Annotated in this window: 60 protein-coding genes (2 of these 60 running past the window's edge); 32 read left to right on the top strand and 28 right to left on the bottom strand. The window is 66.9% G+C overall.

Going from position 1 to position 55,650, the window contains the following annotated elements:
* Positions 1-127, bottom strand: the beginning of a protein-coding gene (locus D9V32_RS09480) for a demethylmenaquinone methyltransferase (protein ID WP_121648663.1). Its footprint begins 578 nt before the window's first position; only the first 127 of its 705 coding nucleotides appear in the window; it begins with the start codon at positions 125-127; its stop codon lies off the left edge, out of view.
* Between the two features lie 119 nt (positions 128-246).
* Here D9V32_RS09480 and D9V32_RS09475 point away from each other — a divergent pair, with 119 nt between their 5' ends.
* Positions 247-1,488 (top strand): isochorismate synthase, encoded by a 1,242-nt coding sequence (locus D9V32_RS09475; protein WP_121648662.1) that lies wholly within the window; start codon positions 247-249, stop codon positions 1,486-1,488.
* An 82-nt stretch (positions 1,489-1,570) separates the two neighbouring features.
* Here the strand turns inward: D9V32_RS09475 and D9V32_RS09470 are convergent, their stop codons facing one another.
* From D9V32_RS09470 to D9V32_RS09460, 3 genes are all read right to left on the bottom strand, one after another.
* Complete coding sequence (locus D9V32_RS09470) at positions 1,571-2,434, bottom strand: polyphosphate kinase 2 family protein (protein WP_121648661.1); 864 nt, start codon at positions 2,432-2,434, stop codon at positions 1,571-1,573.
* A 67-nt stretch (positions 2,435-2,501) separates the two neighbouring features.
* Complete coding sequence (gene menD, locus D9V32_RS09465; protein WP_121648660.1) at positions 2,502-4,229, bottom strand: 2-succinyl-5-enolpyruvyl-6-hydroxy-3-cyclohexene-1-carboxylic-acid synthase; 1,728 nt, start codon at positions 4,227-4,229, stop codon at positions 2,502-2,504.
* Positions 4,226-4,711: a PLD nuclease N-terminal domain-containing protein gene (locus D9V32_RS09460; RefSeq protein WP_121648659.1), complete on the bottom strand. Its 486-nt coding sequence runs from the start codon at positions 4,709-4,711 to the stop codon at positions 4,226-4,228. Before D9V32_RS09460 ends, menD begins: the two co-directional genes overlap by 4 nt.
* 119 nt (positions 4,712-4,830) lie before the next feature.
* Between D9V32_RS09460 and D9V32_RS09455 the strand changes: the two genes are divergently transcribed.
* Positions 4,831-5,163 carry a DUF4229 domain-containing protein gene (locus D9V32_RS09455; RefSeq protein WP_121648658.1) on the top strand — a complete coding sequence of 111 codons (333 nt, stop codon included), beginning with the start codon at positions 4,831-4,833 and terminating at the stop codon, positions 5,161-5,163.
* Between the two features lie 66 nt (positions 5,164-5,229).
* Here the strand turns inward: D9V32_RS09455 and D9V32_RS09450 are convergent, their stop codons facing one another.
* From D9V32_RS09450 to D9V32_RS09435, 4 genes are all read right to left on the bottom strand, one after another.
* Entirely contained in the window at positions 5,230-6,216 is a 987-nt protein-coding gene (locus D9V32_RS09450) for a 1,4-dihydroxy-2-naphthoate polyprenyltransferase (RefSeq protein WP_245982219.1), read from the bottom strand.
* 57 nt (positions 6,217-6,273) lie between these two features.
* Entirely contained in the window at positions 6,274-7,608 is a 1,335-nt protein-coding gene (locus D9V32_RS16480; protein WP_245982217.1) for an AMP-binding protein, read from the bottom strand.
* Complete coding sequence (locus tag D9V32_RS09440) at positions 7,608-8,510, bottom strand: 1,4-dihydroxy-2-naphthoyl-CoA synthase (protein WP_121648657.1); 903 nt, start codon at positions 8,508-8,510, stop codon at positions 7,608-7,610. The genes D9V32_RS16480 and D9V32_RS09440 overlap by 1 nt, the downstream gene beginning before the upstream one ends.
* A 117-nt stretch (positions 8,511-8,627) precedes the next feature.
* Positions 8,628-9,050: a hypothetical protein gene (locus D9V32_RS09435; protein WP_121648656.1), complete on the bottom strand. Its 423-nt coding sequence runs from the start codon at positions 9,048-9,050 to the stop codon at positions 8,628-8,630.
* A gap of 251 nt (positions 9,051-9,301) precedes the next feature.
* On the opposite strand from D9V32_RS09435, the gene D9V32_RS09430 reads away from it, so the two are divergent.
* A complete protein-coding gene (locus D9V32_RS09430) occupies positions 9,302-9,922 on the top strand; it encodes a histidine phosphatase family protein (protein WP_121648655.1) in 621 nt (206 codons plus the stop codon).
* A gap of 35 nt (positions 9,923-9,957) precedes the next feature.
* Here the strand turns inward: D9V32_RS09430 and D9V32_RS09425 are convergent, their stop codons facing one another.
* Positions 9,958-10,647: an SDR family oxidoreductase gene (locus tag D9V32_RS09425; RefSeq protein WP_121648654.1), complete on the bottom strand. Its 690-nt coding sequence runs from the start codon at positions 10,645-10,647 to the stop codon at positions 9,958-9,960.
* Positions 10,648-10,788: 141 nt separating this feature from the next.
* On the opposite strand from D9V32_RS09425, the gene D9V32_RS09420 reads away from it, so the two are divergent.
* Genes D9V32_RS09420 through D9V32_RS09410 form a run of 3 tightly spaced genes read left to right on the top strand, consistent with a single transcriptional unit; the run spans position 10,789 to position 13,135 of the window.
* Positions 10,789-11,334 carry a gluconokinase gene (locus D9V32_RS09420; protein ID WP_245982215.1) on the top strand — a complete coding sequence of 182 codons (546 nt, stop codon included), beginning with the start codon at positions 10,789-10,791 and terminating at the stop codon, positions 11,332-11,334.
* On the top strand, positions 11,331-12,101 hold the full coding sequence (locus D9V32_RS09415; protein ID WP_121648652.1) for a glucose 1-dehydrogenase: 771 nt from the start codon (positions 11,331-11,333) through the stop codon (positions 12,099-12,101). The genes D9V32_RS09420 and D9V32_RS09415 overlap by 4 nt, the downstream gene beginning before the upstream one ends.
* On the top strand, positions 12,101-13,135 hold the full coding sequence (locus D9V32_RS09410; protein WP_121648651.1) for an L-idonate 5-dehydrogenase: 1,035 nt from the start codon (positions 12,101-12,103) through the stop codon (positions 13,133-13,135). Before D9V32_RS09415 ends, D9V32_RS09410 begins: the two co-directional genes overlap by 1 nt.
* A 76-nt stretch (positions 13,136-13,211) precedes the next feature.
* On the opposite strand, the gene D9V32_RS09405 is transcribed toward D9V32_RS09410, so the two are convergent.
* Positions 13,212-13,949: a FadR/GntR family transcriptional regulator gene (locus D9V32_RS09405; RefSeq protein ID WP_121648650.1), complete on the bottom strand. Its 738-nt coding sequence runs from the start codon at positions 13,947-13,949 to the stop codon at positions 13,212-13,214.
* A 77-nt stretch (positions 13,950-14,026) separates the two neighbouring features.
* Between D9V32_RS09405 and D9V32_RS09400 the strand changes: the two genes are divergently transcribed.
* The 6 genes from D9V32_RS09400 (at position 14,027) to D9V32_RS09375 (ending at position 21,972) form a co-directional block, all read left to right on the top strand.
* Entirely contained in the window at positions 14,027-15,064 is a 1,038-nt protein-coding gene (locus D9V32_RS09400; protein ID WP_121648649.1) for an o-succinylbenzoate synthase, read from the top strand.
* 82 nt (positions 15,065-15,146) lie between these two features.
* Positions 15,147-16,790 (top strand): ABC transporter substrate-binding protein, encoded by a 1,644-nt coding sequence (locus tag D9V32_RS09395; protein ID WP_121648648.1) that lies wholly within the window; start codon positions 15,147-15,149, stop codon positions 16,788-16,790.
* A 65-nt stretch (positions 16,791-16,855) separates the two neighbouring features.
* Complete coding sequence (locus D9V32_RS09390) at positions 16,856-17,821, top strand: ABC transporter permease (protein WP_121648647.1); 966 nt, start codon at positions 16,856-16,858, stop codon at positions 17,819-17,821.
* A complete protein-coding gene (opp4C, locus tag D9V32_RS09385) occupies positions 17,818-18,753 on the top strand; it encodes an oligopeptide ABC transporter permease (protein ID WP_121648646.1) in 936 nt (311 codons plus the stop codon). The genes D9V32_RS09390 and opp4C overlap by 4 nt, the downstream gene beginning before the upstream one ends.
* The gene (locus D9V32_RS09380) at positions 18,750-20,261 is read left to right on the top strand and encodes a Sapep family Mn(2+)-dependent dipeptidase (RefSeq protein WP_121648645.1); all 1,512 of its coding nucleotides are present in this window, start codon (positions 18,750-18,752) and stop codon (positions 20,259-20,261) included. Before opp4C ends, D9V32_RS09380 begins: the two co-directional genes overlap by 4 nt.
* A gap of 40 nt (positions 20,262-20,301) precedes the next feature.
* Positions 20,302-21,972, top strand: coding sequence for a dipeptide ABC transporter ATP-binding protein (locus D9V32_RS09375; protein ID WP_245982213.1), 1,671 nt, complete (start codon positions 20,302-20,304; stop codon positions 21,970-21,972).
* A gap of 74 nt (positions 21,973-22,046) precedes the next feature.
* Here the strand turns inward: D9V32_RS09375 and ccsB are convergent, their stop codons facing one another.
* The 5 genes from ccsB to D9V32_RS09350 are packed head-to-tail and all read right to left on the bottom strand — an operon-like array spanning position 22,047 to position 26,750.
* The gene (gene ccsB / locus D9V32_RS09370; RefSeq protein WP_121648643.1) at positions 22,047-23,072 is read right to left on the bottom strand and encodes a c-type cytochrome biogenesis protein CcsB; all 1,026 of its coding nucleotides are present in this window, start codon (positions 23,070-23,072) and stop codon (positions 22,047-22,049) included.
* A complete protein-coding gene (resB, locus tag D9V32_RS09365) occupies positions 23,069-24,763 on the bottom strand; it encodes a cytochrome c biogenesis protein ResB (RefSeq protein ID WP_121648642.1) in 1,695 nt (564 codons plus the stop codon). Before resB ends, ccsB begins: the two co-directional genes overlap by 4 nt.
* The gene (locus tag D9V32_RS09360; RefSeq protein WP_121648641.1) at positions 24,747-25,493 is read right to left on the bottom strand and encodes a cytochrome c biogenesis CcdA family protein; all 747 of its coding nucleotides are present in this window, start codon (positions 25,491-25,493) and stop codon (positions 24,747-24,749) included. Before D9V32_RS09360 ends, resB begins: the two co-directional genes overlap by 17 nt.
* Before the next feature lie 7 nt (positions 25,494-25,500).
* Positions 25,501-26,112 (bottom strand): TlpA family protein disulfide reductase, encoded by a 612-nt coding sequence (locus D9V32_RS09355; protein ID WP_245982212.1) that lies wholly within the window; start codon positions 26,110-26,112, stop codon positions 25,501-25,503.
* Between the two features lie 2 nt (positions 26,113-26,114).
* The gene (locus D9V32_RS09350; RefSeq protein ID WP_121648639.1) at positions 26,115-26,750 is read right to left on the bottom strand and encodes a histidine phosphatase family protein; all 636 of its coding nucleotides are present in this window, start codon (positions 26,748-26,750) and stop codon (positions 26,115-26,117) included.
* A 153-nt stretch (positions 26,751-26,903) separates the two neighbouring features.
* Between D9V32_RS09350 and aspS the strand changes: the two genes are divergently transcribed.
* The gene (gene aspS, locus D9V32_RS09345) at positions 26,904-28,244 is read left to right on the top strand and encodes an aspartate--tRNA(Asn) ligase (protein ID WP_183086256.1); all 1,341 of its coding nucleotides are present in this window, start codon (positions 26,904-26,906) and stop codon (positions 28,242-28,244) included.
* A gap of 55 nt (positions 28,245-28,299) precedes the next feature.
* Here aspS and D9V32_RS09340 read toward each other — a convergent pair whose 3' ends face one another.
* Positions 28,300-28,764: a MauE/DoxX family redox-associated membrane protein gene (locus D9V32_RS09340; protein WP_183086255.1), complete on the bottom strand. Its 465-nt coding sequence runs from the start codon at positions 28,762-28,764 to the stop codon at positions 28,300-28,302.
* A 12-nt stretch (positions 28,765-28,776) separates the two neighbouring features.
* Positions 28,777-29,214 (bottom strand): DM13 domain-containing protein, encoded by a 438-nt coding sequence (locus D9V32_RS09335; protein ID WP_121648637.1) that lies wholly within the window; start codon positions 29,212-29,214, stop codon positions 28,777-28,779.
* Between the two features lie 153 nt (positions 29,215-29,367).
* Between D9V32_RS09335 and D9V32_RS09330 the strand changes: the two genes are divergently transcribed.
* From D9V32_RS09330 to D9V32_RS09320, 3 genes are all read left to right on the top strand, one after another.
* Positions 29,368-30,060, top strand: coding sequence for a response regulator transcription factor (locus tag D9V32_RS09330; protein WP_245982209.1), 693 nt, complete (start codon positions 29,368-29,370; stop codon positions 30,058-30,060).
* A complete protein-coding gene (locus D9V32_RS09325; protein ID WP_121648635.1) occupies positions 30,054-31,196 on the top strand; it encodes a sensor histidine kinase in 1,143 nt (380 codons plus the stop codon). Before D9V32_RS09330 ends, D9V32_RS09325 begins: the two co-directional genes overlap by 7 nt.
* A gap of 141 nt (positions 31,197-31,337) precedes the next feature.
* Positions 31,338-32,273: a nucleoside hydrolase gene (locus tag D9V32_RS09320; RefSeq protein ID WP_121648634.1), complete on the top strand. Its 936-nt coding sequence runs from the start codon at positions 31,338-31,340 to the stop codon at positions 32,271-32,273.
* A gap of 62 nt (positions 32,274-32,335) precedes the next feature.
* Here D9V32_RS09320 and D9V32_RS09315 read toward each other — a convergent pair whose 3' ends face one another.
* Positions 32,336-33,346, bottom strand: coding sequence for a LacI family DNA-binding transcriptional regulator (locus tag D9V32_RS09315; protein ID WP_183086254.1), 1,011 nt, complete (start codon positions 33,344-33,346; stop codon positions 32,336-32,338).
* Between the two features lie 243 nt (positions 33,347-33,589).
* Here D9V32_RS09315 and uriT point away from each other — a divergent pair, with 243 nt between their 5' ends.
* Entirely contained in the window at positions 33,590-35,017 is a 1,428-nt protein-coding gene (uriT, locus tag D9V32_RS09310) for a uridine transporter UriT (protein ID WP_121648738.1), read from the top strand.
* Positions 35,018-35,077: 60 nt separating this feature from the next.
* Here the strand turns inward: uriT and D9V32_RS09305 are convergent, their stop codons facing one another.
* The 5 genes from D9V32_RS09305 to D9V32_RS09285 form a co-directional block, all read right to left on the bottom strand.
* Complete coding sequence (locus D9V32_RS09305) at positions 35,078-36,037, bottom strand: M15 family metallopeptidase (protein WP_121648632.1); 960 nt, start codon at positions 36,035-36,037, stop codon at positions 35,078-35,080.
* Positions 36,038-36,170: 133 nt separating this feature from the next.
* On the bottom strand, positions 36,171-36,473 hold the full coding sequence (locus D9V32_RS09300) for a Dabb family protein (RefSeq protein WP_121648631.1): 303 nt from the start codon (positions 36,471-36,473) through the stop codon (positions 36,171-36,173).
* Between the two features lie 61 nt (positions 36,474-36,534).
* On the bottom strand, positions 36,535-36,795 hold the full coding sequence (locus D9V32_RS09295; RefSeq protein ID WP_121648630.1) for a glutaredoxin family protein: 261 nt from the start codon (positions 36,793-36,795) through the stop codon (positions 36,535-36,537).
* A 179-nt stretch (positions 36,796-36,974) separates the two neighbouring features.
* Positions 36,975-37,073 carry a 30S ribosomal protein bS22 gene (locus D9V32_RS09290; RefSeq protein WP_005504750.1) on the bottom strand — a complete coding sequence of 33 codons (99 nt, stop codon included), beginning with the start codon at positions 37,071-37,073 and terminating at the stop codon, positions 36,975-36,977.
* Positions 37,074-37,188: 115 nt separating this feature from the next.
* A complete protein-coding gene (locus D9V32_RS09285) occupies positions 37,189-37,638 on the bottom strand; it encodes an ArsR/SmtB family transcription factor (protein WP_121648629.1) in 450 nt (149 codons plus the stop codon).
* A 115-nt stretch (positions 37,639-37,753) separates the two neighbouring features.
* On the opposite strand from D9V32_RS09285, the gene D9V32_RS09280 reads away from it, so the two are divergent.
* The 4 genes from D9V32_RS09280 to D9V32_RS09265 all read left to right on the top strand — a co-directional run bounded on the left by D9V32_RS09280 (position 37,754) and on the right by D9V32_RS09265 (position 41,445).
* Positions 37,754-39,154, top strand: coding sequence for a TrkH family potassium uptake protein (locus tag D9V32_RS09280; RefSeq protein ID WP_245982233.1), 1,401 nt, complete (start codon positions 37,754-37,756; stop codon positions 39,152-39,154).
* A gap of 24 nt (positions 39,155-39,178) precedes the next feature.
* Complete coding sequence (locus D9V32_RS09275) at positions 39,179-39,850, top strand: potassium channel family protein (RefSeq protein WP_121648627.1); 672 nt, start codon at positions 39,179-39,181, stop codon at positions 39,848-39,850.
* 129 nt (positions 39,851-39,979) lie between these two features.
* Entirely contained in the window at positions 39,980-41,143 is a 1,164-nt protein-coding gene (locus tag D9V32_RS09270; RefSeq protein ID WP_121648626.1) for a MalY/PatB family protein, read from the top strand.
* Positions 41,144-41,199: 56 nt separating this feature from the next.
* Positions 41,200-41,445, top strand: a complete 246-nt coding sequence (locus D9V32_RS09265; protein WP_121648625.1) for a hypothetical protein — start codon at positions 41,200-41,202, stop codon at positions 41,443-41,445.
* Between the two features lie 22 nt (positions 41,446-41,467).
* On the opposite strand, the gene D9V32_RS09260 is transcribed toward D9V32_RS09265, so the two are convergent.
* Both D9V32_RS09260 and D9V32_RS09255 read right to left on the bottom strand, forming a co-directional pair.
* On the bottom strand, positions 41,468-41,746 hold the full coding sequence (locus tag D9V32_RS09260) for a hypothetical protein (RefSeq protein ID WP_121648624.1): 279 nt from the start codon (positions 41,744-41,746) through the stop codon (positions 41,468-41,470).
* 158 nt (positions 41,747-41,904) lie between these two features.
* Positions 41,905-43,218, bottom strand: a complete 1,314-nt coding sequence (locus D9V32_RS09255) for an O-acetylhomoserine aminocarboxypropyltransferase/cysteine synthase family protein (RefSeq protein WP_121648623.1) — start codon at positions 43,216-43,218, stop codon at positions 41,905-41,907.
* Between the two features lie 243 nt (positions 43,219-43,461).
* On the opposite strand from D9V32_RS09255, the gene D9V32_RS09250 reads away from it, so the two are divergent.
* Genes D9V32_RS09250 through D9V32_RS09240 form a run of 3 tightly spaced genes read left to right on the top strand, consistent with a single transcriptional unit; the run spans position 43,462 to position 45,816 of the window.
* Entirely contained in the window at positions 43,462-44,496 is a 1,035-nt protein-coding gene (locus D9V32_RS09250; protein ID WP_121648622.1) for a putative FMN-dependent luciferase-like monooxygenase, read from the top strand.
* Positions 44,497-44,545: 49 nt separating this feature from the next.
* Positions 44,546-45,199 (top strand): CMD domain protein, encoded by a 654-nt coding sequence (locus D9V32_RS09245; RefSeq protein WP_121648621.1) that lies wholly within the window; start codon positions 44,546-44,548, stop codon positions 45,197-45,199.
* On the top strand, positions 45,196-45,816 hold the full coding sequence (locus D9V32_RS09240; RefSeq protein WP_121648620.1) for an alkylhydroperoxidase domain protein: 621 nt from the start codon (positions 45,196-45,198) through the stop codon (positions 45,814-45,816). Before D9V32_RS09245 ends, D9V32_RS09240 begins: the two co-directional genes overlap by 4 nt.
* 99 nt (positions 45,817-45,915) lie before the next feature.
* Here D9V32_RS09240 and D9V32_RS09235 read toward each other — a convergent pair whose 3' ends face one another.
* Positions 45,916-46,374 carry an SRPBCC family protein gene (locus tag D9V32_RS09235; protein ID WP_121648619.1) on the bottom strand — a complete coding sequence of 153 codons (459 nt, stop codon included), beginning with the start codon at positions 46,372-46,374 and terminating at the stop codon, positions 45,916-45,918.
* A gap of 275 nt (positions 46,375-46,649) precedes the next feature.
* On the opposite strand from D9V32_RS09235, the gene D9V32_RS09230 reads away from it, so the two are divergent.
* The 4 genes from D9V32_RS09230 to D9V32_RS09210 all read left to right on the top strand — a co-directional run bounded on the left by D9V32_RS09230 (position 46,650) and on the right by D9V32_RS09210 (position 51,324).
* Complete coding sequence (locus D9V32_RS09230) at positions 46,650-47,576, top strand: methylenetetrahydrofolate reductase (protein ID WP_245982207.1); 927 nt, start codon at positions 46,650-46,652, stop codon at positions 47,574-47,576.
* Complete coding sequence (gene metE, locus D9V32_RS09225) at positions 47,573-49,885, top strand: 5-methyltetrahydropteroyltriglutamate--homocysteine S-methyltransferase (RefSeq protein ID WP_121648617.1); 2,313 nt, start codon at positions 47,573-47,575, stop codon at positions 49,883-49,885. Before D9V32_RS09230 ends, metE begins: the two co-directional genes overlap by 4 nt.
* A gap of 371 nt (positions 49,886-50,256) precedes the next feature.
* Positions 50,257-50,640, top strand: a complete 384-nt coding sequence (locus tag D9V32_RS09215) for a hypothetical protein (protein WP_121648615.1) — start codon at positions 50,257-50,259, stop codon at positions 50,638-50,640.
* 81 nt (positions 50,641-50,721) lie between these two features.
* On the top strand, positions 50,722-51,324 hold the full coding sequence (locus D9V32_RS09210; protein ID WP_121648614.1) for a CueP family metal-binding protein: 603 nt from the start codon (positions 50,722-50,724) through the stop codon (positions 51,322-51,324).
* Here the strand turns inward: D9V32_RS09210 and proC are convergent, their stop codons facing one another.
* Positions 51,325-52,167 (bottom strand): pyrroline-5-carboxylate reductase, encoded by an 843-nt coding sequence (gene proC, locus D9V32_RS09205; RefSeq protein ID WP_121648613.1) that lies wholly within the window; start codon positions 52,165-52,167, stop codon positions 51,325-51,327.
* A 66-nt stretch (positions 52,168-52,233) separates the two neighbouring features.
* Here proC and D9V32_RS09200 point away from each other — a divergent pair, with 66 nt between their 5' ends.
* The 4 genes from D9V32_RS09200 to D9V32_RS09185 all read left to right on the top strand — a co-directional run bounded on the left by D9V32_RS09200 (position 52,234) and on the right by D9V32_RS09185 (position 55,401).
* The gene (locus D9V32_RS09200; protein WP_121648612.1) at positions 52,234-52,725 is read left to right on the top strand and encodes a hypothetical protein; all 492 of its coding nucleotides are present in this window, start codon (positions 52,234-52,236) and stop codon (positions 52,723-52,725) included.
* 94 nt (positions 52,726-52,819) lie between these two features.
* Positions 52,820-53,098: a helix-turn-helix domain-containing protein gene (locus tag D9V32_RS09195; RefSeq protein ID WP_121648611.1), complete on the top strand. Its 279-nt coding sequence runs from the start codon at positions 52,820-52,822 to the stop codon at positions 53,096-53,098.
* Positions 53,095-54,366 (top strand): type II toxin-antitoxin system HipA family toxin, encoded by a 1,272-nt coding sequence (locus D9V32_RS09190; RefSeq protein ID WP_121648610.1) that lies wholly within the window; start codon positions 53,095-53,097, stop codon positions 54,364-54,366. The genes D9V32_RS09195 and D9V32_RS09190 overlap by 4 nt, the downstream gene beginning before the upstream one ends.
* Positions 54,367-54,465: 99 nt before the next feature.
* A complete protein-coding gene (locus D9V32_RS09185; protein WP_121648609.1) occupies positions 54,466-55,401 on the top strand; it encodes a cation diffusion facilitator family transporter in 936 nt (311 codons plus the stop codon).
* On the opposite strand, the gene tadA is transcribed toward D9V32_RS09185, so the two are convergent.
* Positions 55,398-55,650, bottom strand: the 3' portion of a protein-coding gene (gene tadA / locus D9V32_RS09180; RefSeq protein ID WP_220700682.1) for a tRNA adenosine(34) deaminase TadA. It continues 227 nt past the right edge of the window; the window shows 253 of its 480 coding nt (coding positions 228-480); its start codon lies beyond the right edge, outside the window; the stop codon is at positions 55,398-55,400. The two genes, D9V32_RS09185 and tadA, sit on opposite strands and share 4 nt — an antisense overlap.

Here is a 55,650-nt window from a genome sequence, read left to right as displayed (position 1 = left end):
TAACCACGCGCCACAGGCGATCGTTGCCGAGGCTCAGGACGGTGTTTGTGAGGTCATAGCGCGGGGCCACCTCGTCAAACATCGCCGAAACCTGAGTGGGCGCTTTAGAGAGATCGGCCTTGTGCATGGTCACTATCCTAGACACTTTCGGCCCCCGATGCCTGCGCACTCGGCGTGAAACGGCGCGGGACGGCGGCTACGGCATATCTCGGCGTGTACTCATGCAAAACCGCCTAGGCTAAGGGGGTGTCCTCTCGTGTTATCCCTCGGCTCCATGTCACCACTCGTGCACTGGCCGATCCCGGCACCCTGTTTGGGTTTGCCAGCCGCACCGATCCGCTCATCTGGATGCGCGGTGGCGCGGGAATCGTGGGCAGCGGCGAGGCCCTTCGTCTCGTCCACACGGGCGAGGACCGCATCACCGACCTTGCTGCGGATTGGCAGAGCGTCGCCGCCTCCGCGCGTGTTGATGACGATGTGCGCCTCCCCGGCACCGGCCTGATCGCATTCGGCACGATCGCGTTCTCGGCGGCGTCGGCCACCGAAAGCGTGCTGATCGTGCCCCGCCAGATCGTGGGCCGCTCCGGCGAGCACGCCTGGATTACCGAGATCAGTATTGACGGCGAAGCCTACCCCGAGGGTGCCCCCGTGCGCACCCCGCTGGGTGAGAGCGTCACCGTGCCGCTTGCCGAGGACGCGGATGCCGATCAGCGCCACCAGGCCCTCGTGCGCACCGCACTCGAGCGCATCGCACGCGGCGACGTTGCCAAGGTGGTGCTCGCGCGCACACTGACCGGCCGGTTGCCCGAGGGCGCGGATCGCCGCCGCCTGGCCGCAGACCTCGCGGCCGCCTACCCGCAGTGCTGGACCTATGCGGTAGACGGCATGATCGGCGCGAGCCCCGAAACCCTCATCAGCGTGCGTGCCGGCTCGCTCTCGCTGCGCGTGCTCGCCGGCACCGCCGCCCGCGGGCACGGTGCCGAGGCCGATCAGGCCGCCGCCGACACCCTCCTGGAATCGCGCAAGGATCGCGACGAGCACGCCTACGCCGTGCGCAGCGCCCTCGCCGCCCTTGGCCCGCACGCCGCGGGCCTCCACGGGCAGGACTCACCCTTCACCCTGCGCCTGCCGAACCTCTGGCACCTCGCCACCGACATCTCCGGCCGAATCAGCGATCGCGCGAGCGTGCTCGATCTCATTCAGGCGCTGCACCCCACCGCGGCGGTGGGCGGCACCCCGACCGCCGCCGCGATCGACCTGATCGATGAGCTCGAGCCCTTCGACCGCGGCCGCTACGCCGGCCCCACCGGCTGGGTGGACGCCCACGGCAACGGCGACTGGGCCATCGCCCTGCGCGGTGCCCAGGTCGACCCCGCGGGCGACATCACCGCGTATGCCGGCGGTGGCATCGTCGCGGGATCGGATCCGGCATCGGAGTTCCGCGAGACCGGGATCAAGTTCCGCCCAATCCGCGACGCGCTGTCCTAGCGAACGCCGCCCTAGCGAACGCCGCCCTAGCGGACGCTGTCCTAGCGGGCACTGTCCTAGCGAAGGTGTCCGAGAGCGCGGGCTAGACCTTACTGGCCTGCAGCGCGGCGCGCGCCTCCTCGACATCGTAGGTCGCGGTCGGCCACTGCGGATCGATCTCGCTCAGCACGTCCACGAGCAGGTGCTGCACGGCAACGCGGGCGTACCACTTATTGTCGGCGGGCACGACGTACCAGGGCGCGTAGTCGGTCGAGGTGCGGGTGAGCGCGATCTGGTAGGCCTCCTGATAGTCCGGCCACACCTCACGCTCGGTGATGTCGTTGGGGGTGAACTTCCAGTGCTTATCCGGGCGATCCAGGCGATCCAGCAGGCGCTTCTTCTGCACCTCGGGGCTGATCTGCAGCATGATCTTGATGATCCGGGTTCCCGAATCCACCAGCTCACGCTCAAACTCATTGATGGCCTCGTAGCGGCGCTCGATCTCCTCCGCCGGGGCCAGATTACGCACGCGCCCGATCAGCACATCCTCATAGTGCGAGCGGTCAAAAACACCGATCTTGCCGTCGGCGGGCACCTGCTTGTGGATGCGCCACAGGAAGTCGTGCGCCAGCTCCTCTGCCGTGGGCTTCTTGAATGAGGCCAGCTGCACACCCTGCGGATCGACCGCGCCCACCACGTGCCGGACGATGCCGCCCTTACCCGCGGTATCCATCGCCTGGAGGACGAGCAGAACAGAGTCGGTCGCGCCCGAGGTAGCGGCCGCGTGCAGACGCTCCTGCAGGTCGCTCAGGGTGTCGACAACCCGCGCCAGCTCGGCAACGCCGGTCTTTTTCCCACCCTTGAAGCCGGGTGTGGAGTCCGTTTCTACCGCGTCGAGGCGGAAGCCGGGACCCACCCGGAGGACGTTCTGAGGATCTTCGGACCAGGCTTCAGAGTGGAATGACATGACGTTATTGTGCACCCATGGCCGGGGTTGGCACCAGACCCAGAAGGAGAAAAACCGCGGATGAGCGCTAGTCGCGCGTGAGCGGAACCTCGATCAGCACCGGGCCGGTCGTGGGCGCGGTGAGCGCCTGATCCAGATCCGCACGCGTTTTCGCCCGGCGATACTCCCAGCCGTAGGCGCGCGCGAGCGCCTCCAGATCAACCTCCTGGGGCGTATAGAGCACGCGCTCAGCGAGCGCATCGGGGGTCGACTCGGCGACCTCGAGACCCGCAAAGATGGTGCCGCCGTGGTCGTTACCCACGATGATCTGAATGCGCGGCGACTGCTCACCCGGTACCCGCAGCATTCCGCCCACGTCGTGCAGCAGCGTCAGATCGCCGAGCACCACGCGGGTCAGCCCGGTCTCGGACTCGGCCTGCTGGGCGAGCGCGATACCCGTGGAGGTCGCGATCGTGCCGTCGATTCCGGCCAGACCGCGGTTGGCAAACACCCGCAGTTTCTTGCCCGGCAGCACCTCATCGGCCACCCGGATCAGCCGCGAGGCACCAAACACCAGGCGGTCATGCGGCCAGGTGGCCCGCCAGACGGACTCCACCAGGAGGCGTCGATCCACGCGCGCCCGCACCGCTTTGAACTCCTCGCGCACGTAGGCGAGCCGGGTCGCGGGGTCGTGCGAGTGCGCGGCCTCGAGATCCGGTGCCACGTCGGTCGAACGCTCGGCGGTGATCTCGCGTGCGGCAACGACCCAGTGGCCCAGCCAGTCGCGATCGATCGGGCCGGCGGCCACGGCGATCCGCGGCGCGCGCTGCGCGCTGTGGCCCGGGTCAAACAGCTCGATGCCGTCGGCCGACACCACCCAGGTTTCGACGTCTGTGCGGCGCAGTAGCGCGGGAATCTGCCGGCTCAGCGTGGGGTGACCAAACACGATCACGCGCTCGATCAGGCCGCCGTACTCCGGCGAATCGAGCAGATCGCGATAGGGCACGATCAGCGCGCGGCCATAGCGGCTGCCGCTGGAAACCTCGGCGATCAGCGGCCATCCGCCCTGATGGGCGAGCTCCTCGGCGTCCGGCCCGGCACCATTTCCGGCGATCACGACCGTGCGCGGTCCGCGTTCGAGGACCTGGGGCTCGGGGGCGACGGGCTCGGGGGTGCGGGCCTCGGCGGTTGCCGGAGCCTCAATGTCCGCGATGTCCGTGTCGAATTCGGCGGACTCCGGCAGAGCGATGGCCTCGGCACGAGCGGTGGACAGCGGCTCACGGAACCCGACGTTGAGCTGAACCGGGCCGGGTACCTCGCCGATGGCCGCGGCCACCGCGGCGCGGGCGTGCCCCGCGGCCCGCTCGGCCTGATCACCGTCGGCATCAGGTGCGGGCTCATCAAGGCTCAGCCGGGCGGCCGTACCAAACAGGTGCGCCTGGGCGGTGGTCTGGTTGGCCCGAATGCCACGCAGCTCCGCCGGGCGATCGGCGCTCAGCACGATCAGCGGAATCCGCGAGTGATGAGCCTCCAGCACGGCCGGATGCAGGTTCGCGACCGCGGTACCGCTGGTCACAACGAGGGGAACGGGGCGGCCGGACTCGGCCGCGAGACCCAGCGCGAGGAACCCGGCCGAGCGCTCATCGATGCGCACCCGCAGGCGAATCCGCCCATCGGCCTCGGCCTCGGCAAAAGCCAGGGCCCACGCCTGCGAGCGCGATCCCGGGCACACCACGGCGTCGCGTACGCCGAGGCGAATAAGCTCGGCGACGAGACCCCGCGCGTACGTGCTTGCGGGGGAATCTCCCGCGGTCATCGGCGCGGCTCGGAACCCGAACCGGAATCATCGCCAGCGTGCGGCGGAACCTCATCGGAGCCTGCCGACGTGGCACCGGTGCCACGCGAGCCCGGCTTCTGCGGCGGCTGCGTACCGCCGTCGGCGTTACCGCCGTCGCGCGGGCCAAAGTACTTGGGGTCGTCCAGGTCGATCTCGGCGTCCAGAGCGGCGAGCTCCTCCTCGAGGCGACGGATACGCTCATCCTGCTCACTCACGCGACGCAGATCGCCGAGGAAGGCGGGGTCGTCGTCCGGGGTGCGCGGCTGCGGTGCCGGGCCGCGGGAGCGACCGATCGTGTACCAGAGGGCGAGACCAGCCACCGGCAGCAGGAGGATCACCACGAGCCAGACGGGCTTCGAGAGCCCGCGAATACGCGAGTTATCACGCAGGGCACAATCCACAACCGTGTAGACCGTGGCCACAACGAGGACCACAACGAGGGCAAACAGGAACCTGGGCATGGCTCCATGCTACCCGGCCGACCACGCTCCCGACGCGCGTATACCCTGTGCGCGTAATGCTTTCAGGAACTCCGGAGAGAGTGCGGGCAGCGGAGACGTAGACTGTGGGGGTGAAACCGATGCGATCCGTGATTCTTTTTTCCCTCCTGCGCCTCCTGGCCTTTGCCGCGCCCCTCGCACTCCTGCTGATGCTGAACGTCCCCCCGATGTGGGCGGCCATCGCCGCCGCGGTGCTGGGTTTCGCACTCTCGCTGGTCTTCCTGCGCACCCCGCGCGAGCGGGTTGCCACCTCGCTCTACGAGGCACGTCACCCGGTTCACGGCGAGGATGAGGACGTCGAAGACGACTACCTCGACGATGAGGACGACCTTCTCGACCACGAGGAAGCAGACCTCCCCACGGCGGGCGAGGCCGAGGTCACCTCATCGGCCCCCACCGGCACCGAAAAGTAGGCATTCGCACACGCAGAAGCCGCCCGAAACCTGAGGTTTCGGGCGGCTTCTGCGTGTGCGGGAGGTTTAGAACGCCAGGCCGTAGGCCAGGGTCAGCCCGAAGATCAGCTGCGCGACACCGGTGAGTTTCAGCACCAGCACAAACTCGCGCGCCGTCTTGCCGGTGAGCACGATCACGATCGCGGGGATCATCACCAGCAGGCTGAACAGGGTGGCCCAGACCAGCGGGATGAAGAGCGCGAGCCAGATCGCCAGGCCCAGAGCCAGCAGGAGGAGCACGACGTAGCTGATGCGGGTGGCCGTGGCACCGATGCGCACCGAGAGGGTGCGCTTGCCAGCGATACGATCCTGCTCAATATCGCGCAGGTTGTTGACCATCAGGGTCGCGACGGCGATGAAGCCCACCGCGATACCGCCTGCGATGGCCGGCTGGGTGATCGTACCGATCTGCACGTAGGTCGTGCCGAGGGTTGCCACCAGGCCAAAGAAGACGAAGACAAACAGCTCGCCGAGGCCCATGTAGCCGTAGGGGCGCTTGCCGCCGGTGTAGTACCAGGCCGCGACAATCGCGAGGGAGCCCACGATCAGCAGCCACCACAGCCCGGACACGATGACCAGGATAATACCGGCCACCGCGGCGATGCCGAAGAAGACCAGGGCCACGGTCAGAACGGTGCGCGCCTTCGCCCGGCCACTCCCAACCAGGCGCGACGGGCCAACCCGGTGCTCGTCGGTTCCACGAATGCCATCGGAGTAGTCGTTCGCGAAGTTCACGCCGATCTGCAGGGCGATCGCGATCACGAGGCAGAGAATTGCCCGTGCCCAGTGGTACACACCCGGGTCGCTCGCAAAGATCGCCGCACCGGTACCGATGGCCACCGGGGCCACCGCCATCGAGAGGGTGAACGGACGCGCGCCGCCGATCCAGTCGCCCAGGCGAGCCGGGCGCACCGCCTGCATCTTCCGCGCCGCGGGGTTCCCGCTCTTGCCGGTGCCCTTGGGCTTGTTACGCACGGGTGCTTTCGCGCTCGCGCGCTGCGGGGTGTTTGCCACGGGTTTCCTCCAGATTGTCTGCCTCGAAGTTTACGACATGCACGCGGGTGAGCCCCGCTAGGCCGTCCGCGCGGTGAGTGCGATTCGATCCGGCTTTCCCGATGGCAGCAGCGGCATCTCCGGCAACACGATGACCTCGCGCGGACGCGCGGCCGGCCCCAGCGCCTCACCACAGGCCGCGCGGATGCGGGCGAGGAGGTCGCCCGGCTCCGTCGCCACATGCGCGGTGAACACGACCGGAACCTGACCCCAGCGCTCATCCGCCGCGGCCACCGCCACGGCGTCGGAGAGCCCGGGGAGCGCACGCACCACGGCATCGATTCGGTCGAGGCTCACGTTGGTGCCGCCCGAAATGAACACGTTATCCAGGCGTCCGTGAACGCTCAGCACGCCGTCGGTCAGGGCACCGGTATCGCCGGTGCGCAGGCTCCGCGGCACGGGGGTAGCGTCACCCGGGTGCACAAACTCGAGGTGCCCGGCCGGGGAGTTTTCGGCGGCCTGCGGTGCCGCGCGCTCGGCCGCACTCAGCGGATCATACACACCGTAATGTGCGGGGTCGAGCGGTGCGTCGGTTAAGACGTTCGGGGGCACGATGCGAACCTCATGCTCGGCCAACCCGAGGCCGTCGGCAAACGGAAGATTGGCATCGGTTCGAGAGTAGTCCCAGTGCCCGTGCTCATCGAGGTAGCCGAGGGCCAAAACCGGGCCGGCCAGGCGAATCTCACCGTCACGGATCTCCACGGAAACCCCCTCCAGCGGCACCCCGTCGTAGACGCATCCGCCGCCGGTTTCGCTCGAGCCATAGGTGCGCACGAGGCGCACCCCCGCCGCCCGAGCCCGCTCGCGCAGCGGTTCCGGAACGGCCTGCCCGCCCACCAGCACGGCGTCGAAACCGGCCAGAACATCCGAGTGGTCGAGCACCCGCTGAACCTGCGCGGGCACCAGCGAGACATAGCGGCGGCCGGGCGCACGCTCAAACAGGAGCCGTGCGTGCCGCTCGAAGATCGCCGGGTCAAAGGGGCCCGGCGGGAGGTGCGCGGGGGTCGTGCCGGCCAGGTGCGAGCGCACGAGCACCTGCAGCCCCGCAACGTAGTTTCCGGGCAGCGCGGACAGCCAGGTGCCCGGTCCGCCGAGAGCGCGCTCGGTTGCCCAGGCCGAGTGCAGGAGCGCGTGCCGGGAGTGCGCGATGCGCTTCGGAATGCCCGAGGAGCCCGAGGTTTCGATCACGATGTCCACCCCCGCGGGAACGCTTGGATTCGGGGCAGTGGGCAGATCCGGCCCGGCCACGGGCAGCAGCGCGGGACCCTCCCCCGCGAGCAGGTCATCCAGCGCGTCGATGAACGCGGCACGATCCTGCGCGGAAATGAAACGCGCCGGGCGCCGCGCGCTCACTAGTACTGCCAGGGGTAGGGCGACCAGTCCGGCGCGCGCTTCTCCAGGAAGGAGTCCCGCCCCTCGAGGGCCTCATCCGTGCCGTAGGCGAGACGGGTGGCCTCACCGGCAAAGACCTGCTGGCCCACCATGCCGTCATCCACCGCGTTGAAGGCAAACTTCAGCATGCGAATCGCGGTGGGCGACTTGGTGAGGATCGTGCGTGCCCAGGCCAGGGCGGTGGGCTCAAGATCGGCGTGCGGCACCACCCGGTTGACCGCGCCCATCTCGTAGGCGCGCTCGGCCGAATACTCCTCGGCCAGGAAGAAGACCTCGCGCGCAAACTTCTGCCCGATCTGGCGAGCAAAGTACGCGCTGCCATAGCCCGCGTCGAACGACCCGACGTCGGCATCGGTCTGCTTGAACCTACCGTGCTCGGCCGAGGCGATGCTGAGATCGCACACGACGTGCAGCGAGTGTCCGCCGCCCGCGGCCCAGCCCGGAATCACGGCGATCACGACCTTCGGCATCATGCGGATCAGGCGCTGCACCTCAAGAATGTGCAGGCGGCCCGAGCGCGCGGTGTCCTGCACCGTGGTCTCGGACTCTGAGTACTTGTACCCGTCACGTCCGCGAATGCGCTGATCGCCACCGGAGCAGAACGCCCAGCCTCCGTCCTTCGGGCTCGGGCCGTTACCGGTGAGCAGCACCACGCCGATCCTCGAGTTCTGCCGGGCGTCATCGAGCACCGCGTACAGTTCATCCACCGTGCGCGGGCGGAAGGCGTTGCGCACCTCGGGTCGGTTGAACGCGATGCGCGCCACCTGGCCGTTCACATCGTGGTGGTAGGTGATGTCGGTGAGGGCCTCAAAGCCGGGAACATCGCGCCATTCGGCGGCGTCAAACAGATCCGAAACGTGCATGCACTAAGCATAGAACGCCGTACACGGGAATCCCCGTGTACGGCGTTCGTGGTGAGTCGACTCAGTCGCGCACACCCGGCAATACCGAGCCTGCGGACGGCGTTCGTGGTGAGTCGGCTAGGCCGCGCACACCTTGCGGTACTCGGCCTGAGCCTTCTTCGAGGCGTCCAGGAACTTCTCCATGGCATCCAGTACACCGGCCGTGTTGGAGGAGTCGGCGGTGGCCTTGGCAACGTCCGCGTCGAGGGCGGCATAGGCGGCACCCAGCGGTGCGACGGCCTTCTTGACGTCCTCGTTCTCGATCTTCTTCTCGAGGGCGGTGAACTGCTCGGTCAGCTTCTTGGTTCCCGCGGCGGTGGCGGCGGGGTCGCTGGCGGAGTTCATGACGATGTTCTGCGCGTCGGTGACGAGCGCGGAGAGGTCCTTGTTGGTGGTGGCGCAGGCGTCAGCAACGCTCGGGCCGGTCGAACAGGCGGAGAGACCGACGGCGAGCAGCAGGGTGGTGCCGGCAACGACCGAACGGCGAAGTGAAATACGCATGGTTTAGAGCGCTCCTGAGTGTGTAGTGCGAAACGGGGGCATCGTGAGCCCCTCCGGCAGGGTACGTAATGAAGTGGGGAGTTCGAAACCGACACGCGTCCGGCGTGTCCCCCGTTATGGGGGTGTTATGGAAAAGCCTCATTTTGTCCGATAACGAATGATTTCGTGGCGCATTGTGCGTATCTTGCTGGGGGCGTGCATCTCACGTCACGCACGCCCGCGGTGCACAGGGCTCGCCCTAGGATCAAGTCATGCGCCTGATTCTCATTCGTCACGGGCAGACCCCGTCGAACATCGCCAACCTGCTGGACACGCTCGTTCCCGGGCCCGATCTCACCGCCCTCGGCCGAGCTCAGGCGGAGACCCTCGTCACCACCATGAACGAGGATGCCGATGCCTTCTATGTGAGCACGCAGGTGCGCTCCCAGCAGACCGCGGCGCCGCTCGCCGCACGACTGGGGCTCGAGGTGCGGGTGCGGCATCAGCTGCGCGAGATCGAATCCGGAGACTTTCAGATGCTCGGGGACCCGGTCTCCCACGAGCACTTCCACGGGCAGATCTTCAGGTGGGCGGATGGCGACCCGAGTGGGCGGATACCCGGGGGTGAAACCGGCCTGGAGGTCTTTGCTCGCGTGGACGAGGTGCTCGCCGAGGCCACCGAGGAGGGCGTCGAGCGCCTGATGATCCTGGCGCACGGTGCCCTCATCCGCACCTGGGTGGGGGCTCATGCGATCAATACCGCCCCCGGATTCGCCCGCGCGAGCGAGATGCCAAACACAGGATATGCGATCCTCACGGGCTCACGCACAGAGGGCTGGATCCTCGAAAACTGGAATGGGGAGCCCATCCCGGCATCCGAAGCCACGCGCTAACCCGCGGGGCAACGCGAGCCTGCCGGTCACTCGCCCTACGAGACGGGCGTCGGTGCGGTTACCGGCGGCTCCTCGCCGCCGATGGCGGCGCGTAGGGCCTCGGCGATCGCCACATCGCCATCGGTGAAGGGCAGCGTGAGCCCCGCGGTTTCCGGGGCGTGCAACACGTCCGCGGCCACCAGGGCGACGTTTTCGCGAGAAACCCTACCCCGCTCAGCGGTGATCGAAATCTCGCCGGTGCTGGGCTCGTCGGTGAGGCCACCGGGGGCGAGTATCGTCCAGTCGAGATCCTGGCGGCGCAGATACTCATCGGCCGCGGCCTTCGCCTCGGCGTAGGCATAGAAGGAGTCTTCGGGATCGATCCCGTGGTCCGGGCCAGCTCCCTGATAGGACACCATCACGAAGCGGCGGAGGCCGGTACGCACGGCGGCATCGATGGTGCGGATCGCGGCATCGCGATCCACCGCAAAGGTACGCTCCGGATTTCCGCCACCGGCACCGGCCGACCAGACGATGGCGTCAAAGCCCTGCAGCAGATCGGCGAGCTGCCAGATCACCAGGGTCTCAACATCGGCAACCCGCGCGCTCGCGCCGGTCTCCTCCACATCCGTAATGTGGTCCGGGTTTCGCACAAAACCGGTGACCTGGTGACCGCGATTTACGAGGACCCGTGCGAGGTGAAGTGCGACCTTGCCGTGTCCCCCGATGATGGCAATAGCTGACATGGGCCAACGCTAGCACGCGTTATCCGAGAAACGCGAGTACCTCGAACGAGGAGGTGTTAGGGTTTATAAGTAAGACGTATTCGAAACAACTCGTGCGTTACGTCCGATGTGATGAGGCATTACCAACCCCGGAGGTCACCGTTGTCCCCTACCCCGCCCCTGATCGTGATGGGGGTTTCCGGTTCCGGAAAGTCCACCATCGGCATCGCCCTGGCTGAGAGCCTCGGTCTCACCTTTATTGACGGGGATGACCTGCACACCCCCGCAGCTAAGGCCAAGATGGGGGCCGGGCAGCCCCTCAACGACGAGGATCGCGCGCCCTGGCTCGAGATCATCGCCCGCCGCATCGCCGATGAGCTCGCCGCCGGTCACCCCATCGTGGTGGCCTGTTCCGCGCTCAAGCGTCGCTACCGCGACCTGCTGGTGAGCCACGCACCGAGCACCGTGCTGATCCACCTCGCGGGCGATCGCGCTCTAATTTCCGAGCGTCAGGCCGGCCGCAATCACGAGTACATGCCCAACAGCCTGTTGGACTCCCAGTTCGCCGCCCTCGAGCCGCTCGAGGCCGATGAGCGCGCATTCGCCGTGAGCCTGGCACAGACTCCGGACGCCATCATCGCCGATATTCGCACCCGCCTGGACGCCCTGGACGCGGCCGGCGCATCGACCGAGGAGGTCACCGCATGAGCACCCTGTTTGATCTGACCGGCCGGCTGGCCCTGGTCACCGGATCCAGCCGCGGCATCGGTCGCAGCATCGCCGAGGGCCTCGCCGATGCCGGGGCCACCCTCGTGCTGCACGGCCGTGATCTGGACCGTCTCACCGAAACCCGAGCTGAGTTTGTCGAGCGCTACGGCGAGGAGCGCATACACGCCGTCGCCTTCGACATCACCGATGAGGCGGCAGTTGATGCGGGCGTCAACGAGATCGAATCCCGCGTCGGTGCCCTCGATGTCCTGGTGAACAATGCCGGTATTCAGCACCGCGAACCCCTCGTCGAGCTGGCCCGGGAAGACTGGGATCGCGTGATCGCAACCAACCTCACCAGCGCGTTCCTGGTCGGCCGGGCGGTCGCGCGCCACATGCTGCCGCGCCGGGCCGGAAAGATCATCAACATCGCCTCGGTTCAGACCGATCTCGCGCGCCCCACCCTCTCGGCCTACACCTCGGCAAAGGGCGGTATCCGCAACCTCACCCGGGCGATGACCGCCGAGTGGGCTGGTTCGAACATCCAGATCAACGCGATCGCTCCGGGCTACATTCACACGGATATGACCCAGAAGCTCGTGGATGATGCGCAGTTCAACTCCTGGATTCTCGGCCGCACACCGGCCGCGCGCTGGGGTACACCGGCCGACCTCGCGGGCCCCGCGGTGTGGCTGGCCTCGGCGGGCTCTGACTTCGTAAACGGACAGGTCATCTTCATCGATGGCGGAATGACGGTGGTGGTCTAGTGAGACTCGAAAACACGGCGGTGGTCGCACACGCCAAGGATGACCTGCGGGTTGAGGTACTGCCCGAACCCACCCCCAGCAATGCGGAGGCCGTGATCGAAATCGCCTATGGCGGCATCTGCGGATCAGACCTGCACTACTGGACCCACGGCGCGGCCGGCGAGTCGATCCTGATCGATCCCCTGGTCCTCGGCCATGAGGTCGTGGGTACCGTGCTCACCGCGGCGGCCGACGGCACCGGCCCGGCGGCCGGAACCCGCGTCGCCGTGCACCCAAACACCCCGCATGCCGTCGAGGGCATACGCTCCCCCGAGGGGCGGCCCAACCTCGCTCCGGCCTCGACCTACCTCGGCAGCGCGGCGCGGCACCCGCACACCGACGGGGCGTTCGCGCGACGGGTGGCACTGCCCGCCCGCATGCTGCGCGCGCTGCCCGACAATCTCTCCCTGCGCGACGCAGCCCTGGTTGAGCCGGCCTCGGTGGCCTGGCACGCCGTCTCTCGAGCCGGCGAGGTGGCCGGCAAGACCGTGCTCGTGATCGGCACCGGCCCGATCGGCGCGCTCGCTGTTGCCGTGCTGAAGCGTGCGGGTGCCGCACACATCACCGCGGTCGACATGCACGAGAAGCCACTCGAAATTGCCCGTGAACTCGGGGCTCACGCGACCCTGCACGCCACCGACACCGAGGCCATCTCCGCGGTGCAGGCGGACATCGTGATCGAGTCTTCGGGAAACTGGCGCGGCCTCGCCTCGGCGGTGCGCGGTGCCACCCGCGGCGGCCGCGTGGTCATGGTGGGCCTCCTGCCCTCGGGTGAGCAGCCCGCGCTAATCAGCCTCGCGATCGTGCGCGAGCTCGAGCTCATGGGCTCATTCCGGTTCAATGACGAGATCGATGAGGTGATCGCCGCGCTCGCGGACGGCTCGCTCGTGATCGCCCCGGCGATCACCCACGAGTACCCGGTGGCCGAGGCGGCCGAGGCTTTCGCGGTGGCACTGGACTCCGCGACGAGCGGCAAGGTGCTGCTCGCGTTCTAGGCACACTTCAGGGGAAACGGGTCGGCACGCGCCGACCCGTTTTCATTTTCCCGATCGGGAATATGAGCGATTCCGGCTAGCCCAGGTCGGCACGGGTGGGGCTGCGGACGGTGCGTGGCTCCTCCGCCCAGATGTGCTCAACCTCGGCGAGGGTGCGCGTCATGATGCGCTCCATCGCGTCCCGCGCGCGGGCCGGGTCGCGGCCCTGAATCGCATCGGCGACGTCGATGTGCAGCTGCAGGGCATCCTCGTGCGGGTGTTTGGGCATCAGGCCGAGCCGGGTACGGCCACGCAGGACCGCGCCGATCATGTCGGACATCGCCGCGAACATCTCGTTTCCGCTGGCGGCAAGCACGAGGCTGTGGAACTCAATATCGAGCTCCTGAAACGACTCCAGATCGCCCGCGCGGCCGATTGAGCGCATGCTCGCGGCGATGCGCAGCAGGCGCTCGGCCTCGGGGTCGGGGGCGTGCCGGGCGGCGAGTTCGGCGGCCGCGGGCTCGACGCTGCGACGCAGCTCGGTCAGCGAGCGCAGCTGCGCGCCGCGGCCGCTGCCGGAGAGTCGCCAGGCGATGATCTGAGGGTCGAGAACGTTCCAGTTGTCCTCCGGCTGCACCCGGATGCCGAGGCGGCGCACGGAGCGCAGGAGACCCAGCGACTGCAATACCCGCACGGCTTCGCGAATCACCGAGCGGCTCACCTCGAGTTCGGCGGCGAGATCGGTAGCGAGCACCGTGCTTCCGGGCGCGAGCTCACCGGCGACGATGCGACGGCCCAGCTCGTCTACCGCGCGATCGTGCAGGCTAGAGGACATGCCCCCAGACTAGCGGGCGGGCACCATCCGCACCCACGCCGCGTGCGCGCCGGGCGAAAACGGCGCAGAATGGAACCATGCAGCCCCTCGACTTCGGCCTCCGCGCGGAGGACATCCTGGCCACCGCCCACGTGGTGGACCTCCCGCTGAACACGCGATTTCGCGGGCTCGACCGGCGCGAGGCGCTGGTTTTCGAGGGGCCCCGCGGCTGGAGCGAGTTCTCACCGTTTGTGGAGTACCTGCCCGCCGAGGCCTCGACCTGGCTCGCCGCCGCCATCGACTTTGCCTATGCCCCCGAGCCCACACTGCTGCGCACCGAGGTGGCGGTAAACGCCACAGTGCCCGCCGTCCCCGCCGCCGAGGTGCCGCGGGTGCTCGCGCGCTTTCCCGGCTGCACCACGGCGAAGGTAAAGGTGGCTGAGCGGGGCGGCACGCTTGCCCAGGACGTCGAGCGGGTCGCGGCCGTCCGGGCGGCGCTCGGCCCCGGCGGGCTGATCCGGGTGGATGCCAACGGCGGCTGGAGCGTCACCGAGGCCGAAATCGCGCTCGAAGCCCTGGCTCCCTACGGCCTGGAATACGCCGAGCAGCCGTGCGCCACCGTGCCCGAGCTCGCCGAGCTGCGCACGCGCATCGCCGGTCTCGGGGCGCGGATCGCCGCGGATGAGAGCGTGCGTAAGGCCGAGGATCCACTCGCCGTCGCTCGTGCCGGGGCCGCGGATCTGCTGGTAATCAAGGCACAGCCACTCGGCGGTATTGCCCGCGCTCGCGACATCGTGGCCGCAGCCGGGCTCCCGGTGGTTGTGTCAAGCGCCCTCGACACCTCGGTCGGACTCTCGATGGGCGCACGCCTCGCCGCCTCGCTGCCCGATCTCTCGTTTGCGTGCGGCCTCGGTACCGCGGCGCTGCTCGCGGCGGATGTCACCGATGCCCCACTTGTCCCGGAAAACGGCGTCATTCACGCGGAACGCATCGACGTGAATCCCGACCTTCTGACGCGCTTCGTGGCCGCCCCCGAGCGCCGTGACTGGTGGTTTGATCGCGTGCGCGCGTGCCTGCACGTGTTAGCGGAACCGGGTTCATCCGCGTCAAATATGACGAACCGGGTCACTTCTTAACTCACCATAACTTTTGTCCTGAAAACTCCGGGGACGCTCTATAGCGTGGTCGAAACACCGACCACTCCCACCCTGGAGCACCATGCCCTCACGATCCTCGAAGGCGCTGCTGGCCGCAGTCACGGCCGCCGCGCTTCTCCTCACCGGCTGCGTCAACACGGCCGCCGGCGAGACCCCCGGCACCGGCGGCAAGACCGCCGCGAGTGCCAATAACGGCACCCTGCGCTACGCCATCTGGAGCAACCCCAAGGGCACCTTCAACCCCCTGCTCTACTTCACCGACTACGACCGCGCGGTGATCTTCAACGTCTACAGCCGCCTCGTGGTGCTGGATGAAAAGCAGGGCTATCAGCCCTCACTCGCCAAGGGCTTTGAGTACTCCGAAGACGGCCGCACCCTGACCTTCACCCTGCCCACCGATGTCACCTGGCACGATGGCAAGCCGCTCACCGCCGAGGACGTGGCTTTCACCTATACGGCCACCGCGGATCCCGCGTTCCCCCTGGACACCCCCGAGTTCGCCCAGCAGCTGAGCGGATTCGAGGCCTACCACTCGGGTGCCAGCACCACGCTGGAGGGCATCCAGGTGGTGGATCCGCAGACGGTCGCGTTCACCTTCGACAAGCCCTACGCCGCCGCGCTGTCCTACTTCGCCGATCGCCCCGTGCTCGCCAAGCACGTGTGGGAGGGCACCCCCGTGGCACAGTGGAACGACGCCACCGAACTGCTCACCCACCCGGTCGGAACCGGACCGTTCGTCTTCGACAAGTTCGTCTCCGACCAGTATGTGTCCCTCACCCGAAACGAGAAGTACTTCGGCGGGGCTCCCAAGCTCGGCAGCCTGATCTTTAAGGTGACCAACGCCGAAACCGCGCAGACTCAGCTGATCAACGGCGAGCTCGATGTGGCCGAGCTCTCCTCCTTCAACAGGGCCGATCTCGATACCTACGAGACCGCCGGCGTGAAGATCGTGGAGCAGACCGGAACCAGCGCGCAGTACCTCACCCTGGACACCAAGAACCCGAAGTTCGCGGATGAGCGCGTGCGACAGGCCGTCGTGACCGGAATCAACCGTCAGGGCATCATCGACAGCCTGCTCTACGGCCACGGTACCCTGTTCAATACCAACGCCCATCCGAAGGATCCGTACTACCCGGCCAGCGGCATCGACGACTACGCGTTTGATCCCAAGCGTGCCGCCGCGCTGCTCGAGGAGGCCGGCTGGGTCGATTCCGATGGCGACGGTATCCGCGAAAAGGGTGGCGAGAGGCTGACACTCACGCTGAACTTCCCCACCGGAAACAAGACCCGCGAGCTCTCGGCTCCGATCATTCAGTCGAATCTGAAAGACATCGGTATCGACGTGCAGCTCGTCTCGGCCGACTTCAACTCGACCCTGGCCATCCTGCAAAACCCCGAAACCAGCTTTGACGGTGTCCTGATGGGTGGATCGTTCCGCCCCGGCCAGTACTCGAACAACCACTGGTGGGAGCGCTATGAGTCCCCCGCGCTGACCACCCTCGCGACCGAGTTCAACTCCACCATCGACGACTCAGCTCGGAAGAAGGCCGTGGGCGAATGGCTTACTGAGATCAACAGGATCGCGCTGCGGGCCTGGCTGTACATCCCGAACGTCGGGTTCGCCGTCTCGCCGACGGTCACTAAGTTCACCCCGTACCCGTACGAAACCTTCAATGGTGTGAACGAGTGGACGGTGAAGGGATAGCTCCTCCCGCCACCCATTTCGAGGCGGGGCGGCCAGAGCGGCCGCCCCGCCAGTGAAGGATTTCCATGCTTCGTTATCTCCTGCGCCGGGTGCTCATCGCACTGCCGGTGCTCCTGGGTATTTCGATCATCGTGTTTACGCTCGTGGTGCTCCAACCGGGCGACCCGTACGTGAGCATGATCGATCCCAACGCCTCCCCCGAGCAAAAGGCCGAACTGCTGAACCGGGTGGGATACTACGATCCGCTCTGGGTGAAGTACCTGAAGTGGGCGGGTCGGGCCGTCACCGGAGACCTCGGGTATTCGATCCAGTACGGTGCCCCGGTGTCGCAGATCGTCGCCAGTCGGGTCGGGAACACCGTGCTGCTGGCCGGATCCGCCCTCGCGATCACCCTGCTCGTCGCCCTCCCGGTGGGGATCTTCCAGGGCCTGCGGCGCGACACCGGCCGCGACCTGATCATCTCGATCCTCTCGTTCGTGGCCCTCTCGGTTCCGACGTTTTTCCTGGGCATGCTGCTGATCAAGATTTTCGCGGCCGACCTGCGCTGGCTCCCGAGTTCGGGTGTGGTCACGGTCGGGGCCGACGCGAGCGGTTTCGCCGGCGTCGTGGACGTGGCGCGGCACCTGATCCTGCCCGCCCTCACGCTCGCGACCGTCAACATCGCCGTGTGTAGCCGTTATCTGCGTACCGGCGTGAGCGAGATCCTGGGCCTCGACTTTGTGCGCACCCAGTTTGCTCTGGGCGCAAAGCCCGGTGAGGTGCTCTGGGGCAGCGTGCTCAAGAATGCGGCCAAGCCGCTCATCACGATCATCAGCCTGGAGATTCCCGCGCTTCTTTCCGGGGCGCTGCTCACGGAGACGGTGTTTAGCTGGCCCGGGATCGGGCGGCTCAACTTTGAGGCCGTCCAGAACCGCGACTATGCGCTCCTGATGGGCATCATCATGTTCCTGGCCGTGATCACCGTGGTCGCCAACCTGCTGGCCGACGTGATCTACGCCATCGTCGATCCGAGAGTGCGGGTAGCCCGATGAGTACCACCGATACGACCCCGCGCGTCTGGCATCGGCTGCTGCGCCAGCCGCTGTTTGTAACAGGGGCGAGCATCCTCGCCGTCATCATCGCCGCGGCGCTCGCGGCCCCTCTCCTCACGAGCTTCGGCCCCAACGAGATTGACCTCGCACACCTCGAGGCACCGCCGGGAAACGGCCACCTGCTCGGCACCGACGCGCTCGGCCGAGACGTGTTCTCCCGCCTCCTGCACGGCGGCCGGATCTCGGTGCTCGTGGGCATCGCGGCGGTGCTGCTGCAGGTCATCATCGGCGTGAGCGTGGGGGCCGCCGCCGGCTACTTCGGCGGCCGGATCGACACCGTACTGATGCGCTTCACCGAGATCGTGATGTGCTTCCCGTTCTACGCCATCGCGATCACCCTGGCCGCGCTGTTTGGGGCGAGTGTGTGGAACGTGATCCTGATCATCGGGATCCTGAACTGGACCGGCCTTGCCCGCCTGGTACGGGCCGAGCTGCTCTCCCTGCGCGAGCGCGAGTACGTGCTGGCAGCCCGCGCGGTGGGTGCCCGGCCGCTGCGCGTTATCGGCACGCACCTGCTGCGTAACGCGTACGGCCCGATCCTCGTCAACGCGACCCTCGCTGTGGCCGGCGGGATCCTCGCCGAGGCCGCGCTGAGCTTCCTCGGGCTCGGCGTCGCCCAGCCCGATCCGAGCTGGGGCAATATGCTCACCGCCGCGCAGAGCATGCGCGTGCTGTCCTCCGAGTGGTGGCTGTGGATTCCGCCGGGGGCCGCGATCGTGCTGATGGTACTCGCCATCAATCTCGTCGGCGAGGCCCTTGCCACCACCCTTGCCCCGCGCGGCGGCGCGCTGCTGCGCGATCTGCAGCCGCGCCGTGCCCTCTCCGCCAACCCCATTCCGCGTCTCTCCAACCGAAAGCGAGTAACACCATGACCGAGCTCTCCCCCTCCGAAGTAGACCTGCTGGCGCGGGTGGATTCCTGGCTGGAATCGCACCGCGAAGAGATTATCGCCGACATTATCGACTGGGTTGCCATCCCGAGTGTGCGCACCGAGGGCACCGGGCCGGGCGAACCGTTCGGCGTCGAGGTACGGCGGATTCTCGACCGCGCGGTGGCCCGCGCGAGCGAGCTGGGCTTCGAGACCGCGGATGTGGATGGCTATGCCGTGACGGTGCTCGCCGACGGCCAGCCGGGCCAGCCCGAGATCGGCCTTGCCTCTCACCTCGACGTGGTACCCGCGGGTGACAACTGGACGGTGGAACCGTATGCGCCGTTCGAGCGCGACGGCTTTGTGATCGGACGCGGAGCCTCGGATAACAAGGGCCCGGCGGTGATCGACCTCTACCTCCTCCGGGCGTTCCGCGAACTCGAGATTCCGCTGACGCGACGCCTGCGCATCATCTACGGCGGTGCCGAAGAGTCCGGTATGGAGGATCTCGCCTACTACGCTGAGCACGGCCCGGTGCCGCAGATTTCGCTGGTCACCGATGGGCCGTTCCCGGTGAACTTCGCGCAGAAGGGCGGGCTCAATCCGCGCCTGTTCATTCCGGCCGGGCCGCGGCTGTCGACGCTGAGCGCCGGGGTGGCCGAAAACGCGGTCCCCGCGACCGCGACGATCGCCCTCACCGGTGTGGGCGTGGCCGAGCTGGAGACCGCGATCGCCGCACTCACCGATGTCGAGCTGCGCGAGACGCTGTCCGTGCAGGGCGACGATGCGGGCGCGGTGCTGCACGCACGCGGACAGTCCGGACACGCGGCATTCCCCGACGGCACCCGCAACGCGATCCTGCTGCTCGCGCGTGGCCTGCTCGCCCTCGACCTGACAGTCAACGGCACGGAGCTACTGGACGCCGCCGATCGAGCGGCCGCGGGCGCGCTCGCACGGATCCTGGAAACTCCGTACGGGCACGGTGCCGGCACCGATCGGGATGACGAAATCTCAGGGGTGCTGACCCAGAACGGCGGCATCGTTCGCCCGCACGAGGGCGGTATCGCGCTGCACCTCGATATCCGCTACCCCGTCACCGTGGACAGCGCCGACCTCCTCGCCGCACTCGCTGCGGCCGTGGCACCGGTGGGTGGGCACGTACTGGGACACACCGATGCCGCACCGTTCCACATCGCCCGCGACCACGAGATCGTGACCCTGCTGCAGGACACCTTCAACACCGTTCTCGGTGTCACCGCCGAACCGTTTGCGATGGGTGGCGGCACACACTCCCGGGTGCTCCCGAACGCCATCACGTTTGGGCCGGGCCTCGGCCGCATCCCCGGTGTTCTGCCCGAGGACCACCCGGTTCGCCGCCCCGATTTCATCCCGGCCGAAAACGGTACCCCGCACGGCCCGGACGAGTTTGTGAGCATCGAGAACCTCTTCACGGCGTTCCGCATCTACGTCATCGCGCTCACGCGACTCGACCGCGCACTCGGCGATGCCTGAGGGAGGTCTCGCGGGAGCGACGAGAGCGCCGGCGGAGGGGGTGGCAGGCACCGAGCCCGCCGCCCTGCTCGATATTCGTAGCCTGCGGGTCCGGTTCGCCGGTTCCGCGGGCTACGCCGTGGACGGCGTCAGTCTGCGCGTCTACCCGGGTGAGATCGTCGCAATCGTCGGCGAATCGGGTTCGGGAAAGTCGGTGACGGCGCTCGCAACCCTCGGGCTACTGCCCGCGGATGCCGAGGTTTCCGGATCCATCCGGGTGGGCGGTACCGAGGTCGTCGATGCGGCCCCGGCACTGCTCAACATGGTGCGTGGCCGGGTCGCCGCGATGGTGTTTCAGGATCCGGTGGCGGCGCTGGATCCGGTGGCCACCATCGAACACCAGATCGGCGCGGTACTCCGCCGACATCGCCCCACGCTGGGCGCCGAGGAGCGCCGGGCGCGCGTCATCGAGCTGCTGGAGCTCGTGGGCATTCCCGAGGCGACCCGGCGGGCTCGAGACTACCCGCACCGCTTTTCCGGCGGCCAGCTGCAGCGCATCGTGATCGCCCTCGCCCTCGCGGCGGAGCCCGAGCTGCTACTCGCCGATGAGCCAACCACCGCGCTGGACGTCACGATTCAGCAGGAGATCCTTGAGCTACTGCGCACCCTGAATTCACGGCTGGGCACCGCGATCGCGATCATCACCCACGATATGGGTGTCGTGGCGGATCTCGCGCGGCGCGTGATCGTGCTGCGCTCGGGCCGGATCGTCGAGACCGCACCGGTGCACCGGCTCTTCACCGCCCCGGCCGAGCCCTATACGCGGGAGCTGCTGGCCGCGGTGCCCGACGGTACCGATCCCGCGCCGCCACTGCCGGAGGACGGTGAGGCACCGGTGCTCGAGGTGCGCGACCTCCGGGTCAACTACCGCACGCGCTTTGCCCGCACGCCGGACGTGGTGAGGGATATCAGCTTCACGATCAGTCCCGGTGAAACCCTGGGTATGGTCGGCGAATCCGGTTCGGGTAAGTCGAGCATCGGGCGCAGCCTCCTCGGGCTGGCACCGCTCACCGGCGGGACCGTGCGCATCGCCGGCCGGGAACTCGCGAGCGTCTCCCGAGCCGAACAGCGGCGCATCCGAGCCGGTATCGGCATGGTGTTTCAGAGCCCCTCCGGGTCGCTCAACCCACGCCAGAGCATCGGGGAGTCGATCGCCGAGCCGCTCCGGGTTGCCCGCCACCTGCGAGAGCATTCGGGCGTGCGCGGATCCGCGGCGATCCGAGCCGAGGTGGCCACCCTGCTCGAACAGGTGCGCCTTCCGGCTGCCTGGAGCGGGCGCTACCCGCACGAGCTTTCGGGCGGTCAGCGGCAGCGAGTGGGCATTGCGCGAGCGCTCGCGCTGCGGCCGCAACTGCTGATCGCCGATGAGCCCACATCGGCACTCGATGTCTCGGTGCAGGCCGAGATTCTCGATCTGCTGCGCGAGATCCAGGCCGAACGCAGGCTCGCCTGCCTGTTCATCAGCCACGACCTGTTTGTGGTGCAGAGTCTCTGCCACAGCGTGCTGGTACTGCGCGGTGGGCGCATCATCGAGCGCGGCCCCACCGATCGGGTGCTGCGGGAGCCGCAGGATCCCTACACCCGAGCACTCGTGTTGAGCGCGCCGCTCCCCGATCCTGACGCCCAGGCCCTCCGGCGCGAACGCTGGCTCGAGCAGCGGGCCTCCGCCTAACCTGATCGGAATCCACGGACACAAACGCCCCACGCCGTTCTCGGCGTGGGGCGTTTGGAGGGTGCGCTGCGGGTTTACAGGCCCGAGTAGGCGTGCAGACCCTTGAAGAACAGGTTGACCACGGTGAAGTTGAACAGCACGGTGGCGGCACCGATCATCGACAGCCAGGCGGCGCGGTTTCCGCGCCAGCCGCGGGTTGCGCGGGCGTGGATGTATCCGGCGTAGATCACCCAGATGATGAAGGTCCACACCTCCTTGACATCCCAACCCCAGTACCGGCCCCACGCGGCCTCGGCCCAGATCGCACCGGCGATCAGGGTGAAGGTCCACAGGATGAATCCGATGATGTTGACGCGGTACGACAGGTTGTCGAGGCGCTGCGAGCTCGGCAGGGTCGCCATGAAGCGGAAGCGCTTCGCGGTGAGCGCGGTGCCCGCGGCCTCGCGGCGTGCCTGGATCAGCTGGAGAGCGGTCAGGGCGAAGCCGAGGAAGAAGAATCCGGTACCGGTGGTGGCCACGAACACGTGGATCACGAGCCAGGCGGACTGCAGTGCCGGCGGCAGCGGGGCGACCTCGATATAGAAGTTCAGCGAGGCGAGGCCCAGCAGAATCACGATGAGGCCCATGATGAACGCGCCGAGGAAGCGGAGGTCAACCCGGGTCAGGGCGATGAGGAATACGGCCACGATCACGGCGGTGCCGGTCATCGCGAACTCGTACATGTTTGCCCACGGCACACGCTCGGCGGCCACACCACGGGTGATGACGGCGGCGAGGTGCACGAGGAAACCGAGCACGGCCAGCGAGACACCGATGCGCAGCGAGATCGACCGGCTCGCGGTCACCGAACCCGCGTGGTTCTCCTCGAGGGTGAGGGTACCACCGGCGGCACGACCCCCGCGGGAACCGGCTGCGGCGTTCGCGAGCATGCCACCCTCCGAGCCGGCGGCCTGCGCGGACGCCTCCTCAGCGGCGCGGTCGGCCGCGGCCGTAACCTCGGCGCTACGCCGCGCGAGGTCGAAGGAGAACGCCACAAAGGAGATCGCGTACAGCGCGATCGCGGACCAGAGGGCCCAGACGGAAAACAGATCTAGTGTCACGCTTCTACGTTACCTTCCCGAGCCTCTTCGGGCACTGCCCCGAGGGATCGAATATGCCGTTCGGCAATGTTGTCTACGGCCTCGCGGAGGCCGGGGTCTTCGCCGCGGGCGAGGCCCGCGTACTCCATCAGGACGCGTCCGTCGGGACGCTCGGTCGCCTTGATCCACACGCGGCGGCGCGGGATGAAGAGCGAGGTCAGCAGGCCCAGCAGGATCAGGACGGCAAACAGGCCGACCCAGATCTGGGTGGGGTCGCGGTGGATATCCAGCGACGCAAAGCGCGCCACGGAACCGCTGAAGTCATCCGGCTTGATCGTGGTGCGAGCATCATCAAACGTGATGGTGCCGAGGCCATTGGGGAGCGCCTCCGTCTGGCCGGGCATCAGCTTGATCGGGGCGGTGCCGCCGTCCTTCGCGATGGTGCGGCCGGCGATTTCGGTCATCTTGTCGGTGTCGAGCGAGTAGACCGACTTCGGGGCACCATCGTTGATGCCGAGGTCGCCGGAGTACACGTTCAGCGTCAGCATCGGGTACACGAGGTCGGGGTAGTTCGAGGTGAACGCACCCGAGGTGAGCTGGGCGGCGGTCGGGTAGAAGAACCCGATCATGCCGATCTGCTCGGCAAGGCCGTCCGGAATCTTGATAACGCCCTGTGAGGTGAGCGAGGTGTCCATCGGCAGGAACGGGATCGAGTCGGTGAAGACCACCTTGCCCTCGGGGTCACGCACGGTGACCTTGGGGGCGTAGCCGTTACCCAGCAGGTAGACATTGGTGCCGTCGATACGCAGGGGCTCGTTGACCTTGATCTCGTGCTTCTCGGTCTTGCCATCCGGGGTACGCGAGGTCACGTGTGCGGTGTAGTCGATGGCCTGACCGTAGGCGTTGATGTTCTTGGTCTCGTACTCGACATCGAACTTATCGAGCTTCAGCAGGTACGGCGCGAGGGACTCGGTGTTCAGGAACCGGCCCGGGTTGAAGGAGTTGAAGTCGCCGACGGTGTTGACCACCGACTGGCCCTCAACGATCACCTTCTGACCCGCATATCCGAAGCCGCCACCGAAGCCCACGGCCACCAGGATCAGCACCATGGCCGAGTGGAACACCAGGTTTCCGGTCTCGCGCAGGTAACCGCGTTCGGCCGAGACCGACACCTCTCCGTTACGGCCGGTGTAGATCTCGGTGCGGTAGCCCGACTTCTTCAGCAGCGTGCGAGCGGCCTCGATCGCCTCGCCGGTACTCCCACCCACGAGCTCCTGCTCGCGATGCACGGCCAGCCGGCCGAGGCGGGCGGGGGTGCGCGGCGGGCGCTGACGCATCGCCTGATAGTGGTGCTTCGTGCGCGGAATGATGCAGCCGATGAGCGACACAAACAGCAGCAGGTAGATCGCCGAGAACCAGGGCGAGCTGTACACGTCGAACATTTGGATCTTGTCCAGGAACGGGGCCAGATCGGGGTTGTCGCGGAAGTACTGGATCACGCCGTTGGGGTCCGAGCTGCGCTGCGGCACCAGCGAACCGGGCACGGCGGCAATCGCCAGCAGCAGGAGCAGCAGCAGCGCGGTACGCATGCTGGTCAGCTGCCGCCAGGCAAAGCGCAGTGCACCCACGAACCCGAGTTTGGGGGCGTTAATCGGGGCGTCGGGCTCACTCTGGGAGGAGCTCGCGTCTACGTAATCAGATGGCCGGGTCAAAGCCTGCAATCACCGAACCTAGGCTAGACATCAGAGCGCCCCACAGTCCGGTGACCATGAGGATTCCGATGAGGACGAGAAGAACGCCGCCGGCGAGGTTAATCACGCGAATATGGCGCTTGAGGAATGAAGTCGCACCGGCCATCCACCCGAAGCCAAACGCAACGAGTATGAAGGGGAGTCCCAACCCGATGCAGTAGGCGATCGCGAGGATAACCGCGCGTCCCACGGTACCGGAGTTGTAGCCGAGGCTGAGAATCGCGGTGAGGGTCGGGCCGAGGCAGGGCACCCAACCGACGGCAAAGACGATGCCGAGCAGCGGCGCACCCACGAGGCCGGTGGCCGGGGTCCACGCGGGCTTCCACTCGCGCTGCAGGAAACTAACCTGCCCCACGAATGCCACACCCATGATGATGATCACCACGCCGAGGACCCGGGTGATGATCCCGCTCCACTCGACCAGGAACACCCCGGCCGCGCCCGCAATAATGCTCATCAGGACGAACACGAGGGTGAATCCGAGGACAAAGAGGACCACTCCGAGGAGGAGTCTGGAGCGCTCACGACGGGGGTTCTCGCCACCCTGCGGGGCCATTCCGCCCACATAGGCGAGGTAGCCCGGCACCAGCGGCAGCACGCACGGGGAGGCGAAGGAGACGAGACCGGCCAGGAGTGCCAGCGGGAGGGCGACCAGCAGGCCGCCGTCTCCGATTATCTGACCGATATTCATGCGGGAATCACTCGGCGATCGCGTCGCGGATCAGCGTGTCGAGAATCGACCGGTCGCTGATCTTGCCGAGGATGCGCGCGGCAACCCGACCCTGCTTATCGATCACGAGCGTGGTGGGAACGGCGTTGGGGCGCACCTGCCCGGTAAAGGCGAGCTTCACCGAACCGTCATTGACGTCGAGAATCGAGGGGTACGTGATGCCGTAGGTCTTGTTGAAGGCGAGCGCGGTTTCGGCCTGGTCAAAGACGTTGACGCCCACAAACTGCGCGCCCTTGCCGTCGTACTTCTCGTTCAGCGCCTGCAGGTCCGGGGCCTCGGCCCGACACGGGGCACAGCCGGCGTACCAGTAGTTCATGACCACGACCTCGCCCAGGAGATCCTTCGAGGAGATGGTCTTGCCGTGCTCGTCCTTACCGGAGTACTCGACCGGCTTTTCACGGTCGGCCGCGGCGACCTCGGTGACGCTACCGTCACCGGCGACGTAGTTCTTGTTGTCGGCCGAGGTGTAGTCGGCCGCGAGCTTTTCGTTTGCGCACCCCGAGAGGGTCAGCGCCAGTGCGAGCGCCGCGGCACCCACGGCCACAGTGCGACCGCGCTTTATCCGTCGTCCAGCAAACACCGCTATACCGCCCCTACGTCGAGCGAACCGGCGGCCAGGGAGGCGGCGGGGTCGCGATAGTCAACCTCAACAAAACGGTCGCCCACCCGCTCGAGGGTGGTGATACTGGAGAGCGCGCAGCGGCGCTTGCGCGGATCGTGCCGCAGGGCCTCATCGGCGAGGTAGCGGTGCACCATCCAGATCGGAAGCTGGTGGCTGACGATCACGGCATCTCCCGAGGCGGTGGTCTTCCAGGCGTGCTCGATGGCCGCCATCATGCGGGTCACGATCGAGCCGTAGGGCTCCCCCCAGCTGGGGAGGTTGGGGTCGCGCAGGGCCGGCCAGTTTGCCGGGTTGAGCACCGCACGGCGCATCTGTTTGCCCTCGAAGTGGTTGTGGGGCTCGATTACGCGCTCATCCAGAACCAGGGTGAGCCCGAGCAGCGCGGCCACCGGCGCGGCCGACTCCTGGGTGCGCTGGAGCGGCGAGGCGATCAGAGTGCCGTACTTGCGATCCCGCGCGAGCAGGTCGTTGGCGGCCGCGGCGGCCATCTTGTGTCCGCGTTCGGACAGGCCAAAGCCGGGCAGGCGTCCGTACAGAACGCGATCGGGATTAAAGACCTCGCCATGACGGACGAGGTGGATCTGGGAGGCAACCACCCACCCAGTCTACGTTGGCTCAGACTGTGAAAATGCTCACTATGAGTTTGCCGAGAATTCGCTCCATACTCAGGATCTTCGGGTATCACGTACCCGCGTCGAAAAGTAGCTGAGCGGGACGCGGGGCAGCCGCACCTCAGCTAAGCTGGGCAGGTGACTGAACGCGTATTGGTAAAGAACCTGGCGGCACTGGCCGATGGCCCCGTGACCGTATCCGGGTGGGTAGAGACCGTCCGAGACCAGAAGAAGGTCCAGTTTATTGTGCTCCGGGATGAGTCCGGTGCCGTACAGCTGGTAACTCCTGCGACCCGCGAGCTCGTCGAAGACGATCCCACCTCGGCTGCGAAGCTGGCTCTGACCGAGACCATCTCCGGCCTGGCCCACGGCTCGTTCGTGTCGGTGACCGGTGAGCTCAAGCACGACGAGCGCGTCAAGCTCGGCGGCCTCGAGGTCAAGATTTCCGCCCTGGAGGTGCTGAGCGCCGCCAACCCGGAGACCCCGATCGCCTCGGACTCCTCGCTCGACAAGCGTCAGGACTGGCGCTTCCTCGACCTGCGCAACCCGAAGCAGAACCTGATCTTCAAGATCCAGACCACCTTCCTGCACGCCATGCGCGAGTACTGGGTCGACAACGACTTCATCGAGATCCACACCCCGAAGCTCATGGCCAGCGCTTCCGAGTCGCGCGCCGAGCTGTTCGAGGTTGAGTACTTCGATACCACCGCCTACCTGGCTCAGAGCCCGCAGTTCTTCAAGCAGATGGCCCAGTCAGCCGGCTTCGGGAAGATCTTCGAGGTGGGCCCGGCCTTCCGCGCCGACCCCTCCTTCACCAGCCGCCACGCCACTGAGTTCACCTCCGTAGACTCGGAGATCAGCTGGATCGACAGCCACGAGGACGTCATGAAGCTCCACGAGGAGCTCATCGTTGCCGGTTTCAGTGCGGTCAAGGCCAAGCACGGCGAGGCCATCAAGGATCTCTTCGACGTCGAGATCACCGTCCCGGCAACCCCGTTCCCGCGCATTCCGCTGGCCGAGGCCAAGCAGATCATCAAGGAGCGCGGCTACGAGGTTCCGCGTGCCGACGACGACATGGACCCCGAGGGCGAGCGTCAGATCGCGGCCTACGTGCGCGAGACCTACGGTCACGAGTTCGTCTTCCTGACCGACTATGCCGCCTCGATCCGCCCGTTCTACCACATGCGTCACGCGGACAACCCGGCCCTCACCAACTCCTACGACCTCATTTTCAACGGCGTGGAGATCTCGACCGGCGCTCAGCGCGAGCACCGCGTTGACGTGCTCGAGGCCCAGATGCGCGACAAGGGTATGGAGCCCAAGGAGCTCGACTTCTACCTCGACTTCTTCCGCTACGGCGCACCGAGCCACGGTGGATTCGGCATGGGCCTCGCGCGCGTGCTGATGCTCATGCTGCACGAGTCGAGCATCCGCGAGGTTACCTATCTGTTCCGCGGCCCGACCCGTCTGGCCCCGTAACACCCGGTTGTTTACGAGAAACGCCCGTTCCGCAGATGCGGAACGGGCGTTTTTCCTAGGGTAAGTACGGTGTCTTTCGGTGACGCAGCAACGCGGGGAGCGAGAGCGTACCGGCCGCACGGGGCCAGGCGATCACCGGGAGCGCGAGCAGGATCATGATCGGATACTGGGCGATCAGCTGATCGGCGAGCCAGTATGAGACCAGCAGTGCACTACTCGCGATCGCGATCCAGCGTGGCAGCACACCGAGCACCAGCAGGATGCCGAGGGTGAGCTCGAGCGCGGGCATCAGGATCCCGAAAAACCCCGCACCGGGCCCCAGAATATGCTCGGTGAAGAACCGATAGAGGTCGGGTACCCGTGGGTTCTTGGCGGTGCTGCTCGCGACGAGCAGGATGTCTGCCCGACCGAATCCCGCCCGATACTTGAGAATTCCCTCCCCGAGCCAGAGCACACCGAGGACAACGCGGACTACGGAGGCGGCGACCGCCGCGAGACGGGCGGGGGGCACGGCGGTCACCGATCCCACCGCCTAGGCCAGGGGTGCGGCGCCGAAGACCGCGAGGGCCTTGTCGCAGTGCACCACCACGTACGTGAAGTCTCCGGCCTTGATGCCGTCGAGCTTAAACGTCTGCGAGGCGGCGTCAAACTTCACCGCGCCCAGCGTGGTTCCCGCGGTCACCGCGGCCTCATCGGTGCCGTTGGTGAGGTAGAGGTGAAGGTCGGGGCCCTCATCCGAGGAGAAACCGGACAGGGTGAGGGTGTCGCCGTCGATCTTCGCGGTGCCGGCCACCTTCTTGTCATTCAGCCCGCCGAATGTTCCCGAGAGGCTGACCGCCGGGGCGGTGGCCTCGGCCGAGTGGGAAACGGCGGGGGCGCTCGACTCGGAGGAGGGTGAGCTACACGCGCTGAGACCGGCGGTGAGGGCGAGAGCGGCGGCCGCGGTGGTGACGAGGGTCTTGATACGCATGATGGGGTCCTTTCAATGGTGAACAACTTGCGTGATCAACAGCCAATCAACTTCCGCCCGCCCCGGAATCGGATATGACAGGCCCGTAAGGGCATATTTCAAACGCGTAAGAACTCAGGATTCATCCGGCATGACCGGGCTATTCTCGTGCATGTGGAATCGAAACCGCGCGTGATGCTGATTGAGGACGACCCCACCGTCAGAACGGTGGTGGCCGACTATCTGCGCGCCGCCGGGCTCGACCTCATCGAGTATGGCGACGGCACCCGCGCGGCCGCCGCGGTGCGCGAGCGCATCCCGGATCTCCTGATCGTGGATCGCATGCTCCCCGGTACGAGTGGCGACGAACTGTGCCGCGAGGTGCGCGGCTACTCGGACGTGCCCATCATGATGCTCACCGCTCTCTCGAGCGTGGATCAGCGCATCGAGGGCCTCGAGCACGGTGCCGATGACTACCTGGCCAAGCCCTTCTCGCTGCGCGAACTCCAGCTGCGTGCCGAGGCGCTGCTGCGCCGCCGCACCGCGGTCGGCACAGCCGCCATGATCGTGCAGGGCGACTTCCGCATCGACGCCGTACATCGCCGCGCCTGGGCGCACGAGCGCGAGATCACGCTGACCGCCCGCGAATACGAGCTGTTCCTGTACCTGCTGGCCAATCCGGGCCGCGATATTGGCCGCGATGAGCTGCTGCGCGAGGTGTGGGGCTGGGGCTTCGGCGACCCCTCCACGGTGACGGTGCATGTGCGCCGGCTGCGCGAGAAGATCGAGCCGGACCCGAGATTCCCCTGCCACCTCAAAACCGTGTGGGGTGCCGGATACCAATTCTTCGTGGAGGCCACGTGCTGAGCGTCGCCGACCTCTGTCTGATCGTGGTGACCACCGCCGCCTGCACGGCCGCGGTCTCGCTGCTGGCCTGGGGTGCGCTGCACCTCAACCGGCGCGGATCGATCGCCTCGCAGTTTGTGATCGTCACCGGCGCCGCGGTGCTCGCCGTGGCGGTGTCGACCATCGTGGTGCTGATCGAGATGCTCTTCTCCGAGCACGACCTCACGGTGCTCGCCTGGCTGCTCGGCGTGGCCGCGCTGATGAGTATGGCCGCGGCCTGGCTGATGACAACCCGGGTGGTGCGCCGCCAGGCCGGGCACCTGCTGGCCTCGACCCGGCGCATCGCCGAGGGTGACATCGTGGAGCCCGCGGCCCCCAGCTGGCGGGAGTTCACCGCGCTCTCCGCGGAGCTGGCGGACACCTCGCGCCGGCTCGCCGAGGCCCGGGCCGAGATCGCCCAGCTTGATGCCGCACGGCGCGAGTTCTTCGTCTGGATCTCGCACGACCTGCGCACCCCGATGGCCGGCATTCGCGCGCTAGCCGAGGCGATGGAGGCCGGGGTGGCCGAGCATCCGGCGGAGTACAGCCGGCAGATCCGCGAGCGGGTCGACGCGATGGGCCTCATGGTGGACGACCTATTTGCCCTGGCCCGGATCGAATCCGGCACGCTGGATCTGCGCCGCGAACTGGTGGACCTGCTGGACCTCGTCTCCGATGCGGTCTCCGACGTGCAGCACGTGGCGGCCGCCCGCGGAATCCGTATCGAGCAGCGCGGGGTCGAGGGGCACACGCTCTGGGGCGATCCGCGCGAGCTCACCCGGGCGATCGGCAATCTGTTGGCCAACGGCATCCGCCACGCCCCCGACGACTCGGAGATTCTGGTGTCGGCCACGACGCTGGCCGATGGCCACCTGGTGCTGAGCATCCTCGACCACGGCAGCGGTGTCTCGACCGAGGATCTCGGCCGGATGTTTGATGTGGGCTGGCGCGGAGACGCCGCCCGCACCGCCGAGCCGGCCGGAACCCAGGGCGGCGCGGGACTTGGGCTCGCCATCGTGCGCGGTATCGTGCAGGCCCACGGCGGCGATGTGAGCGCCCGGCTGGTGAGCGACGGCTTCTGCCTCGACATCACCCTGCCCCGAGAGCCCGGGGTCTAAGCCGCGGAGGTAAACGCCCCGGCTTCTCCTCGAAGCCGGGGCGTTTGCCGTTTCTCATTGTGGGGAACTTGACCCGCCCGAAAATGTGTGTAATCGTTTACGCATAGCTTGGCTTCTGGCCCCCGATCAATGGAGAGAAAAATGCCAATTCCGGTCATCCTGGACTGCGACCCCGGCCACGACGATGTGTTCGCGATCTGGCTCGCCGCGGGCAACCCCGCACTCGATCTGAAGGCCATCACCACCGTCAGCGGTAACGGCTACCTCGAGCACACCACCCACAACGCACGCGTTGCCTGCACCGTTGCCGGCATCACCGGCGTCCCGATCGCCGCCGGCGCGGCCGAGCCGCTCGAGCGCAAGCTCACCCCCGGCACCTGGATCCACGGCGAGAACGCCCTCGGCGGCCCCGAGCTGCCCGAGGTCACCGTGCCGCTGGACGAGCGCTCCGCGATCGAGCTGATCGCCGACACCGTGCGCGCCTCGGCGGAGAAGATCACCCTGATCCCCACCGGCCCGCTCACCAACATTGCCCACTTTGTGCGCACCTACCCCGAGCTGCTGGAGCGCATCGAGCGCATCGTCTGGATGGGCGGATCGACCGGCCGCGGCAACTGCGGCGCCGCCTACGCCGAGTTCAACGCCTGGGCCGACCCGGAGGCCGTGGACGTCGTCCTGAAGTCCGGCATCGACTTCACCATGGTGGGCCTGAACATCACCCACCAGGCGCTCATCACGCAGGATGTGCGCAGCCGCATCCGCAACCTCGGCAACGAGACCGGCGTCTTCGGCGCCGAGCTGCTGGAGTTCTTCTGCAACTCCTACAACGACGTTGAGGGCATGCCCGACGGCCCGCTGCACGACCCGGTGGCCGTGGCCCTGGTCATCGACGCAGCGGTCGCCACCACCGTGCACACCCGCGTGGACGTGGAGCTCGTGGGCACCGAGACCGCCGGCGCAACCTGCGTCGACCTGCACGACATGCTGAAGCGTGAAAAGAACGCCCACGTGGCAATCGATCTCGATGTTGACCGCTTCTGGAACCTCGTCACGGACGCCGTCGCCGGCCTGAAGTAGCACTCACATACGCCTGTGGCCCGCGGAATTCCGCGGGCCACAGGCGTAACTGCACTCAAAGGTTATAGGCCGGGCTCGGTGTACTGTGTCGACTCCCGCACCACGAGCTGCGGAGCGATGCGGCTATAGACCGTCGGGGAATGGCGATCCTCGGTGCGCATGAGCAACGCGCGGATTGCCTCCCGCGCGAGTGCCGCAATGGGCTGCACCACCGAGGTGAGCGGCGGATCGGTGATCTCCGCCAGCAGGGTGTCATCAAACCCGGTCAGCAGGGTATCGCGCGGCACCCGCTTTCCCGCGGCACGCAGCGCGCCGAGCACCCCCACCGCGATGAGGTCATCGCCACACACGATCGCATCGGGCAGCGCGCCACGGGCCACCAGGGCCGCACCGGCCTCAAGCCCATACTCTCGGGAGAAGTTGCCAAAGATCGGCTCGTGAATCTCCAGCCCCTCGGCCGAGCGGGCAAAGGCGAGGCGACGCTCACGCCCCACAGAGGTGTTGTCATTGGCCCCGATGTAGACGATCGAGCGCGCGCCCTGCTCGCGCAGGTGGGCAATAACCAGGTCGATCCCACGGTCGTTATCTACCCCGATAAAGTCGGTGGCCAGCCCCTCGACACGGCGATCCAGCTGAACGAGCGGAATGCGCGCGGCCGCCTTGGCCAGCGCCTCGCTGGAACCCTGGGCATCCGAGGGCACCACGATGAGTCCCTCGACCCGGCCGCCGAGGAGGAGGTCGATCCGGCGAGCTTCGCGCTCAATCTCGCCGTGAGAGTCGGCGATGATGAGCTCCAGATCCTGCTCCTGCAGCTCGGCCTCGACCGCGTGCACCACCTGGGCGTAATACGGGTTTCCCACCACCGGAATGATCATGCCGATCGTGCGATTGCTGCCCTCGCGCAGTGCGCGGGCCGCCGCGTTCACCTGGTATCCGAGGCGTTCGGCGGTGCGCTTCACGAGCGCCTGAGTCTTACGGGAAACGCGGTCTTTCCCGGCGAGGGCTCGAGAGGCGGTCGCGATGGAGACACCGGCGGCATCGGCCACGTCCTGCAGTCGAATTTCCGCGCTCATCCCGACCCCTTCCGCTGGAAATAGGAGAATTCCCACCCTACCGGCTCTGCCCGCTCGTTGCCCGCGTTGCCGAACCCGGGGTTGTGGGGTATTCTCTGTGTAAACGATTACGCAAACGTGTGACATAGCGCCGATACTTGACGCAGTGATTTCCCGATCCGTCGCACGCATGCACACACTCCCCTCTCGGACTCGATGCGAATGTCGCGTAGGGTCTAACCTCACAACGAAGTGGACTTTTCGATGAGCACTCCCCTCACCAGCCAGGCCGCCGGCCTCGCGCCGAAGACCGCGAGCGTGACCGCGCTCATGGTTGCGCTGCTGGCCTCGTGTTTCGCGTTCCAGCTCAACGCGAGCATGCTGAGCCCCGCCCTGGTTACCATCGAGCATGAGCTCGGTGCCACCGGCGCGCAGGTGGCTCTCACCCAGACCGCGTTCTTCACCTCGGCGGCCCTGACCACCCTGTTCCTGCCCCGACTCGGCGATCTGATCGGTCGCCGGAAGGTGCTCGTCTGGATGCTGATCGTGATGGCCATCGGCTGCGTCATCGCCGCACTGGCCACGAACGTCCCGATGCTGCTCATCGGCCGCGTCATTCAGGGTGCCTCCGGCCCCGTGGTGCCGATGTGCCTGCTGATGCTGCGCTCCCAGGTGACCGAACCGAAGAAGTACGGCACCCTGCTCGGCGTCGTGACCGCGGTCAACGGCGGTATCGCCGGCGTTGACGCCCTCGCTGGTGGCTGGCTGGCCAACAACTTCGGTTTCGCCTCCATCTTCTGGGTCATGGGCGCGGTTGCCCTGCTCGCCGCCGTGTTCGTGCGCTTCATGGCCCCCGAGAGCCTCGGCGGAACCGCCGGCAAGATGGACTGGTGGGGCTCGGCCCTGCTCGTCATCTCGGTGGGTGCCGCTCTGATCATGATCAACGAAATCGGTAACCTGGCCGCCGCCAACTGGGCGCTCGTGGCGATCCTCGCCGTGGTGACCGCGGCCGCGTTCTGGCTGTTCTGGCGCCTGGAAAACCGCAGCGCACACCCGCTGGTGGCACCCGCTCAGCTCAAGCACCGCTCGACCTGGGCACTGGCCAGCACCTCCCTGCTGACCCTCGCCGGAGTGTTCGCCGTGATGAACGGCATCCTGCCCGCCCTCGCGCAGGACACCGAGGTGGGTCTCGGCCTCAGCGCCGGCGAGGTCGCCTGGTGGACCCTCACCCCCTACGCCCTCGCGGGTCTGCTGATGGGCCCGGTTTCGGGCCGCCTGGCCGCGAGCGTCGGCTACCTCACCATGCTGCGCATCGGCCTCGGTTTCACCGTGCTCGGCATCATCGCGATGGTCTTCACCGTGGGCAGCGATATCCGCATCATCATCCTGCTGCTCTCGATCGCGATCGGCATCAGCTACGCCGGTATCGGCAACATCATGATCAACGGCCTGGGCGTCGTGCTCTCCCCGAAGGATGCCCCCGGCTCGCTGCCCGGCCTGAACACCGGGGCGATCAACCTCGGCGCGGGCGTCTCCTTCGCCGTGATCTACGCCGTACAGACCGCGTTCTCCGGCGGCGGCACCGCGGCCGGATACCAGGCGGCAATGATCGCGGGTGCCATCCTGCTGGTGGGCGCGCTGCTCATGTCGACGCTGATCCCGCGCCCGGCTAACGCCGAGCTTTCCCGCTAGTACCCTCGTAAAAACGGGCCGGTTTGTCAGATACTGACAAACCGGCCCGTTTTCGCGTTACTAGCCGTAGTTGGGGGCGTCCGGGAGCCCGAAAAACTCCTCGAGCGTGCGGGTGCCGGAGGAGGCCATCGCCTGTGCGGTGTCGACTCCGACGAAGCGGTAGTGCCAGGGCTCGTAGGTGAACCCGGTGATCTGCGAGTAGCCGTCCGGATAGCGCATGATGAAGCCGTAGTCGGCGGCGTGCGCCTGCAGCCACTTGCCGCCGGTGGTCTTACCGAAGCAGGCCTTGAGGTAGCAGCCGGCGCCGTCGTCGAGGTCAACGACGAGCCCCGTCTGGTGTTCGGAGTGCCCGGGACGCGCCGAGTAGGTGTCGGCCTTCGCCTGGCCGTCGCGCTTCACATACTGGTTGTAGATGGTGCGCTGCGTCTCGTAGGAGCGGAACGCGCTCCCGATGCGCAGGTTGACGCCCTCGGCCGCGGCGGCGGCGTGCATCTTCACCAGGGCGTCGGCGGCCGGTGCGCGCAGCGGCTGGCCGTTCATGTTGGGGATGCCCTTCGGCGTCACCAGGTCGCTCGGGCGGTAGCTGATGGGGTTCAATGGGCGACGCTTGTTTGACACCACGGTAATGGAACTCGGCGTGCCCTGGGGGCCGGCCGCCGGGGGTTCGATCGCGGGCGGCGGGGCCGGCGCGGGAGCCGGAGCTGGAGCCGGAGCCGGAGCGGCGGGCTTTGCCGGGGCGGGTGCGGGAGCTGCGGGTTTTGCGGGAGCTGCGGCCGCGGGCGGGGCCGAGGTTTCGGGAGCGGGCGTTTCGGACGGCTCCGCAGAGGGCTCCGCAGAGGGCTCAGCAGAGGGTTCCTCGCTCGGCTCTTCCGAGGGCTCGGCACTGGCGCTGGGGGTGGAATCCTCGCTGGGCGGGGTCAGCACCGATGGCCGGGCCTCAAGCTCGAGGCCCTGCGGCGCGCATCCCACGAGCAGGAGCGGGAGAATCGCCCACGCGATCAGGTGTCGACGCCTGCCCATGCTACCCTCCCGAGGAATGCGATTGCCTGCATCCCAGACGTTCTGGGTACCGCCGCTCACAGCATAGTAAACGTCCCCGAAGCGCGTGACCCCCGCACGGGGGCCAAATGACCCCTCGTGCGGCGGGTGCGTTTTAGACCTCGAAGTCGATGGAGGCGCGATCGCCGACGCGCGGCTTCACGAATTCGACGACCTCGAGGTGGGCGGGGTGCACCTGGTAGGCGGCCAGCGCCTCGGCGTCGTCGAGTTCGGAGATCAGGATGATGTCCCAGTTGTTCTCGGGGTAGAGGGTGTTTGCGCGCACCTCGAGCGAGCGCAGACCGGGGACGACGCCCACGAGGGATTCGAGGTTGGTGCGGATGCCCTCGGCGTCTGCGGCGCGGGTGGCGGCGTCTTCGGCGGCAAGCTTCCAGGTGACAAAGTGGCGAACGGCCATGATTCTCCTTGAGGGTGTGCCCCGGTTTCCCGGAGCGGATGCGGTGCGGTGCTCCGAGGGGCTAGAGGGCCGCCTGAAGCGCCTGACGCAGGCGGGTCGGGTCGACCCGCCAGTACGTGTGCTGCTTACCGTTAACGAGCAGCACGGGGATTTCTTCCCAGTGTCGGGCGTGCAGCTCGGGATCGTCAAGGATGGAGAGTTCTTCCACCGTAATATTCGCGCGATCGGCGTACTCCGCGGCCACCTGGTTGACGGTGTCTCGGGCGTCTTCGCAGAGGTGGCAGCCGGGCTTTCCAATCAGTGTCAGTGCGATCGTCGTCATGATTTCAGACTAACCCTTTCGTGCTTACTTATGCTCGACAAAGTCACCAAAAAGCGCCGTTAACGCCAAAAAGCGCCGTCCCGAATGGGAGGGCGCTGGCTCCGACACACCTCGCGAAGTCGCCGTTAACGCCAAAAAGCGCCGTCCCGAATGGGAGGGCGCTTACTGGCGCGTTGCGTCTACTTCTTGTTGCGGCGCTGGTGACGAGTCTTACGAAGCAGCTTGCGGTGCTTCTTCTTCGACATACGCTTGCGGCGCTTCTTGATAACAGAACCCATGTAGGACCTCACATAAAGATTGGGCAGAGGACGCGAGAGCCACGGCCAGCTTAAAAATACCTCAGGTTAGTGTACCCGATTCTGGGGCGGCGCGCGTACGCGCCGGGTTTGGGGCCTATTCGGGGCCCTTGTGCCCGCCCAGCTTCTTGACGACGGCCTGGACGGCGGACTCGACGCGGTGGGTGCCGGCCGCGGCGGCCTGGCCGATGGCGTCGGCCACCTGGCGGGCCTGCTGGGGCAGGGTGGCGGCGAGTGCGAGGACGTCCTCGGTGACGGCTTCGCCGCCGAGGAGCGGGAGCAGCCAGTCCTCGATGTCTTCGAGGGGGTCGGGAGAGAGACTGTAGTAGCGGTGCTGCCCCTCCTCGCGCACGGCGACGAGGTTTGCCTCGCGCAGCACCTTGAGGTGCTTGGACACGGTGGGCTGGCTGAGGCCGAGCGCGGCCACGATTTCGGAGACGCTCGTACCCCGATCACCCGTGCCGGTCTCGGCCTGGCTGCGCTCGTGCAGGAGGTTGAGAATATCGCGCCGGGTGGCGTCCGCGATCACGTCGAAAATGTCTGCCATGTCCCCAGGCTACTCAGTCCGCGGACGGGATACCATGACTAGCACCCGGCATTGCACGAATCCGGGGCTGTATTTTTTCTGTTCCGGGGAGGAAAACGTGGCGCAACGGACCGCTGTGACCGGCTTTGCCCGGGTCAAGGAGGTCTGGAACACGGCGATTGGGCACTCCCCCTCGCGCTTCGCGATTGGCGTGTTTACCGGCCTGATCCTGGTGTTTACGCTGTTGTTTTCGCTGCCGATCGCGCAGGCCTCGGGTGAGGTGACCCCGCTCGTGGACGCGCTGTTCACCGCGGTCTCGGTAATCTGTGTAACCGGGTTGTCCACGGTGGACATGTCGACGCACTGGTCGGCCGCCGGAAATGTATTTGTGTATGTCGGGGTGCAGATCGGCGCCGTCGGCGTGTTGACCCTCGCGTCGATCCTCGGAATGATCATTTCTCGCAAGCTGGGTCTGCGCGCAAAGCTGATTGCGGCCGGGGATACAAACCCGATGCGCATGCATCACGGTCCGGTGGCCGAGGGGCAGGCGATCCGGCTTGGCGAGATTGGTGGCCTGCTGCTCACGGTGGCTACCAGCCTGCTGGTGATCGAGGGGGCGGTGGCGCTGCTGCTGTTTCCGCGCATGCTGGTGGATGGTGTGGATCCGGGGACGGCGGCCTGGCAGAGTTTTTACTACTCGGCGATGGCATTTACAAATACGGGGTTTACGCCGAATGCGGCGGGGCTCGGCAGCTTTAGTAACGACTACTTCTTCCTCGGCATTCTGGCGGTGGGGGTGTTTCTCGGGGCGCTGGGGTTCCCGGTGATTTTTGCGCTGCGTCGCCACCTGTTTTCGCCGCGGAAGCTGCCGCTGCACGCGAAGCTGACCATCGTGACCACGCTGATTCTGGTGGTGGCGGGCGCGATCGTGTTTACGCTCCTGGAGTTCGATAACCGCAAGACCCTGGGCGGAATGAACGCGGGTGATACGGCGTTCCAATCGTTCTTCCTGTCGGTGATGACGCGGTCGGGCGGGTTTAACGCGATCAATATTGAGGATTTGAACGGGTCGAGCAAGCTGGTGGCCTCGATGCTGATGTTCATCGGTGGCGGCTCGGCATCCACCGCGGGCGGGATCAAGGTGACGACCCTGGCGGTGCTGTTCCTGGCCGCCTGGGCGGAGGCCAAGGGTAACCCGGACATGGAGGCCTTCGGCCGGCGCATTCCGCAGGACGTGGTGCGGGTTGCGCTGTCGGTGGTGTTCTGGGGGGCGGCGATCGTCGCGGTCTCGACCATCATCCTGTTGCAGATGACCAAGGCTCCGCTCGAGGACGTGCTCTTCGATGTGGTTTCGGCGTTTGGCACCGTGGGGCTGTCCACCGGTGTGACCGAGATGCTCAGTGACCCCGGAAAATACGTGCTGGCCATCACGATGCTGCTCGGCCGCGTGGGTACGGTCACGCTCGCGGCGGCCGTGGCGGCGTCGACAAGCTCTAAACTCTATAGGCGCCCGGAAGAGCGCCCAATCGTGGGCTAGGGCCCCGGAAGGACAGGTGACTCGATGGTAGATCGGATCAAACACGATGCGCCGGTACTCGTGATCGGTCTCGGCCGGTTTGGGGCCGCGTGCTCGGGCGAGCTTGATCGCCTCGACCGCGAGGTGCTCGCGATCGACACCGACATGGAGCTGGTGCAGAAGTGGTCGGATCGGGTGACGCACACCGTGCAGGCCGATGCCCGCAATATCGAGGCGCTCAAGCAGATCGGCGCGCAGGACTTCTCGATCGCCGTGGTGGCCGTGGGTTCCTCCATCGAGGCGAGCGTGCTGATTACCGCCAACCTGGTGGACCTCAAGGTGCCGCAGATCTGGGCGAAGGCAGTCTCGCAGTCGCACGGCAAGATCCTGGCCCGGGTGGGTGCGAATCACGTGATCTATCCCGAAGCCGAGGCCGGGGAGCGCACCGCGCACCTGGTGAGCGGGCGGATGCTCGACTTCATTCAGTTCGATGATGACTTTGCGCTGGTGAAGATGTACCCGCCGAAGCCGATTCGCGGGATGAGCCTCGACGAATCGGGTGTGCGCACCAAGTACAACATCACGGTGGTGGGTGTGAAGTCACCGGGCAAGCCGTTTACGTATGCGACGGCGAACACCGTGGTCTCGAATCACGACCTCGTGATCGTCTCGGGCACCTCGGCGGATATCGAGCGTTTCGCGGCGCTCGGCTCTTAGTCTTTCCCATTTCGGCGGCGCGTGTGCGGCCGCCGGATGACGCTTCATGACGCAAAAAGTCACGCCTGCGTGACGTTGCATGACGGGGGCTCTGGACGGCCCGGGGGTGCCGGGCGCATCCTGAGATGCATGAACAATCAGCACTCGAGTGATCCGGTGGCGCAGCTTCGCGAAGCACGCTCCTCGATCAAGTGGACCCGTTATCCGGCCGACGTCCTCCCGCTGTTTGTTGCCGAGATGGACTACCCCGTCGCGGCCCCCATTACCGCCGAGCTGATCGCGCGAATTGGGGCATCGGACCTCGGCTATGTTGATGGCCCCGGCCCGCTAACCGCCGCCTTCACCCGCTTCTCGACCGAGCGCTGGGGCTGGACGCCGGATGCCGATCGTGTGCGTATCGCCACGGATGTGAGCGTGGGCATCGTCGAGACGCTGCGCTACGGGCTGCCCGCCGCCGCGAACGTGGTCATCACACCGCCGGTGTATCCGCCGTTCTACGAGTTGGTTGAGGAGGCCGGCCACGAACGCATCGAGGTACCGCTGATTGAGACCGCGGGCACCTGGACGCTGGACATCCCCGGCATCGAGGCCGCGTTTGCCGCCGGTGCCGATGCCTTCCTGCTGTGCAACCCGCACAACCCGATCGGGATCGTGCACACCCGGGACGAGCTGGCCGCCGTGGCCGCCCTGGCCGCACGCTACGGCGTGCTGGTGATCAGCGATGAGGTGCACGGCCCGCTCGCGCATCCGGGCCACCCGTTTACCCCGTTCCTCGCCGTCGCCGGCGAGCACGGTGCCTCGGCGGTCACGGTGACCTCGGGCAGCAAGGGCTGGAACCTCGCCGGGGCGAAGTGCGCGCTGGTGATTGCCGGCGATGAGCGCACCACCGAGCTCGTGGATCGTTTCCCCGAGGAGGTGGCCTGTCGGGCCAGCATCCTCGGCGTGCACGCCAACACCGTGGCCTTCTCGTGTACCGACTGGTTGGACGACACCGTCACCAAGATCGTCGAGAACGACCGCCTCCTCGCCTCACTCTTTGAGCAGTACCTCCCCGGAGCCACCTATGTTCGCCCGCAGTCCAGCTATCTCGGATGGCTCGATCTGCGCTCGCTCGGACTCGGTGATGACCCCGCCGCCTTCCTGATCACCCACGCCCGTGTCGCGCTGAACGCCGGGCACACCTACGGGGATTCGGGCCGTGGTTTCGCCCGGATCAACCTCGCCTGCGACCCCGATGTGCTGCGCGCCGCGGTGGAGCGCATTGCCGCGGCTACCGCGCTGGTAGCCGCCTAGGCCGCCACGAACCCCGGTACCGCCACCCGCCACACACCGCGAACGGAGCACCTCGAATGATGATCGGATTCCTCGCCCTGTGCGCCGCGATCGTCCCGATCCTCCTGCGCGCTTCGCCGCAGCGCATGCCCTATCCGGTCGCGGTGCCCATCGCGCTCGCACTGCTCTCGATCCTGACCTCCGGGCTCGACCACGTGATCGTGTACGCGCTACTTGCGGGCCTGAGCTTCGCGATGTCGGCCGTCATCATCGTGTCGCACCTCGCAGGTTCCGCACGATCAGAGGGCCGGGCATCCGCCTAAGCGTGCTGCTCAGCCACACCGGTTAGGCTTGGCCGGCTGCCCCGCGGTCGTCGCGATCCACGTCGCCCTCGATCAGGCTGTGGGCCCGGTTATCGGTGGCAGCCTCCTCGGGGTGTTCCTGCGCCGCGGGTGCCCAGCCCATTGCTCGAGACTGCACGGCGGAAGCATCGGCAAACGGCAACAGCGCGTCGCGCACGCCCCGGCGCTTTCGCTGCACAACAGCGCGACTGATCGTCACGATGAGCGCGGCGGCGAGCAGCGCCCAAAAGGCGTAGCCCACCCATTCCGATAGCACGCCCATGGTGTCTCCCCCCTCTGGTGACCTCGCACGCGGAGGGCACCTGCCTCCCAGGGTATCGGGATCGGCGGTCCCACACACCCCTGGTACACGCATCGCAATTAATGCGACAGAAAACGCGCTGGTTCCCTCGCACCAGAGTCTGGGAGCCAGTGCGCGCGCTAGTACCCCGCCGCCGTGACCGCGTCCAGCGCGTGGCCGAGGTCGGCGATGATGTCGCCGGCGCTCTCGATGCCGATGGAGAGGCGCACGAGGCCCGGCGTGATGCCCACGGCCAGGCGCTCCTCCTCGGTGAGCTTCGCGTGAATGGTGGAGCCCAGGTGGATGGCCAGCGAGCGGACATCGCCGATGTGGGTCATCGGGGTCACGAGTTCGAGGGCGTCGATGAAGACCCGGGCGGCGTCGCGGCCCCCGGCGAGGTCAAACGAGACGATGGATCCCGCTCCGCGCGGGAGGTACTTCTGGGTGAGCGGATAGTACGGGCTACTTTCAAGGCCCGGGTAGTGAATCTGGCGCAGGGCCGCGTGGCCCTCAAACGCGCGTGCGACGGCAACGGCGTTGTCCACGTGGCGTTCCATCCGCAGCGAGAGGGTTTCGATGCCCTGCAGCAGCAGGAAGGTGGAGGTGGGCGGCACGGTCGGGCCGTACTCCAGGATGGTCACGGTGCGCAGGAACCCGAGGTATGCCCCGGCACCGAAGCGCTCGACCGCCGAGCCCACACCCGGCCGCGGTGAGGTGGTGAGGTGCGGAAAGCGGTCGGCGTTGGCCTCCCAGTCGAACGTGCCGCCGTCGATGATCGCGCCGCCGATGACCGATCCGTGGCCCGCAAGCCACTTCGAGGTCGAGTGAATCACGATGTCGGCACCCCACTCGATGGGACGACAGAGATAGGGGGTCGCGACCGTGGAGTCCACGATCAGCGGCACACCGGCCGCGTGCGCGATGTCGGCGAGCGCCGCGATATCCACCACGTCACCCAGCGGATTGGGGATGGTCTCGGTGTAGATCGCGCGGGTGCGCTCGGTCACCTTTGAACGCCATACCTCGGCCGGCGCATCGGCGGGCACGTACTCGACGCTCAGGCCCTGCCGGGCCAGCGAGGTGCGGAACATCTCGCGGGTGCCCTCGTAGAGGTTGGTGGTGGCGAGGATGTGATCGCCGGTCTGCGCCAGCGCAAACAGCGTGACCGCAATGGCCGCCTGGCCGCTGCCCACGAGCACGGCATCCACGCCACCCTCCAGGTCGGCGATGCGCTTGGCCGCCACGATGTTTGTGGGGTTGTCGTTGCGCGAGTATGCGCGGCGGCTACTCGCCCCGGCGAAGCGCTCCTCGCCGTCATCGAAGCTCGCGAATCGGTATCCCGCGGTCTGATAGATCGGGGTCACCCGGGCGGTGGTTTCGGCATCGTTAATCTCACCGGCGTGGATCTGCCGGGTCTCGAAACCGAATGAGGGGGAACCTGTGTGCGCTGACATGTGGCCACGCTACTCGCGCATGCCCCACCCGGTCACCCGGTAAGTAACAGTCGGAAATCTTCATTCCCCACTCCGTCATACGCGTTCATCTGCCGTCGCAATTCTTTATGTTTGTCGATTCGAGGAACGCCCGCTCCTAGGCTGACTCCGCAGCCTGTGGGCCTCCCCGTTTCGATCGTGGACGGACCCACGGCAGATCGAAGTGAAGGGGAACCACATGTCAGAGATTCGAGGTGAGAACGCGTGAGCTCGAAGAAACTCGGCTTTTTTACCCGGGTACTTGACCAGGTGGGCTCCGGCGAGCGCCTCCGGCTCGCGATCGAGCAGATCGTGCACGCCGAGGCATTCGGATACGACTCGGCATGGGTGGCCCAGCACCACTTCAACCCGCACGAGGGCGGACTGCCCAGCCCGTTTGTGTTTCTGTCACACGCGGCCGCGCACACCACCCGCATCCGCCTCGGTACCGGCATCGTCACCCTCCCGCTCGAAAACGCCGTGCGTGTGGCGGAGGACGCCGCGACCTTCGACCTCCTCTCGGGCGGTCGCCTGGAGCTCGGTGTTGGCAGCGGAGGCACCCCCAGCGCCTTCGCGACGTTTGGGCGCAACCCGGCCGACCGCTCCCGCGACTTCGCCGCGCAGCTCCAGGTACTCCGTCAGGCACTCGCGGGTGAACCGCTGGGCCGCAACCGCAACCGGATTTCGCCGCCCGCTCCGCGCCTGATCGAGGCGCTCTGGCAGGCCACGTTCTCCCCCACGGGCGGAACACGGGCCGGGCGGGCCGGCGACGGACTCCTGCTCTCGCGCACCCAGCAGCGCTCCCCACGCACCCCGAACCTCTCACTCGCCGAGATCCAAAACCCCATCGTCGACGCCTACCTCGAGGCACTGCCGGCCGGGGTAGCCCCGCGCATCTCGGGTGCCCGCACCGTGTTCGTGGCCGATGACCGGCGCACCGCGCTGCGCTTTGCCGAGGTGGGACTGCGCCGCGCCGCCGCCCAGTTCCGTGCGGCCGGACAGATCGTGCTCGGCGACACCCTGCCCGAGCTCATCACCGAGTTCGACGTGCACCTCGGCACCCCGGAAGAGGTCACCGAATCGCTCGCCGCGGATCCCGTGCTGGAGCGTGCCACCGACCTGGTGTTCCAGGTGCACTCGGTGGATCCCCCGCACGAGTTCATCCTGCGCTCGATCGAGCTGGTCGCCACCCGGGTCGCGCCCGCCCTGGGCTGGGCGGCCGAGGCCCCCGCTCCCTCTCCCGAGCCCGCGCTGTCTTAGCTTCGCCCCACCGTTCGCATCCGCGATCCACCCCGAAAGGAACCCCCGTATGACTCAGCCCGTACCGGATCTGATTGATCATCTCGCCGGGATCACCCCCGGCTCTCCGGTGGACCGGGTACGCGCCCGTCGCCCCGAGGCACGCGCAAACGCCCAGGCGAGCTTCGCGGCCCTGCTCGAACCGGCCCACACCGGGGATGTCTCCCCCGCCGACCGCTTTGCGATTGCCGCATTCGTGACCGCGATCAGCGCCGAGCCGCAGACCGCCGCGTACTACCGCGAGCGCCTCACCGAGCTCGACGCCCACCTGGCCGGCCGCATCGACTCCCTCGCCGCGGCGGCCGCGGCCTCCGGCCCGTTCGGTCACTACCCCTCCGCCGCCCTGGCCGAGGAGAACACCGAGGGCGTTCGGTTCACCGTGCCGGAGGCCGACCGTGCCGCGCTCGGTGCCCCGCTGTCGGCCGCGCTGGAGCACGCACACCTGCTGGTGTTCCGCCCCCGTGAGGCAAGCGCCGCCGCACTGCAGGCGCTGCTGGACTCCGGCTGGAACGAGACCTCCATCGTGGTGATCTCGCAGCTAATCGCGTTCCTCACCTTCCAGCTTCGCCTTGTCGCCGGCCTGCGCCTTTTGGCCCAGGACCCGGCCACCACCGGCGACATCGTCACCATCGACCGTTCCGAAACCGTAGGAGCCCACGCATGACCGAGAGCGCATTCGGACACGTCCTCACCTACCCGGGCCTGCGCGCCCCCGAGGTGTTCACCCGCGAGGGCCTCGGCTGGGTGCCGTGGATCCAGCCCATCCCCGAGGATGAGCTGACCGAGGAGCACCTCGTCGCGCTGGTGGATAAGAACCGCGCGAAGATGCCATACTTCCGCCTGCTCGTGCGCGACCCGGAGGCCCTGCGCGCCCGCACCGCCACCGACAACGACATCTTCTACAACACCGACTCCGGTCTGCCCCGCGCCGACCGCGAGCTCTCGGCCGTGGGTGCCTCGCGCAGCAACGGCTGCATCTTCTGTGCCTCGGTGCACTCGCGATTCGCAGTGCAGCAGTCCGGCCGTGCGGAGGACGTGGATCGCGTACTCGCCGACGGCGTGGACTCCGCACAGGATGCCCGCTGGGAGGCCATCCTCGAGGCGTCGGTCGCCCTGACCGACACCCCCGTTGCGCTCTCCCAGGCCCACCTCGATGCCCTGCGCGCCGCGGGCCTTGATGACCTCGAGATCGCCGACACCCTGCACGGTGCCGCCTTCTTCAACTGGGCCAACCGCCTCATGCTGTCCCTCGGCGAGCCGGAGCTGCCGGCGGCGCGCTAGTGCTCCGCATCGCAGCCCAGAGATGAGAGCGGGGCACCGGATGGTTCCGGTGCCCCGCTCTTCTTCTGTGGCCAGGCGTCACTGCCGTGCTCCCGCGCGCTAGATCTGATCCGCGACGATCAGCTCATCGAGGAATGCCTGCCAGCCGGCGAGCGCTGCCTCCTGCTGTTCCGGGGCGAACCCCGGGGTCTCCTGGGTAAAGTGCAGGCGGGTACCCTCGACGCCGTCCTCCGTGGCCTCGGTGAGCGTGACAACCACGGCCGCGCGCTCCGGGGATTCAGGATTGTCCGTCAGGGTGAACACGAAACGCTCGTTGGGAACGATTTCGAGGAAGTCTCCGGCCCAGTGGATCGCATTGCCGTCCGGCAGCACCATCGTGGCGGTCCAGGATCCCTCGATCTCGGGGGCAAAGTCGAGCTGATCCAGCGGCACCTCGACCGAGGAGCCACCAAACCAGCGGGAGAAGTGTTCGGGGGTGGTCCAGGCCTCAAAGACCTCGGCGGGTGAGGCGGCAAAGAATCGATCGATCTCGATGCTGCCCGGGGTGATTCCGGTCATGATGTCTCCTGTCCTGAGCGTGCGATTGCGGGGTTCGGGGAGCCCGAGTGTGTCCAAAAACCGCACGCGTTAAATGCACCACGAACGCGCCAAAACGTCAACCAGAATTCCCGATTGACACATGCCGTAACACCCGGAGGAAACCTGCCGTAATACTCCGGCTTTTCGCGCAATGCCGTTGTTAGTCTCGGGTTCACGGCATCGCCTGACGATGCCCGGAGCGAGCACCGAGCCCGGTATCCGCCCCACCGAAAATTTTCCCCAAGGAGATAGGTGTGGCTACTACCTTTTCATTTGAGCTTTACCCACCCAGATCGGCCGCCGCGGCCGATGCGCTCGAGGTGTCTCTCGCGCACCTGGTGGCGTCGAGTCCCGAATTCATCTCGGTGACCTACGGCGCGGGCGGTACCACCACCGACCGCTCGCTGCGCGTCCTGCAGCAGCTGCGCGCGGGCGGGGTGGATGCCATGGCGCACCTCACCTGCGTGGGCTCCTCCTATGCCGAGGCCTCGGCGATGATCCACGAGTTCCTCGACGCCGGCATCACGAAGTTCCTCGCGCTGCGCGGGGATCCCCCGGTGGGAGCCAAGGAGGGCGAGAACTTCCTCGGCGATCTCGGCAGCGCCGGTGAGCTGGTGCAGCTCATCCACCGCATTCGCGCGGAAAAAGCCCAGTTTGTGCAGCCTCCGCTGGCCGGATTCCCGCGCGGCACCCAGGTGCGTCCGCAGCCCAAGGTCACGATCGCCGTCGCCGCGTTCCCCAACGGTCACCCCCGCTCGCGCTCGGTGTCGCAGGACCTCGACACCCTGCTGGCCAAGGAGGCCGCCGGCGCAAACCTGGCGATCACCCAGCTGTTCTTCGACCCCGAAGACTACCTACGCTTTGTGGATCAGGCGCGCGCCGCGGGGATCACGATGCGGATCCTCCCGGGGATCATGCCCGTGCTCAGCCCGGAACGCCTGCACCGCATCGTCCAGCTCACCGATGAGAAGCTCCCCCTTGAGCTGCTGCGAAAGCTGGAGGCCCAGGGCTCGCCCGAGGCCCAGTTTGAGGTCGGCGTGGATCACGCCGTGAGCCTCAGCCACTCCCTGTTGAACGGCGGCGCCAGCGGCCTTCACCTCTATACCTTCAACCAACACCCGGCCGTACTGCGCGTCCTGCGCGAGACCGGTCTCTACGTCCCCGAAAAGGAATACGCATGACCCACACACCGTTCCCCACCGGCACCATCCTCGGCTACCCGCGGATCGGTCCGCGCCGTGAGCTGAAGCGCGCGGTTGAGGCCTTCTGGGCCGGCAAGACCACCGCCGAAGAGCTCGAGGCCACCTCGCGCGAACTGCGCGCCGGCACCCGCGAGCGCCTGGCCTCGCTGGGCCTCGGCCGCGAAGACTCCTCGATTCCCGAGGCCTTCAGCTACTACGACCAGGTACTCGACGCCGCCGTCACCGTGGGTGCGATTCCCACCCGCTTTGAGCGTCTCGTGGCCGAGGACGGCACCGTCGACCTCGCCGGCTACTTCACCATCGCCCGCGGTGAGGGTGCGGATGTGCCCGCCGAGATGACCAAGTGGTTCGACTCGAACTACCACTACCTCGTGCCCGAGATCGGGCCGGACACGAAGTTTCACCTCGCCTCGCGTCGCCTGGTAGACGAGGTCATCGAGGCTCGCGAACAGGGCTTCGTCACCCGCCCCGTCATCGTCGGCCCGGTCACCCTGCTGGCCCTCGCCAAGCCCGCGGTGGACGCCCCCGAGGGCTTCACCCCAATCTCGCGCCTCGACGACCTCCTGCCCGTCTATGCGGAGCTGCTGTCGGCCCTGCGCGCCGCCGGTGCCGAGTGGGTTCAGCTGGATGAGCCGGCCCTCGTGAGCGAGAGTATCGAGGTGCCCCGCGCCGAGCTGCTGGCCGCCGCCGCCCGTGCCACCGAGGTGCTCGGCGGCGAGAGCGACCGCCCGCAGATCTTCGTGGCCGCCCCCTACAACGACCTCGGCGACGCCCTGCCGGTGCTGCTGAACAGCCCGGTCGAGGCCATCGGTGTGGACCTCGTCCGCGGCGCCGTCCCCGCCGGTTTCACCACCGAAAAGACCATCGTCGGCGGCGTGATCGACGGCCACAACATCTGGCGCGGCGACCTCGCCGGTGCCTGGGAAACCCTCGACAGCCTGCGCGCGCTCAGCCCGAACGTCGCGGTATCGAGCTCGACCAGCCTGTTCCACGTGCCCCAGGACGTCACCGTCGAGACCAAGCTCGACCCGCGCCTGGTCTCCTGGCTCGCGTTCGCCGACCAGAAGGTCGGCCAGATCTCCCTGCTCGCCACCGCCCTGGCCGAGGGCCCCGCCGCCATCTCGGCCGAGCTGGCCGAGGCCACCGCCGCGCTGGCAGACCGCCACTCGGCACCCGGTGTCCGTGACGGTGCCGTGCGCGAGCGTGCCGCCGGGCTGACCAACGCCGACTTCACCCGCGGCGAGTACACCGAGCGCCTGGCCGCGCAGGACGCCGCCCTCGGCCTCCCGCCGCTGCCGACCACCACGATCGGTTCGTTCCCGCAGACCGGTGACATCCGCCGTGAGCGTGCCCGCTTTGCCCGCGGTGAGATCACCGAGGCCGAGTACCGCGGCGCGATGGAGGACGAGATCCGTCGCGTGGTCGACCTGCAGGAGGAGATCGGCCTCGACGTCCTCGTGCACGGCGAGCCCGAGCGCAACGACATGGTTCAGTACTTCGCCGAGAACCTCGACGGTTTCGCCGTCACCGAGCTCGGCTGGGTGCAGAGCTACGGCAGCCGCTGTACCCGCCCGTCGCTGCTGTGGGGCGACGTCTCGCGTCCGGCACCGATCACCGTCGACTGGTCGACCTTCACCCAGTCGCTGACCGCCAAGCCGGTCAAGGGCATGCTCACCGGCCCGGTCACGATCCTCGCCTGGAGCTTCGTGCGCGATGACCAGCCGCTGGCCGACACCGCCAACCAGGTGGCCCTCGCCCTGCGCGACGAGATCGCCGACCTCGAGGCCGCCGGCATCGGCATCATCCAGGTGGACGAGCCCGCGCTGCGCGAGCTGCTGCCGCTGAAGCTCGCCGACCAGCCCTCCTACCTCGAGTGGTCGGTGGGATCCTTCCGCCTCTCCACCGCGGGTGTGGCCAAGGAAACCCAGATCCACACCCACCTCTGCTACTCGGAATTCGGTGTGGTGATCGACGCCATCAACCTTCTGGACGCCGATGTCACCTCCATCGAGGCGGCCCGCTCCAAGATGGAGGTTGTGTCGGACATCGAGCGTTCGGGCTTCGGCCGCGGCATCGGGCCGGGCGTCTACGACATCCACTCGCCGCGCGTTCCCAGCGTGGATGAAGTCACCGAGCTGCTCCAGACCGCGCTGGGTTCGATCCCGCAGCGTCAGGTCTGGGTCAACCCGGACTGCGGTCTGAAGACCCGCGGCTATGACGAGACCGTCGACTCGTTGCGCAACATCCTCGCCGCGACCCGCACCGTACGCGAGTCGCTCAGCGCCTAGGTAGTGCACCACGGCGGGGTCGGAGATTGTCTCCGACCCCGCCGTTTTGTGTTGGGCGCTCGGCAAAACACCCCATACGTCCGGGCACTCAGGAATTACACCCACTATCCCCCCTTGTGTGGACCCACAAGGGGGGGATAGCGTACGATGATGGTCAGGGAAGTCAAACAGCGGGTTCTCGAGCGTTTCCTTGCCTCCGAGTGGTGGTTTCTCCTGAGCAGCAAGGGCGGACACAACGTGTGGGGATCCCCCGATGGCTCAGACTCCGTTGCCATTCCCACGCACGGCACGGTCTCACCCGGTGTTGTGCGTCAGGTCATCAAGAAACTGCCAGACACACCCGCCGGCTGGCGATAGAGGGGCGGATCACCGTGGCACAGATCTACGAGGCAACGGCACGACGTGAGGGAAAATGGTGGATCATCACCATCCCCGAAATCGACGCCGTGACACAGGCACGAAGCATCCGCGAGATTCAGACGATGGCCGATGGGATCGTCATGGCGCTGCTTGATCTCGAGGAGGGCGAGGCGAGGGTTTCCGTGAGCATCGAAATGCCAAATTCCGTCCAAGAAGCATGGGACGAGGCCGCTCGCCTGCAGGCCGAAAGCGAGCGGGCCAGCAGGCGCGCCGCAGCGCTGAGACGCGAAGCGGTTCGCAGTCTCCTTCACGAGGCTCAGCTCTCACAGAGCGAGGCCGGCACGCTCCTCGGGCTCTCCTACCAGCGAATTCAGCAACTCGCACGGGCCAGCTAGCCACCCCAAAACCGACAGGGGCGGCATCACCCTCCGACCTGCCGCTGTCGCGACCGGGTGGGCATTCGTTAGCGTTAGGGTATGTCGACGCACACCAGAAAGCTTGCCCTCACCGCCGCCCCGATGCTGCTCGCACTCACTCTCGGCTTGGCCGGCTGTAGCGCGGAGGGCAGCGCCCCCTCGGCAGCACCCGACGCGAGCACCGCTCAGGGCATGCTCGCCGCACACGGCCTCGAGGGGATGGATGCCCGCGGCGTGATCGAAAAGCTCGAACACACCGCGCTCGACAAGCGGCCGCGGGACCTGATGGCGTCGATCCGCCCCGATTCTCTCCTTCTCTCGGAGCAGTCCGGCAAGACCACCCAACTCCCCATGCCGAAGGACGAGTTCTACCTCTCGGTCGCCCCGTACGTGGGCACCTCGCACGACTGCTACTTCCACAGCCTCACCACCTGCCTGGGCGAGCTGGGAGACGCCGACGTGTCGATCACGGTCACGACGGAATCCGGCGAGACGATCGTTTCGGAGAAAACACGCACCAACGAAAACGGCTTTGTCGGCATCTGGCTGCCCCGAGACATCACCGGCACGCTCACCATCACTCAGGACGGCAAATCCGCCAGCACCGAGATTGCCACCGGCTCCGAAGACCCGACCTGCCTCACCACGATGCAGCTCAGCTAGCTAGTTTCCGGCGGCGAGCTCCGTGGCTCGGGCCAGGGCGGCGTCCGTCGCGCGGATAAACACCTGGTCGAGACCGGCCTCGCCCATCACCGCGAGAGCGCGCTCGGTGGTGCCGCCCGGGCTCGTCACGTTGATGCGCAGCTGGGTGGGTGTTTCGGAGGACGCGGCGAGCAGCTCGGTGGCCCCGCGGAAGGTGCCCTGCACCAGCAGATCCGCCTCCTCCGAGGTGAAGCCCTTCTCGATCGCGGCCACGGTGAGCGCCTCGATCAGCGCAAAGACGTAGGCGGGGCCGGATCCGGAGATGGTGCTCAGGGCGTCGATGCGACCCTCCTCCACCTCGAGGACATCACCCACGGTCTCAAAGACCGCACGCACGGCGGACATCGCGGCCGCATCGGCGCGGGTGCCCGGGGCGATGCCGGTGACCGCACGGCCCACCACTGCCGGAGTGTTCGGCATCGAGCGCACCACGATCGCCTGTGCGGGCAGGATCGACTCAAACGTGGCGATGGTCACGCCCGCAGCGAGACTCACGACGATCGCACCGGGCTTCACGGCCGGGGCAATCTCGGCGAGGAGGTCGGGAACCATGCCGGGCTTCACACCGATCAGAATGATGTCGGCCTCGGCAGCGGCCTCGCGGTTGCCCTCCGGGTTGTCATTCAGCGCGACACCGGTCACGCCGGCCAGCTGAGACAGGGCCGCGGCCTTTTCCGGGGTGCGGTTGGTCGCGGTCACCGGGCTCGTGGCGGTGGCGCCGGAGGCCACGAGGCCGGACAGGATCGCCCCGCCCATCGAACCGGTACCGAGGAAGGCGATGCGGGGTGCGTTCGTGCTGGTCATTCCCCCATCCTAAATCCGCGGTGCGCGCTCCGGCCCGCGTGGCGACAATCGGTTTACCCTGGGACCATGAAACTCGAGCCGCTGCTGCTTCGCCTGGACCGCATCGCCGGGGGATCCCGCGCCTCCGAACGGATCTCCGAGGAGGCGCGCGCCCACCCACGCACGGTCCGCGCGTTCCGAGCCGTCACGATCCTGCTGCTGATCGAACTGCTCCTCGGCATCGCGGCCGTGGTGATTGCGCTGGTACTCCTGGGCCGCGGCGAACACGTTCCCCTCTCGGTTTGGACCCGCAGCGTGGTTGTTCTCGGCATGACCGCGACGCTGTTCTACTTCTCCTGGCGCGCGCAGCTCGGCTGGGCCTGGGGCTACTCGCGACTGCGCCTGTTCAGCAAGATCTTCCCGGTGGTCACACTCGTGCTCGCGGCCATTCCCGGGTTCTACCCGGTCTGGATGATCACCGAGCAGATCATCTTCAGCCTCATCCTGATCGGCGTGGCCGACTACCTCGACTCCGACCATATGCGCGATACCTTCCGCCGGCCCACCCCGCCCACCTAGTTCCTAGTTGCCGGCTCCAGTTCTATCTTTAATGTAAACAAAGTTATACACTAAGTACGTTAATGGCTTATAAACGATACATTAGGTGGTGCTTATGGACAGCGAAGAGCAGCTTGGTGCGCTCCTCCAGCAGTGGCGCATCATCCTCGATCTCCCCCAGGAACTCGTGGCCGAACGCGCCGGAATCTCCCGCGCCACCCTGGTGCGCCTCGAACAGGGCCGAGGCGCACGCGTCTCCACACTCATCGCGGTGATGAGCGTGCTCGGCATCGATGACCGTCTCATCGACGCCGTCAATCCCCTCCGCACCGATCTCGGCCAGGCTCGCGCCGGCCAGCTGAACCGCAGGCGCGTGGGGCGAGGCCCCGAATGAATCCGCCGGCTCGCATCGTCACCGTCTGGGTGGACAACTCACTCGCCGGCACACTCACGATCACCACGCACCCGATCAATGGACTAGAAGACCAGAGCTTTAGCTACTCGACGGAGTGGCTAGCGAACACCATGGGATTCGCGATTTCCCCCGATCTTCCCCTGACCCGTGGCGTTCAGCGGCCGAGGAATGGCCGAACCACCTTTGGTGCGTTTGAGGACGCCACACCCGACGCCTGGGGAAACAAGCTCCTCGCTCGACAGGCTCAGCTTGATGCCCTGCGCGACGGCCTCCCCACACCGCGAATGACTCCCGCCACGCGCCTCCTCCTGGTCCCCGATCACACCCGCCAGGGCGCGCTTCGATTCTCCGACGATGATGGTTTTCTCTCGCCGCGCACCTCCGGGGCCGGGCTCACCGATTTGGAAAAGCTTGCCCGTGCCGCCCAACGCTTTGTGGATTCCGGTGAGATTGATTCGGAACACGATCTGCTCCTGGGCGCGGGATCCTCACCCGGCGGGGCACAACCAAAGGCATGGGTGAGTGGCCCCGACGGGAACATGGTGCTGGCCAAGTTCCCGAAGACTTCAGACGTCGGGGACCTTCACCTGTGGGAACACATCACCATGGTTCTTCAGCGGCGTGCGGGCATTCGCGTTCAGCCCTCTCGAGTGCTTCCGCTCGATTCCGAACGATCGATATTTCTCACCGATCGCTTTGATCGGGTCGGCGACAAGCGCATTCCCTTCCAGAGCGTTCGCACCCTGCTCCAGTTGGTTGATCATCAGCACGTCGACTACACCACGATGGCCCGCGAGATTGCGCATGTCTCCGCGCATCCCACGGCCGATGCAGCGGAGATGTTTTCCCGCGCCATATTTGCCGCACTGGTCAACAACATCGACGATCATATGCGCAATCATGGGATCCTGCGGATCGGCCGTGGATGGCGGCTTTCCCCGGCATTTGACGTCAATCCCGCGCGCTCCGGCACATCAGATACGCCGCTGACACCCGGGGGTGACCCCGGCGATCGCGATGTAAGAGCGCTCATTGAGCACTCAGCTGACTTCCGGTTGACCCGATCACGAGCCGTGGAACGCGCGCGGGAAATAGCGGCCGCCGTGGCGAGCTGGCGAGAAGTGGCCGTTTCCGAGGGCGCCAACCTCGACTCCCTCAACAACTGGGCCCGCACATTCGACGACCCCAACCTCGAGCGAATCCGCGCGCTTTCAGACGGGGACCGCACGGTCATCGACCTTTCCTGACGCTACTGACGCAACACGTCAGTACCCGCGCAATGATTTTTGCACCCGGGACACATCGGAGGACTAGTATTTGTCTCATCCATCTGGCAGGAGACATAAATGAGCACTCAGGGCGGAAATCGCGCAATCATCGCCGCGCTGCTGGCGAACGTCGGTATTGCGCTGACCAAGTTCATCGCCTGGTTCTTTTCGGGCTCAGCCTCGATGCTCGCCGAGGGCGTGCACTCGCTCGCCGACTCGGGCAATCAGCTCCTTCTCCTCCTGGGCGGTCGCAAGTCGCGGCGTCTTGCCGATGAGGAGCACCCGTTTGGGTACGGACGCGAGCGCTACGTCTACGCGTTCGTGGTCTCGATCATCCTGTTCTCCGTGGGTGGCGTGTTCTCGATCTATGAGGGCATCAATAAGCTGACCCACCCGCACGAACTCGAAATGTGGTGGCTGCCGATGGTGGTCCTCACCGTGGCGATCGGGCTCGAGGGCTTCTCGCTGCGCACCGCGATTCGGGAGTCCAACCACACCCGTGGCACCCAGTCATGGATCCAGTTCATCCGCCGCGCAAAGGCCCCCGAGCTCCCCGTGGTGCTTCTGGAGGATGTTGCCGCCCTGATCGGCCTGGTGCTCGCGTTCCTCGGCGTCGGCCTCACCGTGATTACCGGCAACGCCACCTGGGACGCCATCGGCACCCTGGCCATCGGTACGCTGCTCGTGCTGGTCGCGATCGTGCTCGGCGTCGAAACCAAGAGCCTCCTCGTGGGAGAGGGGGCAACGGTCGAGCAGGCCACGGCCATTCGTGAGGCGATCGTTGCCGGGCCCGAGGCCGAACGCATCATCCACCTCAAGACCCTCTACCTGGGGCCCGAGGAAATCATGGTCGCGGCCAAGATCGCCGTGGACCCTGCCCGGACCGTCGCCGAGGTCTCCGAAAGCATCAACGCGATCGAGGCGCGCATCCGCACGGCCGAGCCCATGGCCCGCGTTATCTATCTCGAGCCGGACGTGGATCGCGAGCGCGTGCCCCACACCCCCGCGGTCTAGATTTCGCTCGGGCTCGCGAGCGTCTCGCGGAAAAACTCGACCAGGATCGCCGCACACTCGGCCTCGCGCACTCCACCCAGCACCTCCGCGCGGTGGGCCAGCCGGCGATCCCGCAGCAGGTCAAACGCGCTGCCCGCGGCACCGGCCTTATCCTCCCAGGCACCAAACACGACGCGCGGGATGCGGGCCGCCAGAATAGCGCCCGCACACATGATGCAGGGTTCCAGGGTTACTACCAGGGTGAGGTCG

Source organism: Mycetocola tolaasinivorans, from assembly GCF_003667565.1.
Taxonomy (GTDB): Bacteria; Actinomycetota; Actinomycetes; order Actinomycetales; family Microbacteriaceae; genus Mycetocola; species Mycetocola tolaasinivorans.
This window is presented reverse-complemented; position numbering and strand designations above follow the sequence as displayed.

Coding starts and splice junctions, on each gene's coding strand:
- D9V32_RS09470 (WP_121648661.1), bottom strand. CDS start 2,434: ATGTCATTCCACTCTGAAGCCTGGTCCGAAGATCCTCAGAACGTCCTC.
- menD (WP_121648660.1), bottom strand. CDS start 4,229: ATGACCGCGGGAGATTCCCCCGCAAGCACGTACGCGCGGGGTCTCGTC.
- D9V32_RS09460 (WP_121648659.1), bottom strand. CDS start 4,711: ATGCCCAGGTTCCTGTTTGCCCTCGTTGTGGTCCTCGTTGTGGCCACG.
- D9V32_RS09455 (WP_121648658.1), top strand. CDS start 4,831: ATGCGATCCGTGATTCTTTTTTCCCTCCTGCGCCTCCTGGCCTTTGCC.
- D9V32_RS09440 (WP_121648657.1), bottom strand. CDS start 8,510: ATGCACGTTTCGGATCTGTTTGACGCCGCCGAATGGCGCGATGTTCCC.
- D9V32_RS09435 (WP_121648656.1), bottom strand. CDS start 9,050: ATGCGTATTTCACTTCGCCGTTCGGTCGTTGCCGGCACCACCCTGCTG.
- D9V32_RS09430 (WP_121648655.1), top strand. CDS start 9,302: ATGCGCCTGATTCTCATTCGTCACGGGCAGACCCCGTCGAACATCGCC.
- D9V32_RS09425 (WP_121648654.1), bottom strand. CDS start 10,647: ATGTCAGCTATTGCCATCATCGGGGGACACGGCAAGGTCGCACTTCAC.
- D9V32_RS09415 (WP_121648652.1), top strand. CDS start 11,331: ATGAGCACCCTGTTTGATCTGACCGGCCGGCTGGCCCTGGTCACCGGA.
- D9V32_RS09405 (WP_121648650.1), bottom strand. CDS start 13,949: ATGTCCTCTAGCCTGCACGATCGCGCGGTAGACGAGCTGGGCCGTCGC.
- D9V32_RS09400 (WP_121648649.1), top strand. CDS start 14,027: ATGCAGCCCCTCGACTTCGGCCTCCGCGCGGAGGACATCCTGGCCACC.
- D9V32_RS09395 (WP_121648648.1), top strand. CDS start 15,147: ATGCCCTCACGATCCTCGAAGGCGCTGCTGGCCGCAGTCACGGCCGCC.
- D9V32_RS09390 (WP_121648647.1), top strand. CDS start 16,856: ATGCTTCGTTATCTCCTGCGCCGGGTGCTCATCGCACTGCCGGTGCTC.
- opp4C (WP_121648646.1), top strand. CDS start 17,818: ATGAGTACCACCGATACGACCCCGCGCGTCTGGCATCGGCTGCTGCGC.
- D9V32_RS09380 (WP_121648645.1), top strand. CDS start 18,750: ATGACCGAGCTCTCCCCCTCCGAAGTAGACCTGCTGGCGCGGGTGGAT.
- D9V32_RS09360 (WP_121648641.1), bottom strand. CDS start 25,493: ATGAATATCGGTCAGATAATCGGAGACGGCGGCCTGCTGGTCGCCCTC.
- D9V32_RS09335 (WP_121648637.1), bottom strand. CDS start 29,214: ATGCGTATCAAGACCCTCGTCACCACCGCGGCCGCCGCTCTCGCCCTC.
- D9V32_RS09320 (WP_121648634.1), top strand. CDS start 31,338: ATGCCAATTCCGGTCATCCTGGACTGCGACCCCGGCCACGACGATGTG.
- D9V32_RS09315 (WP_183086254.1), bottom strand. CDS start 33,346: ATGAGCGCGGAAATTCGACTGCAGGACGTGGCCGATGCCGCCGGTGTC.
- uriT (WP_121648738.1), top strand. CDS start 33,590: ATGAGCACTCCCCTCACCAGCCAGGCCGCCGGCCTCGCGCCGAAGACC.
- D9V32_RS09305 (WP_121648632.1), bottom strand. CDS start 36,037: ATGGGCAGGCGTCGACACCTGATCGCGTGGGCGATTCTCCCGCTCCTG.
- D9V32_RS09300 (WP_121648631.1), bottom strand. CDS start 36,473: ATGGCCGTTCGCCACTTTGTCACCTGGAAGCTTGCCGCCGAAGACGCC.
- D9V32_RS09295 (WP_121648630.1), bottom strand. CDS start 36,795: ATGACGACGATCGCACTGACACTGATTGGAAAGCCCGGCTGCCACCTC.
- D9V32_RS09290 (WP_005504750.1), bottom strand. CDS start 37,073: ATGGGTTCTGTTATCAAGAAGCGCCGCAAGCGTATGTCGAAGAAGAAG.
- D9V32_RS09285 (WP_121648629.1), bottom strand. CDS start 37,638: ATGGCAGACATTTTCGACGTGATCGCGGACGCCACCCGGCGCGATATT.
- D9V32_RS09275 (WP_121648627.1), top strand. CDS start 39,179: ATGGTAGATCGGATCAAACACGATGCGCCGGTACTCGTGATCGGTCTC.
- D9V32_RS09270 (WP_121648626.1), top strand. CDS start 39,980: ATGAACAATCAGCACTCGAGTGATCCGGTGGCGCAGCTTCGCGAAGCA.
- D9V32_RS09265 (WP_121648625.1), top strand. CDS start 41,200: ATGATGATCGGATTCCTCGCCCTGTGCGCCGCGATCGTCCCGATCCTC.
- D9V32_RS09260 (WP_121648624.1), bottom strand. CDS start 41,746: ATGGGCGTGCTATCGGAATGGGTGGGCTACGCCTTTTGGGCGCTGCTC.
- D9V32_RS09255 (WP_121648623.1), bottom strand. CDS start 43,218: ATGTCAGCGCACACAGGTTCCCCCTCATTCGGTTTCGAGACCCGGCAG.
- D9V32_RS09245 (WP_121648621.1), top strand. CDS start 44,546: ATGACTCAGCCCGTACCGGATCTGATTGATCATCTCGCCGGGATCACC.
- D9V32_RS09240 (WP_121648620.1), top strand. CDS start 45,196: ATGACCGAGAGCGCATTCGGACACGTCCTCACCTACCCGGGCCTGCGC.
- D9V32_RS09235 (WP_121648619.1), bottom strand. CDS start 46,374: ATGACCGGAATCACCCCGGGCAGCATCGAGATCGATCGATTCTTTGCC.
- metE (WP_121648617.1), top strand. CDS start 47,573: ATGACCCACACACCGTTCCCCACCGGCACCATCCTCGGCTACCCGCGG.
- D9V32_RS09210 (WP_121648614.1), top strand. CDS start 50,722: ATGTCGACGCACACCAGAAAGCTTGCCCTCACCGCCGCCCCGATGCTG.
- proC (WP_121648613.1), bottom strand. CDS start 52,167: ATGACCAGCACGAACGCACCCCGCATCGCCTTCCTCGGTACCGGTTCG.
- D9V32_RS09200 (WP_121648612.1), top strand. CDS start 52,234: ATGAAACTCGAGCCGCTGCTGCTTCGCCTGGACCGCATCGCCGGGGGA.
- D9V32_RS09195 (WP_121648611.1), top strand. CDS start 52,820: ATGGACAGCGAAGAGCAGCTTGGTGCGCTCCTCCAGCAGTGGCGCATC.
- D9V32_RS09190 (WP_121648610.1), top strand. CDS start 53,095: ATGAATCCGCCGGCTCGCATCGTCACCGTCTGGGTGGACAACTCACTC.
- D9V32_RS09185 (WP_121648609.1), top strand. CDS start 54,466: ATGAGCACTCAGGGCGGAAATCGCGCAATCATCGCCGCGCTGCTGGCG.